The sequence below is a fragment of the Dyella sp. C11 genome (assembly GCF_003121485.1).
Classification (GTDB): domain Bacteria; phylum Pseudomonadota; class Gammaproteobacteria; order Xanthomonadales; family Rhodanobacteraceae; genus Dyella.
Map to the genome: position 1 here is coordinate 387,134 of NZ_QAVX01000002.1, position 47,013 is coordinate 434,146.

A 47,013-nucleotide genomic window follows, 5' to 3' on the forward strand; every position below is an offset into this window, starting at 1 on the left:
AGCATGTTCTGGGTCCGACTGGCGGCCCTGCGCCCCCTGCTCGATGCCCACATGGAACCCTGGGAATTCGAGCAGGAGTCCGGCCAGATCGATGGCACGACGGCCCACGCCCTGGAACGCATCGTCCGCGTGGCCATATCGGCGGCCGGTTTCGAGGCCGAGGATGCCGCCCGCCTCTGCGGCCAGTCCTCGCACACCTCGCAAACTCCCTATCCATACGCTCGCCGCACCAGCTAAGCCACTGAGCTGACAGAAGTTACGGCACGTATTCATACAAATGTTTGAAGCCGGGTAGAATGGTCTTTTCTGCCCGCGCAGCGGCTTATTGGTGAAGGACCCGCAGATGAAGATTCTTGTCGGCTACAAGCGTGTCGTGGACTACAACGTCCGCATCCAGGTGAAGCCCGATGGCACGGGCGTGGTGACGGACGGCGTGAAGCTTTCCGCCAACCCGTTCGATGACATCGCCCTCGAAGAAGCGCTGCGTCTGCGCGAGAAGGGCGTGGCGGAAGAAGTGGTGGTCGTGGGCATCGGCCCGGCCGACCTCACCGCTCACCTGCGCAACGGCCTGGCCATGGGCGCCAACCGCGCCATCCACGTGGTGACCACCGACGCCGTGCAGCCGCTGACCGCCGCCCGCGTGTTCCAGAAGCTGATCGAGAAGGAACAGCCGGGCCTGGTGATCCTGGGCAAGCAGGCCATCGACGACGACGCCAACCAGACCGGCCAGATGCTGGCCGCACTGTGGGACCGCCCGCAGGCCACCTTCGCCAGCAAGGTCGAGATTGCCGATGGCAAGGTCACCGTGACGCGCGAAGTGGACGCCGGCCTGGAAGTGATCGAGGCGGAACTGCCCGCCGTCATCACCACGGACCTGCGCCTCAACGAGCCGCGCTTCATCAAGCTGCCGGACATCATGAAGGCCAAGTCCAAGCCCATCGATTCGATCGAATTCGGCTCGCTGGGCGTGGAAGCCAACGACCATCTGAAGACCACGCACTACGCCGCGCCCGCCAAGCGCAGCAAGGGCGTGATGGTGAAGGATGCGGCCGAACTGGTCGCCGCGCTCAAGCAAAAAGGCCTGCTTTGAGCAGCCCTGGAGATAACGACATGTCCAAGATCCTCGTCATCGCCGAACATCTCAACGGCAAGCTCAATTCCTCCACGGCGCGCGCCGTAAGCGCCGCTGCAGCCATCAAGCCGGATGCGATCGACGTGCTGGTGCTGGCCGACAACGCCGACGCCATTGCCGCCGACGCCGCCAAGATCGACGGCGTGAGCCGCGTACTCACCATCGCCCGCGCCGAGAACGCGCACCCGCTCGCTGCCGTGCTGGCCCCGCAGATCGCCAAGGCCTCCGCCGGTTACAGCCACGTGTTCGCGCCCTCCACCACGTTCGGCAAGGACGTACTGCCGCGCGTGGCCGCCCTGCTGGGTGTCGCGCAGGTCAGTGACGTGATGAGCGTGGAAGGCAGCCACACCTTCAAGCGCCCGATCTACGCCGGCAACGCCATCATCACGGTGGAAGCCGACGCAGGCAGCACCGTCGTTGCCACCATCCGCACCGCCTCGTGGGCCGCAGCAGCTACCGGCGCCAACAACGCGCCGGTCGAAACGCTGAGCGTCGACGTCACCCTGCCGACGCACACGCGCTTCGTCGAACTGCAATCGGGCAAGAGCGACCGCCCGGACCTGCAGAGCGCCAGCAAGGTGGTCTCCGGCGGCCGTGGCGTGGGTTCGAAGGAAAACTTCGAGATCATCTACAAGTTCGCCGACAAGATCGGTGCCGCCGTGGGTGCCTCGCGCGCCGCCGTCGACGCCGGCTACGTGCCGAGCGACCTGCAGGTGGGCCAGACCGGCAAGATCATCGCGCCGGAGCTGTACATGGCTATCGGCATCTCCGGTGCCATCCAGCACCTCACCGGCATCAAGGACGCCGGCACCATCGTCGCCATCAACAAGGACGGCGAAGCGCCGATCTTCGAGATCGCTGATATCGGCCTGGTGGGCGATCTGTTCAAGATCCTCCCGGAGCTCGAGCAGGCGCTGGGCTGATATAGGAGCTGCGTGACGGCGGAAAGCCCCCGCCGTCACGTTTTTGAAGTCGCCATCGGGCGATTGTGAAAAAACGTCCGGCCACGGATGGGCCGCGTTAAGGTCAATCAGGCATGCTGTAAAGCTGTCGTAGTAACATGCCCGTGCGCATTTTTATGCGCCAGTGCCAAGCGATCAAGGTCGCTATTCAGGCATGGATTGAACCTAGGGGCGTCATGGAAAGTTTGTCTGCCAACGTGGGGGCCCACCGCCCCGTCTCCGAGTGCGTGCCGCTTTGCGTCGACCTGGACGGCACCCTGATCCATTCCGCCCTGCTGGTCGAGTCGGCGCTTGCGTTGCTTTCACGGAGCCCCTGGTCGATTTTTCCGATGCTGGGTTGGCTACTGCGTGGCAAGGCCCACCTCAAGCGAGAGATCGCCAGCCGGGTCACCCTTGATCCTGCCCTCCTGCCCTACAACGCCAACGTGCTTGAATGGGTCAGGGAACAACAGCCGTTACGCCCGGTTGTTCTTTGCACGGCATCCGACGCCGAGTTGGCTGAGGCCGTCGCGGCGCACGTGGGAGGGTTCGATGCCGTGCTGGCCAGCGATGGTCAGCGCAACCTCTCCGGCAGCAACAAAGCCCAGACGCTGGTCGAGCTCTATGGAGAGCGTGGCTTTGATTACATCGGCAACGCCAAAGTCGACCTCAAGGTGTGGAAGCACGCGCATGCAGCCATCACTGTGGAGTCCGGCAAGTCGCTGAGCGAAGCAGCAGCTCAAGTCACCACGGTGGAAAAGCGGTTCAAGTTGCCATCGCCAGGTATCAAGCACTGGCTGAAGGCACTGCGTGTCCATCAGTGGGTCAAGAACGCGCTGGTGTTCCTGCCGCTGCTGGCAGCGCATCGCCTGTTCGAGGTCGAAGCCGTTGTCTCCACGCTGCTGGCGTTCGTCTGCTTCAGCCTGTGCGCATCCAGCGTCTATATCACCAACGATCTGCTCGATCTCGCGTCTGATCGTCAACATCATCGCAAGAAGAATCGCCCCTTTGCGGCAGGCCATTTGCCACTCATCGCCGGCCCGATTGTTGCCGCGGGCCTTCTGCTGATCAGCTTTGCGCTTGCCACGATCCTCCGTGAAGTCTTCGTGGCGGTACTCGCTGGCTACTATGTGCTGACCAGTGCGTACTCGCTACGCTTCAAGCGCATCGTGATGCTCGACGTCGTCGTGCTAGCCACGCTGTACACCAGCCGCATCGTGGCTGGCACCGCCGCCATCCAGACGAAGCCTTCGTTCTGGCTGCTCGCCTTTTCGATGTTCATCTTCCTCAGCCTGGCAATGGTGAAACGCTATATCGAACTGTTGTCGGCACAGAAGGCGGGCAAGATCAATGCGAGTGGACGTGGTTACGATGTAGGCGACATTCCGCTCATCCAATCGCTGGGTGCCGCCAGCGGTTACTTGTCCGTCCTCGTGCTCGCGCTTTACATCGACAGCCCGGACAGTCGCGTGCTGTATCACCACCCCCATTACCTGTGGCTGCTTTGCCCGCTGCTCCTGTACTGGATCAGTCGCACCTGGGCCATCGCCCATCGCGGTGTCATGCATGATGATCCCGTGGTTTTCGCAGTCACCGACAGACTGAGTCGCGGGCTGCTGGTGATTGCCGCGCTCGTGATCCTCTTTGCCATCCAATGAGCAAGACCGGGCAATCCTGGGGTCGCTATCCTCAAGCGGACCAGACGATCATTTCCATCAGCGATCGGCATGCGGCTTTGCCTTCCGTAGCCGGAAGCGCGCTGCCGCACGGCAATGGGCGTAGCTACGGTGATAGCTGCCTCAATGATGGCGGCACGCTGCTGCATGCGCGTGCGCTGGATCGCTTCATCGCTTTCGATCCACAAACAGGCGTGCTCGAATGCGAAGCGGGCGTGCTGTTCTCCGAGATCCTGGATCTTGTCGTACCGCAGGGCTGGTTCCTGCCGGTCACACCCGGCACGAAGTTCGTCACCGTGGGTGGCGCCATTGCCAACGACGTGCACGGCAAGAATCACCACAAAGCCGGCACGTTCGGTCGCCACGTTCTGTCGCTGGAACTGCTCCGCTCTGATGGAAGCAGGCGCACCTGCAGCCCCGAGCACCATCCGGACTGGTTCGCCGCAACGGTTGGCGGTCTCGGTCTCACTGGGCTCATCACCAAAGCGACCATCCAGCTGCGACGCGTCGCCGGACCGTGGATGAGCGGCGAGGTACATCGTTTCAAGGATCTGGATGGTTTTTTCCGACTGTCCCAGGCATCTGATCGCGACTACGAATACACCGTCGCGTGGATCGACTGTGCGAGCGAAGGCAACGCGCTGGGGCGCGGCATCTTCACCCGCGCCAATCACGCACCGGCTCATCCAGATAGCCGTCCAACGGCACCATCGCGTCGTTTGCGCGTGCCGTTCACGCCGCCGATCTCGCTGATCAATCCGCTGAGCCTGCGTGCATTCAACACGCTCTATTACCACCGGCAACGCGAGAGCGTGGGTCATCTCACCATGCACTACGAGCCGCATTTCTATCCGCTCGATGGCATCGGCGACTGGAACCGCATCTATGGGCCGCGAGGCTTCATGCAATACCAGTGCGTGGTGCCGCCGACGAGATCGGCCGATTGCATGGAGACGCTGGTGAAGACCATCGCCGCTTCCGGCGAAGGCTCCTTCCTGGCCGTCCTGAAGCAATTCGGCGATGTTCCTTCACCCGGCCTGCTCTCGTTTCCGAGACCCGGTGCCACGCTGGCGCTGGACTTCCCCAATCGCGGACCCCGCACCCTTGCCTTGCTCGATCGCCTGGACGACATCGTGGCGAACGCAGGCGGCGCCGTGTATCCGGCCAAGGACGCGCGCATGCCGGGCAAGTACTTCAAACACTATTTCCCCGCGTGGGAATCCTTCAGCCCATACATCGACCCGAAGTTTTCTTCCAGCTTCTGGCGTCGGGTCACGGAGTAAGCATGCAAAAGGTCGTCATCATCGGCGCCACGTCCGCCATTGCCGAAGCCACGGCACGCCTTTACGCCGCGCGTGGGGCCCAATTGTTCCTGATTGCGCGAAACGCAACGCGGCTAACGGACATCGCCGCCGATCTGCGCGTGCGCGGTTCGCAGGAAGTGTTCCATGCCTCGCTCGACGTCAACGATCTGGATGCACATGCACATGTCATTGAACAGGCCTGGGCGGCGCTAGGCTCCGTGGACGTGGTCCTGGTGGCACACGGCACGCTTCCGGACCAGGCACAGTGCGAGTCTTCCGTGGAGGTGGCTCTGAAAGAGTTCTCCACCAACGCCACATCGACTATTGCGCTGCTGACTTCGATGGCACCGCGATTTGAAGCTCAGCGCAGTGGTGTAATGGCCGTGATCTCGTCTGTCGCCGGCGACCGTGGTCGCCAGAGCAACTACCTGTACGGCTCTGCCAAGGCAGCTGTCTCGGCTTTCGCAAGCGGTCTACGCCAACGCATGGCCAAGGTCGGCGTGAATGTGCTGACCATCAAGCCAGGCTTTGTCGATACGCCGATGACCCGCGAATTCAAGAAGGGCGCACTCTGGGCCAAGCCGGACGACATCGCGCGCGGCATCGTGCGCGGCGCCGATCGCGGCCGCAACGTGATGTACCTGCCCTTCTTCTGGCTGCCGATCATGCTGATCATCCGCCACATTCCCGAGTTCATCTTCAAGCGCATCAAGCTCTAACGCCCATGAACAATATCGACAAGCATTCCAAGCTCGTTCTCACCGGCGCGGCCGGGCTGGTAGGCCAGAACCTGATCGTGGAATTGAAGGCGCAGGGTTACACCAACCTCGTCGCCATCGACAAGCACGAATACAACCTCGGCATTCTTCGCCAGCTGCATCCGGATGTGCAGGCTATCCACGCCGACCTCGCCGAAGACGGCGACTGGAAGGACGCGTTCGCCGGCGCTGCCTGCGTCGTGCAGCTGCACGCGCAGATCACCGGCAAGTACACCGAGCTTTTCACCCGCAACAACATCGATGCAACCAAGCGCGTGCTGGACGCCACGCGCCAGCACAACGTGCCGTACATGGTGCACATCAGTTCGTCGGTGGTGATCTCCGTCGCGGATGACGATTACACCAACTCCAAGAAAGCACAGGAAAAGCTCGTTGTCGAAAGTGGCATCAAGCACTGCGTGCTGCGTCCGACGCTGATGTTCGGCTGGTTCGATCCCAAGCACCTGGGCTGGCTGTCGCGCTTCATGGCCAAGACGCCGGTATTCCCCATTCCGGGCGACGGCCGCTACATGCGCCAGCCACTTTATGAACGCGACTTCTGCCGCTGCATTGCACGCTGCATCGAAACGCAGCCCGATGGCGATGTCTACGATGTGGTGGGCGATACGCGTATCGACTACGTGGACATCATCAAGACGATCAAGCAGGCCAAGAATCTGCACACCATGATCGTGCACATCCCCTATGGCCTGTTCCACTTCCTGTTGCGGGTGTACGCAATCTTCAGTGGCAAGCCACCCTTCACGGCTGACCAGCTCAAGGCGCTGACAGCAGGAGATGAGTTCCACGGCATCGACACGCAGCAAGTCTTCGGCTTCCGGCAGACACCGTTTGCCGATGCCATCAAGGAGAGCTATTGCGACCCGCAATACTCTCGCATTGTCCTGAGGAGATAAGGCAGCGAATCCTGCACTGGCACGGAACGCGCCGAATCGGGGAGCAGCATTCTGCGGCACAACGAGAATTTTTTCGGCAAGTTTTTTTGGAAAGAGATGATGAATAGGACCTCTCAAGTGCAACATTCATCGACAGCCAGAGCGGCAACGCGACCCGGAATGCTCGTTGCGGTCCTCGCGATAGTTGTCCTAGTGGCGGCAGCCCGATCCGTTTGGGTGTCCTTATACGGTACGGACATTCCGTTCTGGGACCAGTGGTCCCAGATCATGACGCAGATTGCGCCACTCAAAGAGGGGACGTGGCGGGTCAGCGAATATTTTTCTCCCCACAACGAGCACCGCGTGCTCTTCACCCGCCTGATCAGCATGGCCTTGATGGAGCTGAACGGGGGCATCTGGAGCAACCTGGTCGAGGCTTACGCGAACACGGTCATCTATAGCGTCACCATGGCGCTGTTCTATGTCCTTGCATGTCGCGGGGCCACCCGCTCTTTTGCGTTGCTCATGCTGCTTGCAGTGGTGATTCTGGGCATCATGCCGTACGACTGGGAAAACACTCTTGTCGGGTTCCAGAACCAGTTCTACGTCATGATTGCTTTTGCCATAGCGCTGGTGGGTATCGCCAGCTATGGCCGCCCCAACCTGGCCACAGCCGGCCTGCTCGCAGTGGTCGCGTTTGTTGGTCTGTTTACGATGGCTTCGGGTCTTTTTGCAGCAGCTGCTGTCTGCGCCGTGGTTGTTCTTCGCACATGGCGGGCGCCTTTGCCCAAAATCTATGTTGCGTGCGTCGTCGCAGCGATGATTCTGGTCGTACTGTGCGGCTTTCTGCTACTTCCGGATACACCGGGGAATGGAGACTACAAAGCGCAAGGACTGATCGACCACATCCACGCTTTTGCCCTCGCACTCGTCTGGCCATTAGTCCCTGTGAGACCCAGGCATTTCCTGCTCGCGACCATGATCTGGGCACCAAGCCTCATCTGGCTGATCAAGTTTCTGATCACCAGAACCACAAGGGATCGCGACATTTTTCTCATGGGAATCATCGCGTGGGTGCTTCTCCAGGCCGTTGCCATTGCCCATGCCAGAGGCCACAACATCACTTCGATTCCGTCGCGTTATTCCAACATCTGTGCGCTCGGATTGCTGGCCAATCTCGGGCTCGCTTTAAGCTTGGTTTTCGACGAACAACTTGGCGCGCACAGGAGGACCCTTGGCCAGGTCGCCATTGCCTTAGGCGCTGGAGTTATCGCCTTCGTCTTTATAAAGCGTTTCCCTGATGACATGGATGTCGTGCATCAACGTTACGATTTCAGTCGAATGGAGACCTTTTATACGCGCTCCTACCTCCGTTCGAAGAACCCAGCATTCCTTCAACACCCTTCCCTGACTATCCCGTTTCCCAATGCAGAGCTGTTGAAAACCTTTCTAGATACGCCGGTCGTCCAAAGCCTGCTGCCGCCATCGCTGCAACCGGACCGTGCCTCTGTTCCCGACGTCTCGGCGAATCAGAAGTCTTTCGCCGATACCGCGCTTGATATACAGAAATCCGTCCAGCACTTCATGGCCGGGCTGGGTGTCTCTACTCCTTCCATTTTCTTCAAAGAAGAAGACGGCGACTTGAGCACTGGGGACTCGCCCATAGGCGCGTGCTCAAACACCGACGTCAATGAAACGGAGGTAAGCACCGCCCCCTTCGTTGCAAAAAGCAACGATCCTATGCGTTTTTACGGCTGGGTCATCAACCCACAAAGCCGCATCACGGGGCGCTTTTTCATCGTGCTTTCGGGCCCCAAGACCTACAGGCTGGAAGTGAATCCTTTCATGAAGCGCCCGGACGTGGTCAAGGTCATGCACTCGAAGCCTCGAGATACATTTGGGTATCGTGCTTATGGAATCCTTCTGGGGGTTCCTCCGGGAGATTATGCCGTCCAATTGACGACAGCAGCGAATCCGGCCCAGCTCATCTGCAAACTGCCGTTCCAGCTGGTTATCACTTCTTAAAACACATCATTCCCGCCACTGGGCGGTTGAAGCGAGCAGGGCCTACCCCCGCTCTCGTCATCACCCTGGCAGCAGACAACCTGGCCGCCTTACCGGCGCCTATGCACTAGAGAATGCCCTCATGACCAATCAACGAATTGTCGTCCTCGGCGCCGGCCCCATGGGCCTGATGGCAGCCATGGAGCTACTGAAGCAAGGCCACCAGGTCGATATCTATGAAAGAGACGATCGCATAGGCGGCATGTCGGCGACCTTCAATTTCGATGGGCTGGATATCGAGCGCTATTACCACTTCATCTGCAAAACCGACTTCCCGCTGTTCCAATTGCTCGATGAGCTCAAGCTGTCGGACAAGCTGCGCTGGACCGACACGAAAATGGGCTTTTTCTATAACGGGAAACTCTACAAGTGGGGAACGCCCACTGCGTTGCTGGCCTTTGACGGGCTAGGCTGGATCAGCAAGTTCCGCTATGGCCTCCACGCCATGTACACCAAGGGCATCAAGGACTGGCGCCCATATGACGGGATGAACGCCACAGCTTGGTTGCGCAAATGGATTGGCGAGCGCGCCTATAACGTCCTGTGGAAGAGCCTGTTTGAACTCAAGCTGTTCGAATACAGCGAAAACATCTCCGCTGCCTGGATCGGCACGCGCATCAAGCGCGTCGCACTGTCGCGCCGCAGCCTCATGCAGGAAACCATGGGCTACCTGGAAGGTGGCTCGGATGTGCTGCTGAAGAAGATGGAGCAATTCATCCTTGAACGCGGCGGGCGAATCCATCTCAAGTCGGGTATCGATCGCGTTGAAGTCAACGAGGGCAAGGTCGCGGGCATCGTCGTCAATGGCGAAACGATCGCTTGCGACAGTGTCATTTCCACGGCACCGATTCAGTACGTCCCACGGCTTGTGCCGGAGCTTCCGGCCGATTTCGTGAAGCGGATCGATGCCATCAAGAATATCCCTGTCGCTTGCGTCATCCTGAAGCTGAAGCAGCCGCTCAGTGAGAATTTCTGGATGAACATCAACGATCCGTCCATTCAGATTCCTGGCGTCATCGAATACTCCAACCTCAATCGCATGTCGCCGTCGATCGTGTATGCGCCCTTCTACATGCCCAAGACACACCCCAAGTGGGCTCAAAGCAACGATGCCCTCATAGAAGAGGTCATTGACTACCTGAAGAAGCTCAATCCGAACTTCGACCCAACCTGGGTACTGGCAAAGCACTGCCACCGCTACGAGTTCGCCCAAACGATTTGCCCGCCGGGCTTCTACGACATGCTTCCCAGCATGAGGACACCGGTGGACGGCTTTTTCATGGCGGACACGGGCTATTACTATCCCGAGGATCGGTCGATCAATGAGAGCATTGAGGTAGCCAAAACCCTAGTGAAAGCGGCGGTAGGCAACCAGGGCTCATGAGATGAACAAGCAGTTCATCTTGTTCGTCGTCGCAGGCGGTACTGCCGCCTGCGTAAACTTTTTTTCCCGCATGGTGCTCAGTCACTGGCTCGTCTTCAGCGCGGCCATCGTCGTTGCCTACGTACTGGGCATGATCACGGCGTTTGTGCTCAACCGCCTGCTGGTATTCAAACAGGTGAGCCATTCGATGCGCCACCAGGTGTTCTGGTTCACCGTCGTTAACCTGGCAGCCGTGTTGCAGACACTTGCCATCAGCCTGTTGCTTGTCGAGTGGCTGTTTCCCCGCACGGGGTTCGGCTGGCATCCTGAAACCGTAGCCCATGCCATTGGCGTTGCCGTACCCGTGGTGACCAGTTTCGTGGGGCATAAGTACCTGACCTTCAAAAGCGTCGCGGGCTGAAATCAGGCCGATAAGGTACTTATTTTTTAAACGTGATCAGATTTTTCACCCCGCCGTCACGGCTAACAGCCAAGTGCACGGGGGCTGAGCGTGCTCGGCACGACAATGCCTCCCCTGTGGGTTTTCAAACGCAAGCGCATTACAATCAATCACTTCCATGGGTGCCTCTGGGGATGCACTCACCTTTTTGCGGGACCGATGCAGGATGCGCACGGGTCTTCGCGTTTGCCGTATTTGAGGAATAGCTATGCCGGAAGACAAGGCGGAATCGTCGTCAACCATGCGCCGACTCTGCATTTTTTCGTTCTACGACGGCGATGGGATCGTTGACGACTACGTCTTTTATTTCCTCAAGGAAATGGGGCGTTACGTCGAGCGCATTCTCTTCTATTCCAATGGCCCGCTGTCGCGCGATTCGGAAATTGCGCTGCGGGATCTCGGTCATGAAGTAATCCAGCGATCGAATGCGGGCTTCGACGTGATGGCTTATAAAGAGGGTCTGCAGCATATTGAGTTCGACAAGGACAATCGCTATGACGAAGTCCTCATGGTCAACCATACGTGCTACGGGCCCATCTTTCCGTTCGATGAGTTGTTTTCGACCATGTCGGAACGGTCGTGCGATTTCTGGAGTGTCACGGCGAGCCTTGAGACTCTGGCTAAGCCATCTTCGGGTGTGAGCAAGCCGCCCTATTACCTCGACACCAATTTTATCGCGGTCCGAAAGGACATGTTGCAATCCCACGCGTTTCGCAACTACTGGAAAGCCATCGAGCCGAGTTTGACGGCCGATGCCGCCGCCAGAAGCCACGAGCGGGTTTTCACTGATTATTTTGCCAAACTTGGCTACTCGCATCAGTGCTACCTGGATTGCACCAAATACGGAACGCGGCTCCCGGCGCTTTACGACATCGACGAAACACTAATCGATCGCAATCCGCTCCTGCGCAGGGATGCATTCCTCAGCGATCCGCGGGTGATCGAGCACAACGCGGTGGATCTTCCGCGTGCATTGGGAGTCATCGCGGGAACTTCAACCTACGATCAAGCGCTGATCTGGAAGAACGCTGTCCGATCGGCCGAGTTGCGCATGCTCAATGCCAATGCTGCACTCACCAGCGTATTGCCCGATGTAAGGCTCAAGCAGGGTGAGTATCCGAAGGGACGAGAGCGCGTAGCGGTATGCGCGCATGTCTACTACACCGACATGCTCGATGAGATCCTGGCGCTTACGGACACTATTCCGGGCAACTATGACTTCATCGCCACCACGGAGACGGAAGAAAAGAAGCGCTCCATCGAGGACAAGGTTCGCGGTCGAAAAAATGTCGCCAATGTAATCGTGCGCGTCGTCGAGCAAAACCGCGGACGGGACATGTCTTCGCTGTTCATCACCTGTCGCGACCTGTTCCTGGAGGATCGCTATGACGTCGTCTGCCGCCTGCATACGAAGAAATCGCCACAGGTAGCGGCGGGCCAGGCCAACAACTTCAAGCGACACATGTTCGAGAATCTCTTGAACAGCCCCGGCTACACGGCGAATGTCCTGGACATGTTCCACGACAACCCGTGGATAGGTGTCGCCGTGCCGCCACTGGTGCACATTGGCTATCCCACCATGGGGCATGCCTGGTTCACGAACCGCGAGCGCGCCGAAGAGCTTTGCCAGATGCTGGGCCTCCGGGTAACCATGGACAGAGACACTCCCGTCGGGGCCTTCGGCACGATGTTCTGGTTCCGTCCAAAGGCGATCAAAGCGCTCTTCGCACACCCTTGGCAGTGGACCGATTTCAATGCCGAGCCCAGGCACGTGGATGGCGGCCTGGCTCACGTTCTTGAGCGATTGATTTGTTACGCCGCCCAGAACGAAGGATTCACCACCCAACAGATCATCAGCTCGCATCTCGCGTCCCGCAATTACGCAATGCTTGAATACAAGCTGCAGCGCCTGTCCGCATCGCTGCCCAACGGTGAATTCAATCAGCAGGTGGATATTCTCGACGCGTGGAAGCGCGCGGAGTATCGCGAGAACGTCCAGGCCACGCACAGCCCTGTCGCTCACCATGCGCCATGGCAGCCCACCGTCAGGCAGGCTTGGGGCGAGGTTGTGCTGGCCATGAAACGTTCGCTGGCGCACCGCTCGCCCGGCACCACAAAGCTTTTGCGCCCGGTCTACCGAGGTCTGGCCCGGAAGAGCTGACGCACTGATGACGCGCACAGCACTCCATCTGATCACCCTTTAGGTTTCTGATGTCCGCCAATCAAGAGAGACCGGTTCCGATGGAATCGATCATGCGCCGACTGTGTATTTTTTCCTTCTACGATGCCGACGGCATCGTAGATGACTATGTCATCTACTTTCTCCGGGAAATGGGGCGCCATGTCGAGCGCATCCTGTTCTACTCCAATGGCCCGCTGACCCGTGATGCAGAAGTGGCCTTGCAAGGGCTCGTGCACGAAGTAATCCTTCGTCCCAACGAGGGCTTTGACATCCTTCCGTACAAGGAAGGCCTGGAGCTCATCGACTTCGATCGGGACGGCCACTACGACGAAGTCATGATGGTCAACCATACCTGCTATGGCCCCATCTTCCCGTTCGACGAGCTGTTTTCGGTCATGTCACAGCGCAAGTGCGATTTCTGGGGCGTGACGGCTCACATGGAAATGACACCGAACCCGTTCACGGGTAAGGGCACACTGCCCTATCACTTGAACTCCAATTTCATCGTGGTCCGCAAGGACATGCTGCGGTCGAAGTCTTTCCGCGCGTACTGGGAAAAACTTGGTGGCAGCCTGACTTACGAAACCGCCGTACAAAGCCACGAAACGGTTTTTACGCAACACTTCACCAAACTGGGTTACGTGTGCGAGTGCTATCTGGACTGCACAAAGTACGGCTCACACTATCCCGCCTTCATCGATATCGATGAAACCATCGTTGACCGCAGTCCGCTGCTAAAGCGCCGCCCTTTTTTTCACGATCCCCGCTTCCTTGAGCACTACAGTGTGGATCTGCCGCGCGCCATTGACGTGGTCGAGCGCACTTCCGATTACGACCGCTCGATGATCTGGAAGAACATCACTCGTTCTTCCGAGTTGCGTACGCTCAACACGAATGCGGCGCTTACCAGCGTCCTTCCTGATGTGCGGATCAAGCAAGATGCGCCGCCCGCCGGGTTGCGCGTGGCATTGTGCGTACATCTTTTCTATACGGACATGCTGGACGAGATCCTGGCGTTGGGTGACACGATACCGGGCCAGTACGACTTCATCGCCACGACGGAGACCGAGGAAAAAAGGCAGGCTATCGAGTCGGCGGCGCGCCAGCACAACAATATCGCCCATATCATCGTGCGCGTGGTGGAACAAAATCGTGGCCGCGACATGTCTTCGCTGCTTATCACGTGTCGCGACCTGTTCCTCGAGGACCGCTACGATGTTGTCTGTCGCCTGCACACCAAGAAGACACCGCACCTTGCATCAAGCCGCGCTGGCGGATTCAAGCGGCACATGTTCGAAAACCTGCTCAACAGCCCTGGCTATACGGCAAACGTACTGGACATGTTCCAGGACAACCCGTGGATTGGCATGGCCGTCCCACCCATCATCCACATTTCCTACGGAACGCTTGGGCACGCATGGTATGACAACAAGGCACGCGCCCAGGACATTGCACAACAGCTGAAGCTCAACGTCCGCTTTGACCCTGACACCCCGGTGGGCGCGTTTGGTGGCATGTACTGGTTCCGACCCAAGGCGCTGACGAAGCTGTTCGAACATCGTTGGAAATGGACAGACTTCGAGCCGGAGCCCTATCCACTGGATGGCAGCCTGGGACACGCCCTGGAGCGCCTTCTTACCTATGTGGCGCAGGACGCGCAGTACACGACGCAGCAGATCATCAGCTCCCATCTCGCCGCCTCGAACTACGCCATGCTCGAATATAAGCTTCAGCGCCTCTCTGCGGCGCTGCCGAATGGCGACTTCAATTACCAGGTTCATATTCTCGACGAATGGAAGCGGGCCGGTTACAGAGCCGCAAACATGCCCGACTCCGCCAGGCAGCCGCTGTCGCTGTCGTTGGCGATCGGCGAGTTGACCATTGCCTTGAAGCGCTCGCTCGCTCATCGTGCTCCACGCCTTGCGCGGATGCTGCAATCGCTCAAGCGTTCGCTAACGGGCAACCCGAGCCGCACGCAATGATGAAATTTTTATGGAGTAACTCACGTGTCTAACATCTGTCTCGTTACCGGCGGCGCCGGTTTTATCGGGTGCGCGATCTCTCCGCTGCTTGCAAAGCATTTCGACCGCGTCATCGCGGTTGACAACATGCATCCGCAGATTCACGCGACGGCAAGCCGACCTGCAGCCCTGCATGAAAAAGTCGAACTGGTCATGGGTGACGTGTCCCAGCGTGAGACCTGGGACGCTTTGCTGCCAGGGCTCAAGCCCGACGTGGTTATTCATCTCGCCGCCGAGACAGGGACGGGCCAGTCGCTGACCGAGGGTTCGCGCCACGCCAATGTCAACGTGGTGGGTACGACGCAGATGTTAGATGCGTTCGTTCGCCATGACGCCATACCCAGGCGCGTCGTTCTCACTTCAAGCCGGGCAGTCTATGGCGAAGGCGCATGGCAGGATGCCCAAGGGCGTGTGTCGTACCCCGGCCAGCGTTCGCGTGCACAACTTGAAGCCAAGCAGTGGGACTTTCCGGGCCTCACCTGTCTTCCCTTCGAATCAACGCGTACCGAACCCCGCCCGACGAGCATTTACGGATCCACCAAATATGCGCAGGAACTTATCCTCAAGGCATGGGCCTTGTCGTTCGGCGTCGAAGTCGGGCTGCTGCGACTCCAGAACGTCTATGGGCCGGGCCAGTCACTGAGCAACCCGTACACCGGCATCGTTTCCTTGTTCGCTCAACTGGCAAGAACTGGCAAGGTCATCCCCCTCTACGAAGATGGGGAGATCGTCCGTGATTTCGTGTTCATTGATGACGTTGCCAGTGCCGTCTTCCGCGTCACCACGGGGAACATTCCTTCCGCGGATGCCTATGACGTAGGCTGCGGTAGCGGCACAACAATCCGCGAGCTGGCGGAGATCATCGCATCCATCTACGGAGCGCCCGCCCCGGTTGTAAACGGCGCTTATCGCAATGGTGACGTGCGCGCCGCATCGGCAGATATTTCCCGCACCCAGGCTGAGCTTGGCTGGCACCCGCAGTGGGACGTGCGCAAGGGCGTCACTGCATTGTGCGCATGGATTGACGGCCAGCTGTAATGGACTTGTCTACGTACGGCGTGCTGAAGCAGCACGCCGTACGTAGCCTGCCCGAAGGCTATTACGCAGTGGCATGCGCGATGGCATACCGGTTGTCCTTGCGTCCTTCATGAATAAGCCATTCACTCAAGACGGACAGGTAGTCAACCGAATGGCAGCTCTGGATATTCACTGCCCCTGCCGCCCGCTGGTTCTATCGAAGGGCACGTCGATCCGGTTGCTTATCTTGTGCGACCATGGGCGCGCAAGGTCGAACCCTTTATCGTCACGTCCCAGAATCGACGCAACAACCAGCGCCGATTTAGCGTCAGCTCAAACATTTGCGAAAGTTGCGCGCGATGCTCGCGCAAGTCCGCTAGTTCAACAGCAGATTCGACACCCTGTGCCTGTTCCTGACGCAAGGCACCGTCAAGTTCGATACAACGCTTCGACAACTGTTCGTTTTCCTCGATCTGTCGCCCATGCCTCACCGACAAGTCGGCCATCATGGTTTTCAGCGCCCGCAGTTCATCCGTAACAGCCTGCAAACGCGCCATGGTTTGGTGAAGCTCGTCTTGCTGCGATGCGCTCTTTGCAACGATGCCCTCAAGCTCATGGATGCGCGTCTCCCGTTCTGTCGCGACATCTATGATGTGCTGGTGCTGACTTGCCAGCAGTTGAATATGATTTGCACGCTCAGCGGCCAGGCCACTGAACTGCGCGACCTGCTTACCTACGGATTGAAGTTCGCCCTCGAGCAATCGAATGTGATTGATTCGCTCCAGTGCCACGCCGTCGAGCTTGTATTTCTGCTGCGTAACCCAGCGATACAGATTTGCCGCTTCCAAATAGCGTGTATCAAACTGCTCCAGTACGGACCACTCTGCCCGGCCTGCCGCCACGTCCGCGCATAACGAGTACAACTGCGCTACGACAGAGGACGAGCCCGCCGATGGCACGGGTTTCTCCATTTCGTCCGGGGAGCGATGGTGCCTATCATCCGGGCTGATAAAAGCATCGATTTGCTGGAATACCTCTTCATCCTGACAGGGCCACTCGATACCCAGGTCGCTACCGATACGACCCACTGCGTGCCGCCAGTCCGCCAGCAGATCGTCGTAACGAATCATCGATCGCGGCATGTCATTCGTATATCGAATGGCTTCCAGCGAGTGTTGCGTCCACATGAGATCCGAGTGGGCTTCGCTCCAACCTTCGCGTGCAAGCAACGAGCCGGCCACCTCATCTGGCTTGCGCACCACGACCAGGGCGGCAGCCCGCACCCCGACTCGCCTGAGTGCCTCTCGCCACAAGGGAACGAGCCGGCACATACGGGGATCCTTCACGGACCAAAGCGTTTTGCCCGCAAAGTCCCCACGGATGAGGTGCACGATTTTGTCGATCGCCGCGTAACTGGCCGGCTGCTCCAGCCAGCCGTCGGGCATTTCGCGCACATCGTGCCAAGTGCGGCCAAGCGCAGCCAGTAACTCCTCGTGGATCTCTACCGCTTCGGCGTGCTCCCAGAAACCCTTGGCATTGTCCGCCTGGGCTTCGAGCAGGTTGGAGCCCAGATCCGCCCCCAGAAGATTCAGCACACGCGTGGTTGCCGACGTGCCGCTGCGATGCATGCCCAATACCAAAATGGCCGTAGCCTGGGCCATAGGGAAGGTTTCATTTGAGCTCATGGCGCAACTCCGCTGGGTCGTTACTCACCTCAACGTCCGGGCGGACGTGAAAGTCGACAAAGCCGGTCGCAAGTCGGCCCGGATCCGGTGGCACGCGGAATAACGCGGCGTCGATCACCCGATCCAGAAACGTCTCTCCTTCTTCCACGCGCCCGCGCACGCCAGCGTTGAGAAAATAGGTGCCCGGTGCGAGAAGACAGCGAAACTTGAACCGGACTTTGACCAGAGCACCAGTTTCCACAACGTCAATAGCGTCTGCCTGCGTGGCGGACATGGCGCCACCCAACTCGACACCGGACACCGTCTTAATAAGCATGCCGAACGTGACCGATACGGCAGGCCGTTCAAATCGCACGAGATAGGTGTAGAAGAACTCGCCCCCTGGCCTAAGCACGTTTACGCGCTGGCCACTGGCCGTCTCGATATGCGGGTCTTCGATGGTTGCGCCATGCGTGGCGAATCGCACCGTGCTCTGAGGGACCAAGCCCGGATCCAGATAGGCATCATCCACTGAATCTTCCAACGAAAGCGCGGGACGAGATACATCTTCGTGCCTGGCGTCGCTTATGCCTGGCTTTTCCAGAGCCACATCATTTACGCCATGGCGACTGAGCGCCATTTCATGCTGCAACCTGGCACGCACGGAAGCCGCCATGCTCGCAGGAGCGTAGAGCAATTTCTGGTATCGCGAGATCACATGCTTGGGGGAGCCCATCGCCAGCAGTTCACCGCGATCGAGAAGGATCGCCCGATTGCACAATTCAAGCACCGTACTGGGAGCGTGCGACACGAAAAGTACCGTGGCGCCCGCATCGCGGATTTTCTCGATTCGCGCAAAGCACTTGCGTTGAAATGCCTCGTCTCCCACAGAGAGCGCTTCGTCGACGACCAGGATATCCGGCATGACATGGATTGCCACGGAAAATGCCAGGCGTACATACATGCCGCTCGAATAGCTCTTCACTGGCTGATCGATGAACTCACCGATGTCGGCGAAAGCGGCGATCTCATCGAAGCGATTGTCGATCTCGGCGCGCGTCAGGCCGAGTACGGTGCCATTGAGATAAACATTTTCCCGGCCCGTGAATTCAGGATTGAAACCCGCTCCGAGTTCCAGCAGCGCCGCAATGCGCCCATCCACGTCCACCGAACCTTCAGTAGGAGCAAGCGTGCCGCAGATAATCTGCAGCAAGGTTGATTTGCCCGAACCGTTGCGTCCAACAATCGCCACGGTTTCGCCGCGATGAATCTCGAAGTCCACTCCCGTCAAGGCGTGGAACTCACGGAACCACCGGTTCTTTGCCGATGTCGGCGAGAACATCTGAAGCAACCGGTGATGTGGTTTGGAGTAAACGGGAAAGCGTTTATGCAGTCCTCTTACCCTGATGGAAAACTCAGAGGACATCGGCAAATCCTCTTCGGGTGGCAGCAAACGCACTGAAGCCCATGTAAGCCACGATCACTGCGGCCATCGTGTACAACCCAAGACCACTCCAGTCAGGAAGCTGCCCCCACAGGGCCACCGCGCGGACCTGATCGATGATGAAGGTCAATGGATTGATTTCGAAGATCCACCGCACTTCTGGTCCCACGGCGGACACGGGCACGATGGCGGACGATGTGAACAACAACGCGGTAGTCAACACGCCAGTCACCTGACTGATGTCGCGAAAATACACGCCGAACGCGGCCAGGCCCCAAGCGACGCCCAACGCAAGAACGAACAGGGGCGCGACGACAAGCGGAAACAGCACGATCGTCCAGCTCAGCTGACCAGTCAGGACAAGCTGAAGAACAACAAATGCGACCAAATTGGTGAACAGGTGAAACAGTGCCGAAAGCGCCATCGGCCACGGCAGTATTTCAAGCGGGAAAATTACGCGCTTGACGTAATTCACATTGCCGACAACGAGCGATGGCGCGCGATTGATGCACTCGGCAAAGAACGCGTGAGTGATCAGGCCCAAGAACAGGATAAGTGCAAAACTTCCGTGCTCATTGTTGGCCTGTGGCCAGCGACTCTTGAGAATGCCACCGAACGCAAACGAGTACACGGCCAGCATCAGGAAGGGACTGATCAGCGACCACAGCAAGCCAAAACTTGCACCGCGATATCGTCCCAGGATTTCACGTTTGGTCAATTCCACGGTCAGTGAACCGTGCCGCGCAAGTGCGGAAAGCGGGCTGCCCACGAACGTCAACGAACGTGTTGGGACTGAATGCATAAATACTCCCGACTGGATTCGCGCCGTTGGCGCGAATCAGGATCAATCCAGGGCAGCGGCTAGTTCGGCCTTGAGATCGCCGACGTCTTCGACGCCAACGGAAAGTCGAACAAGTCCGTCACTGATTCCCAGGCGCTTGCGATTAGCCGGTGGAATGGAGGCGTGCGTCATGATGGCGGGATGTTCGATCAGGCTTTCCACGCCGCCCAGGGATTCGGCAAGCGCGAACAAGCGGCAGCGCTCGAGCATCCGGCGCGCCTTCTTGAGGCCACCCTTGACCTCCACGCTGATGATGCCGCCGAAACCATCCATCTGCTTTTTGGCAAGCGCATGTTGCGCGTGGCTTTTCAGACCGGGATAAATCACACGATCGATCGCGGGATGTTTCTCCAGCCACGTGGCCAGCTCTAGCGCGCTTTCGCAGTGTGCCCGCATGCGCAGGTGAAGCGTCTTCAGGCCACGCATGGCCAGAAATGCATCGAACGGACCCGCCACGGCGCCCACCGAGTTCTGCAGGAAGGCCATCTGCTCGGCCAGGCCCTTGTCGTTGCCCGCAACCACAATGCCACCCACCATGTCGGAGTGACCATTCAAGTATTTGGTTGCGGAATGAAGGACCAGGTGCGCACCGAATTCCAGCGGACGCTGCAGCATCGGCGAGCAGAACGTGTTGTCCACCACCAGGATCAGGCCATGCTTGTGCGCGAACTCTCCGAGCTTGGCGAGATCGACCAGCTTGAGCATGGGATTGGTCGGTGTTTCGGCCCAGATCATGCGCGTATTGGGCTTGATCGCGGCCTTGAGCGCCTTCGTGTCGTTGAGATCAATGAAGGTAAAGTCCAGGCCCGCCGAACGGCGACGCACCCGCTCGAACAAGCGATAGCTGCCACCGTACAGGTCATCCATGGCGATGACGTGGCTTCCACTGTCGAGCAAGTCGAGCACGGTGGCGGCAGCGGCCAGGCCGGACCCGAATGCGTAACCGGCGGTGCCGCCTTCCAGGTCGGCGACACATCGCTCGTAGGCCATGCGCGTGGGATTTTGCGTGCGGGAGTACTCGTAGCCCTTGTGAACACCTGGGCTGGTTTGCACGTAGGTGGACGTCGCATAGATGGGCGTCATGATGGCGCCCGTCGATGGGTCCGGATGCTGTCCGGCATGAATGGCTCGCGTACCGAGCCCGAGTATTGGATGCTTCTTTTTCGTCGCCATGGCCACCACGTCGGAAACCGGGCCATGGGCCCGGTCAATGATTCGTCAAGAATACCGGTTGATTCCCCTATCTTAACTGGGAAAACCACGGGCGCCCCGGCAGCCAGATGAACGGGCCTATAACTAACCCAGGTAAATCGGCTTTCCATAAGGCTTTCGGCGGACCCCGCGCAAGTTTGCGGGCTTTCCAAAGCATGACAGAATGGGCGAACGTATTTTGCCCAGTTCAGGACTTATGACGACACTGCTAGTTACCGGCGGAGCCGGCTTCATTGGTGCCAATTTTGTACTCCAGGCCGTTGCCCAGGGGCACAGGGTGGTGAACCTGGACAAGCTCACCTATGCGGGTAACCTGGATACGCTCTCATCCTTGGATGGCAATGAGCGCCATCTGTTTGTGCAAGGCGACATCGGCGACCGTGAACTCGTTTCCAGCCTTCTGAAATCGCACAACGTCACGGCTGTGGTCAATTTCGCCGCCGAATCGCACGTGGATCGTTCGATTGACGGCCCCGCGGAATTCGTTGAAACCAACGTCGTAGGCACGCTTGGCCTGCTCGAAAGCAGCCGCGATTACTGGCGTTCGCTTGATGAGGACGCGCAGCAAAAATTCCGCTTCCTGCACGTGTCCACGGACGAGGTCTACGGCTCGCTGGGCGCGGAAGGTCAGTTCAAGGAAACGACGCCTTACGCACCCAATTCCCCCTATTCGGCCTCGAAGGCCGCTTCGGATCATCTGGTTCGTGCATTCCATCACACTTACGGATTGCCGACGCTGACCACCAATTGTTCCAACAATTACGGTCCGTACCAATTCCCCGAAAAGCTGATTCCGCTGATTATCCAGAAAGCCCTGGCAGGCGAATCGCTGCCGATTTACGGCGACGGCCTGAATATCCGCGACTGGCTTTACGTGGGCGATCACTGCACGGCTATCCAGCGCGTGCTTGAAGCAGGCCGTATCGGTGAAACCTACAACGTCGGCGGCAATGCCGAGCGTGAGAACATTACGGTTGTGAAGGCCATTTGTGCCCTGTTGGACAAGCGCCAGCCGCTGGCCGACGGTCGCAAGCGCGAATCGCTGATTACCTATGTAAAAGATCGTCCCGGTCATGACCGCCGTTACGCCATCGATTCGTCGAAGCTGCAGAACGAACTGGGCTGGCGGCCGTCGCAGACGTTCGAAACGGGTATTGAACACACGGTCGACTGGTATCTGGGCAACACCCCGTGGGTGTCGCGCGTTCTCGATGGCAGCTACCGCATGGAGCGGCTCGGCGCATGAGCAAGCAGAAAGGCATCATCCTGGCGGGCGGCTCGGGCACGCGCCTGTATCCGATCACGCAGGCAGTCAGCAAGCAGCTGCTGCCGGTGTACGACAAGCCGATGATCTACTACCCGCTTGCCACGCTGATGCTGGCGGGTATCCGCGATGTGCTGATGATCAACACGCCGCACGAGCAGGCGCTGTTCCAGCGACTGCTCGGCGACGGCAGCCAGTGGGGCATCAACATCACCTACGCGGTGCAGCCCTCGCCAGATGGCCTGGCGCAGGCATTCATCATCGGCAAGGATTTCGTCGGCAACGACCGCAGCTGCCTGGTGCTGGGCGATAACATTTTCTACGGTGTCGGTCTCACTGAGCGGATGAAGCGCGCGGCAGCGCGCGAGCACGGCGCCACGGTGTTCGGCTACTGGGTGAAAGACCCGCAGCGCTACGGCGTGGCTGAGTTCGACAAGAGCGGCAAGGTCATTGGCCTGGAAGAAAAGCCGACCGCCCCCAAGTCGCATTACGCAGTCACGGGCCTGTATTTCTACGATAACCGCGCACCCGGCTTCGCTGCAGAACTCAAGCCTTCGCCGCGCGGTGAATTGGAAATCACCGATCTCAACCGCTGTTATCTCGAAGACGATTCATTGCATCTGGAGCAGCTCGGTCGCGGTTATGCGTGGCTCGATACCGGCACGCACGAATCGCTGATGGAAGCGGGCGACTACATCCAGACCATCGAGAACCGCCAAGGCCTGAAGGTCTGCTGCCCCGAAGAGATTGCTTACGTCAACCAGTGGATCGATGCCGAGCAACTGCTGCGCCTGGCCGCACCGCTGTCCAAGACTGGCTACGGCCAGTATCTGCAGAACCTGATTGAACAAGGCTACGTTGGATGAAGTTCATCGAAACCTCCCTGCCTGGCTGCGTTGTCATCGAACCGCAGGTGTTCGGTGACTCGCGTGGCTTCTTCTACGAGAGCTACAACGAAGCGAAGTACCGCGAAGCGGGCATCGACCGACGCTTCGTCCAGTCCAATGTGTCCCGCTCCGCACGTGGCGTGCTGCGCGGGCTGCATTACCAGTGGCCCCGTCCGCAGGGCAAGCTGGTCAGCGTGCTCGAGGGCGAGGTGTACGACGTCGCGGTCGACATTCGCCGTGGATCGCCCACGTTCGGCAAGTGGACGGGCGTGATGCTTACGGCGGAGAACCATCGCCATTTCTGGATACCGGAAGGCTTTGCGCACGGCTTCTGCGTGCTCTCCGAGTTCGCCACGTTTTCGTACCAGTGCACCGACCTGTACGACGCCAAGGCTGACGGCGGCGTCCGCTGGAACGATCCGGCCATCGGCGTCGACTGGCCGATCAGCGAGCCCCTGCTTTCGGACAAGGACGGCAAGGCGCCGCTGTTGGCCGAGGTGTCACCCGATCGCCTGCCGGAGTACCGCGCTTGAAGATCCTGCTGCTGGGCGCCAACGGCCAGCTGGGCCGGACATTCCTGAGCCATGGCGGCCTGGCGGCCCGGGGCGATGTGGCGGCAGCCACGCGCGACGGCAACCTCATGGAAGGCGGGCAAGGCGTGGTGGGCGACCTTTCGGCGGCCGGCACGCTGGTTGAGCTGCTCGACCGCGAGCAACCCGATGTCATCGTCAATGCGGCCGCCTATACGGCCGTGGACCGTGCCGAACAGGAAGAAGCGGCCGCGAAGCGGATCAATGGCGAGGCTGTGGGCGAGATCGCGCGCTGGGCACGGTCGCACGGCGCACTGCTTGTCCACTACTCCACCGACTATGTGTTCGCTGGCGATGCCGGGCAGCCCTACGTCGAGGACGCCCGCGTCGCGCCGGCGGGTGCCTATGGGCGTAGCAAGCTGGCGGGCGAGGAAGAGCTCGCCTCCAGTGGCGCATCGCATTTCAACTTCCGCACGGCCTGGGTTTACTCGCCTGTCGGACATAACTTCTTGCGTACCATGCTGCGCCTGGGCGCGGAGCGCGATGAGCTTCGCGTGGTATCCGATCAGGTCGGCAGTCCCACCGATACCGGACTGATCGTGGAAGGAACGCTTGCAGCCATCGACCGCTGGCTGGCTGCCGACGATGAGTCGCGCAAGTCGATGGAGGGCACTTACCACCTCACCGCCAGTGGGCAGACGAGCTGGCACGGGTTCGCCGCGGCCATCATGGATCGTGCCGCCCAACGCGGCCTGCTCGCAAAGGCACCGACGGTCCACGCCATCGCAAGCCATGAATTCCCCACGCCGGCCAAGCGCCCGGCGTACTCCGTACTCGACAACACCCGGTTTGTACGCACGTTCGGCTTCTCCTTGCCCGATTGGCAGGTGGGACTGGATCGAACACTGGATGAGCTGGCGCTCTCAAAGGACTGAAACGAGATGCTCATTCCCCTCATCCTCAGCGGCGGCAGCGGCACGCGCCTGTGGCCCATTTCCCGCAGGAATCTTCCCAAGCAGTTCCTTTCGCTTGCGGGCAAGGAAACGCTGTTCCAGCAGACGGTGCAGCGGGCGCTTCGCCTGCCGGTCGTCTCCTCACCGGTGGTCGTGGCAAGTGAGGACCATCGCTTTCTTGCCGCCGAACAATTGCAGGAACTGGCGATCCAGGACGCCAACATCCTGCTCGAACCCATCGCCCGCAACACGGCGCCAGCCATCGCCGTGGGCGCCCTGCAGGCGTTGGCCAGGAGTCCCGATGCCATCGTGCTCGTGCTGCCGGCGGATCACCTGATCGGCGACGATGCCTCGTTTGGCGACGCCGTTGCCAAGGCGCGCCCGCTGGCGGAGAAGGGCTGGCTGGTCACCTTTGGCATCCGTCCGGATCGTCCGGAAACGGGCTTCGGGTACATCCGCCGGGGCAAGCCGCTGGACGGCGAGACGTTCCAGGTCGAGCAGTTCGTCGAAAAGCCCAAGCTCGACGTGGCAGAGCGCTATGTCGCCAGTGGCGAATACGACTGGAACTCGGGTATGTTCATGTTCCGCGCCGCCCAGTACCTCGAAGAGCTCGGCCAGCACGCGCCGGCCATGCTTGCCGCTGCACGCGCCGCGTTCGACAAGGCCAACACCGACCTCGATTTCATTCGCCTGGATGCCGAGGCCTTCGCCGCCGCCCCGAGCGACTCGATCGACTACGCCGTGATGGAGAAGACGTCCCACGCCGCCGTGGTGCCGGTGGCCTGCCGCTGGTCCGACATCGGCTCCTGGGACGCGCTGTGGCTCGCCGCCGAAAAGGACGCCAACGGCAATCATTTCGAGGGCGACGTCATTGCGCTCGACACCAAGGGCAGCCTGGTGCGCTCGCACGATCGCCACCTCGTCGCCACGGTGGGACTGGAAGACGTTGTCGTCGTCACCACGCCGGATGCAACGCTTGTGGCACGTCGCGATGCGTCGCAGGACGTGAAGAAGATCGTCGACGAATTGAAGGCCGCTGGTCGCACGGAACACGATCTGCACCGCGTGGTGCGCCGCCCGTGGGGCATGTATGACTCGCTGGAAAGCGGCGATCGTTTCCAGGTCAAGCGCATTGTCGTAAAGCCTGGCGCTGCGCTCAGCCTGCAGATGCACCACCACCGTGCCGAGCACTGGATCGTGGTCAAGGGCGTGGCCGAAGTCACCTGTGACGACAAGGTCTTCCTGCTGGCGGAAAACCAGAGCACCTACCTGCCCCTGGGCAGCAAGCATCGTCTGCGCAACCCTGGCAAGGTACCCGTGGAGCTCATTGAGGTGCAGTCGGGCAGCTATCTTGGCGAAGACGACATCGTGCGCTACGACGACGTCTACGGGCGCGCATAAGCGACCGCCTTACGGCTGGCCCATCTGAGCCGACGCCATGAAAAAGGGCCCCTCGTGGGGCCCTTTTTTTCAAGCTTCGATCAGTGCCGACAACTCCCGCGTCCTGGCTTGCATAAGCGCCATGTCCCCGCGCGACTCTACGTTCAGGCGGAGCAACGGCTCGGTATTGGACGAGCGAAGATTGAAGCGCCAGTGTCCAAAATCGGCGCTGACGCCATCAATGTGCTCCAGCGTCGGGTGCTGCTCCGCGAAATGCGCGAGCACCTTGGCAACCACGGCTTTTGCGTCGTCAACGACGAAGTTGATCTCGCCGCTGCACGGGTAGGCCGCGACACGCTCCGCCAACATTTCGGACAGGCCGATGTTGGTCTTGGACATGCGCTCGGCGATCAACAGCCAGGGAATCATGCCCGAGTCGCAATACGCAAACTCGCGGAAGTAGTGATGGGCGCTCATTTCGCCGCCGTAGATGGCATCTTCCGCGCGCATGCGTTCCTTGATGAAAGCGTGACCCGTCTTGCTCTCAATGGCCTTGCCCCCGGCCTGCGCCACCATGTCGATGGTGTTCCACGTCAGCCGCGGATCGTGAATGACCTTTGCCCCTGCGTGCCTTTGCAGCAGCTGCGCGGCCAGCAAGCCGACAATGTAGTAGCCCTCGATGAATTCGCCCTGGGCGTCGAAAAAGAAACAACGGTCGAAATCGCCATCCCAGGCGATACCAAAGTCCGCCTGGTGCTGGCGGACCGCATCAGCGGTCGCCGCCCGATTCTCCGGCAGCAATGGAGTGGGAATGCCATGGGGAAAGCTGCCGTCCGGCTCGTGATGCATGCGGACGAACTCCAGCGGCAGGTGCGCGCTGAGCAGGTCCACTATCGCTCCCGCGCCGCCATTGCCCGCGTTCACCACCACCTTGAGCGGACGCATGGCCGAGGCATCGACGTATCCCAATAGGTGCTGGATATACGCCGACTTGTGGTGATCCCGCGTGACATGGCCACGCGTCGAAACAGCGTCACCGAAGTCGTTCGCCTCCACCATGCGCTCGATGTCGCGCAACCCGGTATCGCCACTGATCGGGCGCGCGCCTTCGCGAACCAGCTTCATGCCGTTGTAGTCGATGGGATTGTGACTCGCCGTCACCATGATCCCGCCAGCAACCTTGCGGTGGAAGGTCTGGAAATAGACCTCTTCGGTACCGCAGAGGCCGATGTCGATCGCATCGCGCCCTTCATCGTTCAGGCCCCGAACAATGGCCTCGGCGAACACGGGGCTGTCACGCCGGATATCAAAGCCGACGACCACCGCGCCATCTCCAACCGTACGCGCGAAGGCGCGTCCAAGCCGGTAGGCGATGTCTTCATTGAGCTCATCGGGCACGCGGCCCCGGATGTCATAGGCTTTGAAGCACTTCATGGATCGGCACCGGCGAGAAACAGCCCGTCATTCTACTGCTGGCTGCTCTCGCCGGCACTCAGCGGCGAGTGCCGGCGTCATATCAAGGCCGCCCGGGCATTCCTGCAGAGCGGCGCGCCAGACTCATTCCACGGTGACGGACTTCGCCAGATTGCGCGGCTGATCCACGTCCGTGCCGCGCAGCACGGCCACGTGATAGGCAAGCAGTTGCAGCGGCACGGTGAACACAGCCGGCGCAATGAAATCGCCGCCACCATTGATGCGCAAAGTGACGCCACGCGCATCATTGCCTTCCAGGCTCGCTTCGCCATCGGCGAACACCAGCAATTCGCCGCCGCGCGCGCGCACTTCCTGCAGGTTGGACTTGAGCTTGTCGAGCAGGGGACCGTTGGGAGCCACTGCGATGACGGGCATGTCTTCGTCCACGAGCGCCAGCGGACCATGCTTGAGCTCGCCGGCGGGGTACGCTTCGGCGTGGATGTATGAAATTTCCTTGAGCTTGAGCGAGCCTTCCAGGGCCACGGGATATTGCGCGCCGCGACCGAGGAACAGCGCGTGCTGGCGATGGATCAGGTGCCCCGCCAGCTCGACCACCTGGGGTTCGAGCTTGAGGGCATCCTCGATGGCGCGCGGCAAATGCTGCAGCTGGGCGCACAGGTCGGTATAGCGCGTGCCGTCCATGCCGCGATGCTGGGCGAGGTGCAGGGTGAGCAGTGCCAGCGCCGCCAGCTGCGTGGTGAATGCCTTGGTGGAGGCCACGCCGATTTCCGGACCCGCACGCGTCATCAGCTTGAGGTCGGCTTCGCGCACGACGGAGGATTCAGGCACGTTGCAGATGGCCAGCGTGCCGAGATAACCACGACGACGCGATTCACGCATGGCCGCCAGCGTGTCGGCGGTTTCGCCCGATTGCGAGATCGCCACGAACAGCGTGCCGTCTGGCACCACGGCCTCGCGATAACGATATTCGCTCGCCACTTCCACGCTCACTGGAAGGCGCGCGTATTCCTCGATCCAGTACTTGGCCACCATGCCGGCGTGATAGCTCGTACCGCAGGCGATGATGTGAAGGCCGCGAACTTTGGCCAGCAACTCGTCGCCATCCACGCCGAAGATATTCGGCAGCACACCATGCGGACCGATGCGCGCTTCCAGCGTCGCCGCCACGGCATGGGGCTGCTCGAAGATTTCCTTCTGCATGTAATGGCGGTATTCGCCACGTTCCACGGCGTCGGCAGAAAGCTCGCTCTCGTGCATGGAGCGCTCGACGCGCTGGCCATCGAGATTGAAGACGTCCACCTGGTCGCGCGTGATTTCCGCAACGTCGTCTTCGTCGAGATAGATGATCTTGTTGGTGACCTGGATCAACGCCTGCGCATCGGAACCCAGGAAATGCTCGCCAATGCCCACGCCAACCAGCAGCGGCGCACCATGACGCGCACCCACCACGCGGCCAGGCTCCTTGCTGCTGATCACGGCGATGGCGTAGGCGCCTTCGAGTTCACGCACGGTGGCGAGCACGGCTTCGCGCAGACTCATGCCGGATTCGACGTGCTCGTTGATGAGCGCAGCCATCACTTCGGTGTCGGTTTCCGACGTGAAGACATGGCCGCGCGCCTGCAGGTCGGCACGCAAGCTGGCGTAGTTCTCGATGATGCCGTTGTGCACCAGTGCCACGCTGCCCGCCATGTGCGGATGCGCGTTCGCTTCGTTGGGCACGCCATGCGTTGCCCAGCGCGTGTGTGCAATGCCGGTGCCGCCGGGGAACGGATCGGCCAGATACAACGACTCCATCTCGCGCACCTTGCCCTTGGCGCGCACGCGACGAATGTCACCGTCATGCAATACCGCCAGACCCGCCGAATCGTAACCGCGGTATTCCAGGGCTTTCAGGCCGGCGATGAGCAAGGGGGCCACATCGCGTTGGGCGGCGGCGGCAACGATTCCACACATGAGCTGTTACTCCTTCAAACGGCGCAGACACGAAGGCCGCGGAAAACCGCGACTTTGTCGGCAGCCGATTTCAACAAACTTTCATGGCGAAGGGCGGGCGGTCCGATGGTCTATGCTGGACGCCTCGCCACCCGCGCTTCAATGCACCTTGCGGCGTAGATAGTTCAGCAGATCGATGCGGGTGATCAGGCCCAGGAACTGCTCGCCGTCCACCACGATGGCCACATGCCCGCGATCGAACACGGGCAGCAGCGATTCGATGGGCGAGCGCACGTCCAGCATGTGCAGGCTGGTGATCATGGCGGTGGACACGGGGTCGCGGAACCGGCTTTCGTCCGAGTGCACGTGCATGAGCACGTCCGATTCGTCCAGGATGCCCACGAGGCGGGTGCCATCCATGACAGGCAACTGCGAGACGTCATACAGCTTCATGCGCGTGTAGGCCGTCATCAACAGCTCGTTGGGGCCAATGACAACGGTGTCGCGCTGGGCAAACGGGCGCAGCAGCAGATCACGCAGGTCACCGTGCTGCTCGCGTTCGATGAAGCCGTTGTCGAGCATCCAGTAGTCGTTGTACATCTTGGACAGGTACTTGTTGCCCGTGTCGCACACCAGCGTCACCACGCGCTTGGGCGTCGTCTGTTCGCGGCAATAGCGCAGAGCTGCCGCAAGCAGCGTACCGGTGGACGATCCACCGAGAATGCCTTCTTTCGCCAGCAATTCACGCGCGACCAGAAAGCTTTCCTTATCCGGAATCGCATAGGCCTTTTTCACGCGCGTGAAGTCGCTGATGCTGGGCAGGAAATCCTCGCCGATGCCTTCCACCATCCAGCTGCCCGACTTGGTGGAGAGCACGCCTTCGTTGATGTATTGCGCAAGAATCGAACCCACCGGGTCGGCCAGCACGAAGTCGGTATTCGGCGAATGTTCGGCGAAGAACTTGGACAGGCCGCTCAGCGTGCCCGACGAACCGCAACCGACCACGATGGCGTCGACCTTGCCGTCGAGCTGCTCGAGGATTTCCGGGCCCGTGGTCGCGATGTGCGCCGCCGGGTTGTCCGGGTTGCCGAACTGGTTGATGAAGTACGCGCCGGGCGTTTCGCGCGCAATGCGCTCGGCCATGTCCTGGTAGTACTCGGGGTGGCCCTTGGCCACATCCGAGCGCGTCAGCACCACCTCGGCGCCCATCGCCTTGAGATTGAAGATCTTCTCGCGGCTCATCTTGTCGGGAACGACAAGAATAAGGCGGTAGCCCTTCTGCTGTGCCACCAGCGCCAGGCCCAGGCCGGTGTTGCCGGCGGTGCCTTCCACCAGGGTGTCGCCGGGACGGATTTTGCCGGCCTTCTCGGCGCCTTCGATCATCGACAGGCCAATGCGATCCTTCACCGAACCGCCCGGGTTGGCGCTTTCCAGCTTGAGGAAGAGTTCACACGGTCCAACGTCCAGGCGCTGCGCGCGTACCATCGGGGTACGACCGATCAGTTCGAGGACACTCTGGTGGACCGACATGGGAACAACTCCTTGCTGTAGGCGACGGCCCCGCTTCGGCGGCCGCTTGGGACGCTGATCATAACCGAGCGACCCCAAGCCTCCTTGAAGCGCCCCTTTCCTACACAAGCTCCAGATACAACGCGGCCCCGGAAGCCGTAAGGCGCCGGGGCCGCGTTCATGCGAAAAAACCTCGCAGATCAGTTGATGCGGTGCGCTCGGGTGTCCCACATGCGCTGGAGTCGCTCCTTCGCGTAGAGCTTCTCCTTCTTCATGCCCGACAACGTCATGTCGTCGATGGGAAGCACGCCGATTTCGGCGTCGTGCACCTTGCTGTCGAGTTCCTGATGATGCTGGTAAAGCCGACGGAATTCAGCGTCGGCCTTCATCAAAGCTTCGACATCATCACGCTGCTGGTTTTCAAACATGATCGAACCTCCTCTGGAGAGAGCCACGGGCGTTCGAGAGGGACGCCCGCTGACCATGAATCAGGCGCACGCACCTCCGATCCATGCCGGGTTAGCGGGCCATGGAGAATGCTTGGAGGAGAAAAATGGGCGCATGATTCCGGTCGATGACCCAGGCGCTGAAGTGCCCCTGGGAACTCGACCCTACTCCCGGTTCCGGGGTCATGCAAGCGTCACATGGGCATGGCAAGCGAGCGGAACTTTCGGAAAAAAGACTGCCAAAACAGTCTTTTGCGCAACCTCAACACACTGCTCGCAGTTTTTGAACGAAAGACCGCCTGAAGGCGCCAAGTCTCAACCGTCCTTGGATAAACAAAAGGCCGGCGCTGTGAACGCCGGCCCTTGGGCTTTCGTGATCGCGGGGCTTACTTGCCCTGATCCTTCGAGGTCGAGCTGTCGCCCTGCATCTGCTGGCGCATGGCGCGGGCCGCCTGGGCAGCCAGGTCGGCCTGCTTCTTGGCGGCATTGGCCACCTTGGCCTGGGCAGCGGCCAGTTTCTTGGCCTGGTCGGCCTGGGCCTGCGCCTGGGCGGCGGCTTCCGCACCGGCCGCGACCTGGCGGGCAGACTCTTCCTGGGCCGCCTGGTACTGCAGGCGCTGGCGCTCCAGCTCCTTGCGGGCCATTTCCGTCTCGCGGCGACTGCCGTCGAGCTGGATCTGGTCGTGCTCGCGATCGAGCTTGCCGACCTGCAGCTGGGCGTCCTGCAGCTGCGCGGTGGCCTTGGCCAGATCCACGCGACGCTGGGCGATGTACAGCGCATGGGCGCGGTCACGCGAGCGTGCCTGCGACAGCTGGTTGATGGCGTCGCGGGCGCGTGCCTGTTCGGCCTGCGCGTACATGCCGATGGTGGGGTCGCTGGACAGCTGGTCGAGGCTGTTGGTCAGGCTCATCACGTCCATGTCCTGCTTGGCGGCATGGACGGTACCCGCGGCCATCGCGGCGACGAGCAGGGTCGAAAGACGGAAGGTCAGGGATTTCATGGATGACCTCCTTGGTCAGTGCTCGACGCAGGAGCCGGCTGGTCGGGATTCGGGTTCTGCGGGTACGTCTGGAAGCCCTGCCCCTGCGGGATGGGTTCGCCCAGCGCCGAGCTCGCCGGCGCCGGCATGTCCATGCTTTGCTGCTGTTGGGGCAGCCCGGAAGCCTGGGTCTGGTCCTGCTGTTGCTGGTCGGCCAGCGACTGGTCGATCTGCTCGCGCAGCTGCTGGTTGGCGGCCGTCTTGCTCTGGATCTGGGAGCGCGCTGCGGCCAGGCGGGCCTTGGCGCGGGCCAGTTCGGCGTCGGCGCGGGACTCGTCCGCCAGCTGGGCGGCCTCGTCGTAGTCGCGCTTGGCCATCGCATTCTGGGCTTGCTGGAACTTGTCCTGCGCGGCCCCGAAATCGATCGGGTCGTACGACGCGGCATCGGCATCGCGCGCAGCCTGAAGCTGGGACTGCGCCTGATTCATCATGCCGTTCGGCGGCGGCGCGGACGCGCAGCCGGCCAAGGTCAGCGTCATGGCCAACGTCAGGGTGGAAACCGCCAAGCGAGTCGTTTTCATTTGCCGTCTCGGCGGGGAAAAGATGTGCACCATCACTCAGTCCTCTCGGAGTGTCGCAGCGTATTGTGGGCGGGCATAATCCACTTTAGCAATGCGCACGGAACTAGGGGATTCGAGTGGACATTGGTTATTTCCTCAAGCTAATGGTTGACAAGGGCGCGTCGGATATGTTCCTGACGACCGGCGCCCCGGTGAACATTAAGGTCGAGGGCAAGCTTTACCCGCTGGGCAACACCGGCCTGCCCAGTGGCATGGTGAAGAAAATCGCCTACTCGTTGATGGACGAGGGCCAGGTGCCGCAGTTCGAACGCGACCTGGAACTGAACATGGCGCTGGCGGTGAAGGAAGCCGGCCGTTTCCGCATCAACGTGTTCAAGCAGCGCGGCGAAGTGGGCATGGTCATCCGTGCCATCAAGAGCGAAATCCCCAGCATCGACCAGCTGCAGCTGCCCAGCATCTTCCGCGAGCTGATCATGGAGCCGCGCGGCCTGATCCTGGTAGTGGGCGCGACGGGCTCGGGCAAGTCGACCACGCTGGCGGCGATGATCGACCACCGCAACCAGAATTCCTCGGGCCACATCCTCACCATCGAGGACCCGATCGAATACCTGCACCGCCACAAGAAGTCGATCGTGAACCAGCGCGAAGTCGGCCTGGACACGCACAGCTATCACGAGGCCCTGCGCAACGCGAGGCGTGAGGCGCCGGACGTGATCATGATCGGCGAAATCCGCGACACCGACACCATGGAAGCGGCCATTTCGTTCTCCGAAACCGGCCACCTCTGCCTTGCCACGCTGCACTCGAACAACGCCGACCAGACGTTGGAGCGCATCCTGAACTTCTTCCCGGAATCGGCGCACAAGAACGTGCTGATGAACCTCGCGCTCAACCTGCGCGCGGTGATCAGCCAGCGCCTGGTGATCGGCAAGGACGGCCGCCGCTTGCCGGCGACGGAAGTGCTGCTCAACACGCCGCTGATCCGCGACATGATCCGCCGCGGCCAGGTGCACGACGTGAAGGAAGCCATGGACCGCAGCCTGCAGGAAGGCATGCAGACCTTCGACCAGTCGCTGTACCGCCTGTACAAGGAAGGCCGCATCGAGCTGGACGAAGCGCTCAACAAGGCCGACTCGCGCGATGGCCTCGCGCTCAAGGTTCGCCTGTCCGACAGCGGCAACGCCGAAAACACGGAACTGGTCGGCAGCGACCCTTACGGGCTCGGCTTCTAAGCAAGCCGCGTGTCGTCCCAAATCGCTTACCGTGACTCCGGCGAAAGCCGGAATCACGGCCTTTGCGGCTCTGAGATATCACCCCATGAGTCACTGGATTCCGGCTTTTGCCGGAATGACGGTGAGGTGGGTGGTAACGGTGAGGGTTATCAGGCGGCCGCCGGTGCGTCCGGCTGAACCTCGGGCGCCGCACGCTGGAACGCTTCCAGCGACTGGCAGGCCTCGTGGATACGCTGGATGGTCGGGTAGTCGTCCAACGGAATTTTCCAGCGCACCGCGTTGTAGACCTGTGGCACCAGGCAGGCATCCGCCATCGTCGGCGCATCGCCGTGGCAGAACCGCCCCGTGGCCACGTTGCCGGCGAGCATGGCTTCCATGCCGTGCAGGCCCAGGCTGATCCAGTGGCGTGACCAGACGCCCTTGGCCGCATCGTCGGCACCGAACTGCGTCACCAGATGCTGGAGCACGCGCAGGTTGCCCAGCGGATGCAGATCGCAGGCGATGACCTGCGACAACGCGCGCACACGCGCCCGGCCCACGGGGTCGCCGGGCAGCAAGGGCTGCTGGGGCCGCGTTTCGTCCAGGTATTCCATGATGGCCATGGACTGGGTGAACACCCGGCCGTCGTCGACCAGCGCGGGCACCAGTTCCTGGGGGTTCAGCGCCTGGAAATCCGGCAGATGCTGCTCGCCGCCCTGGTTGACCAGGTGAACCGCCCTGGACTCATAGGCCAGCCCTTTAAGGTTCAGCGCAATGCGCACGCGGTAGGCGGCGCTGGAGCGCCAATAGCCGTACAACACCAGGTCTTGCCCCATACCGCTGTCCTCTTGGCGACACATCGGGCCCGTAGGATACCTGTCATGCGGTTTGCATCACCGCGACACGGGCAGGACAATAGGCGGTTCGCGCCTCCGGGCGTCCGTTATCCATGAATTCGACCAGGGAGTTGCGCCGTGTCCGTTACCCGCATGAGCGATCTTGATCTGCGCGGCAAGCGCGTGTTGATCCGCGAAGACCTGAACGTGCCGATCGAGAACGGTCACATCACGTCCACCCAGCGCCTCGACGCGTCCCTGCCGACCATCAAGGCCGCCCGCGACGCCGGCGCCAAGGTGATGGTGCTTTCGCACCTGGGTCGCCCGAAGGAAGGCCAGTTCGACGCCGAATCCTCGCTGGCGCCGGTCGCCAAGTGGCTGGGCGACAAGCTGGGCACGCCGGTGCGCCTGGTCGCCGACTATCTCGACGGTGTCGACGTGGCCGACGGCGAAGTGGTGGTGCTGGAAAACTGCCGCATGAACGTCGGCGAAGGCAAGGACGACGAAGCACTCTCGAAGAAGTATGCCGCCCTGTGCGACATCTTCGTCATGGACGCCTTCGGCACCGCGCACCGCGCGCAGGCCTCCACGCACGGCGTGATCAAGTTCGCCCCCGTTGCTGCCGCTGGCCCGCTGCTGTCGGCCGAGCTGGACGCGCTGGGCAAGGCGCTGGAGCACCCTGCCCGTCCGCTGCTGGCCATCGTCGCCGGCTCCAAGGTGTCGACCAAGCTCACCCTGCTGGAAAACCTGATCGGCAAGGTCGATCAGCTGATCGTCGGTGGCGGCATCGCCAACACCTTCATTGCCGCCATGGGTCACTCGGTCGGCAATTCGCTGTACGAACCCGATCTCATCCCGGCCGCCAAGAAGGTTATCGCCGACGCCAAGCGCCGCAATGCGGACGTGCCGGTGCCGGTGGACGTGGTGGTAGCGCCGGAGTTCTCCGCGCATGCGCCCGCCACGGCGAAGCCGGTGGACGAAGTGAAGGACGGCGAACTCATCCTGGATATCGGTCCCGAGACCGCCAAGCGCTACGCCGAGATGATCGCCAAGGCCGGTACCGTCGTATGGAACGGCCCGGTAGGCGTGTTCGAATTCGACGCCTTCGGCCATGGCACCGAGACGCTGGCCCGCGCCGTGGCTTCCTCGCCGGCGTTCTCCATCGCCGGCGGTGGCGACACCCTCGCAGCGGTCGAAAAGTACGGCATCGAGAAGGACGTCTCGTATATCTCCACGGGTGGCGGCGCGTTCCTTGAATTCCTGGAAGGCAAGGAACTGCCGGCCGTGGCTGCACTCAAGGCGCGCGCAGGTAAGTAATGCTCTGTCTGTTTGATCTTGATGGCACGCTGATCGATTCGGAGATCGGCATCCTGGGTTGCGTCCGCCATGCGCTGACGCAGCTGGGCGTGGAACACCCGGCCGAGATGCGTCACTGGATTGGTCCACCGCTGCGGCACAGTTTTGCGCCGCTGCTGGATCACGACCACGATCGCATCGAGCAGGCCGTGGAGTTCTACCACGAGCGTTTCCACGTCACGGGCTGGAAAGAACACACGGTCTATCCCGGCATTGAAGCAATGATCGAACGTCTGCAGGACGCCGGCCATACGCTTGCCGTGGTTACCAGCAAGCCGGAACGCCACGCGCGCCCCATCGTGGAGCACCTGCCCTTCGGCGCGGCGTTCAGCCGTCTATACGGTCCCGATCCGTCGAGCCCGCATAGCGAAAAGGCCACGATGATCGCTGCCGCATTGAGCGACTTCGGCGCCGATCCGGCACAGACGGTGATGATCGGCGATCGTCATTTCGATATCGATGGCGCCGTGGCCAACCACGTGCAGGGCATTGGCGTGCTGTGGGGTTTTGGTACACGCGCGGAGCTGGAGAAGGCCGGAGCGCATGTATTGGCGCGTGACCCCGAGCATTTGGCCGAACTGCTGACTGCCTGACACGAACGGCTTTTGTGGGAGCGCACCCTGTGCGCGACAGCAACCTGTCGATCCACTGCTCCGCCGGGCAGTCGCGCACAGGGTGCGCTCCCACAGTGAATGCTCTCTGGCGTCACACCTCGGCAATCAACGCCGAGAGATCCGTCACACCCACATCCACACCGGCCTGCGTCAGCAACGTGCTCGCCTGGCCGCGATGGTGTGTCTGGTGATTGAAGAAATGCATCACCAGGAAGAAGAACGGTTTGCGAAACGCCTGCCCGCGCGTGTTGGCATAAGCTAGCGCGTGATCCAGGTCGACCTCCGTCATCGCGGCAGCCCAGTCGACAATCATCGTGTCCAGAACGCGCCGATGCGAACTCAGCGAGGCAAGGTCGCCAAACGGCTGCGCCGTCAGGTCACGCTGGATGGGCATGCCACGCATGGGTTCCAGCGCGCTGTAGTTCGCCGGATGCGTGGCGAAGCGCTGCAGCCAGATGGTGTCCGCCACGGCAATATGCGTGAGCGTGGCATGGATGGAACCGAAGAAGGCACCGCGATCGGCCACGACAGCTTCCGCCGGCAAACTCGCCGCCGCGGCATAGACTTTCTCGTTCATCCAGGCGTTGTAGGCAGCCATCTGTCGAACATGGTCGGCACGAGTCGGGGCAAGTGTCATGGCAAGGTATCCGCGACTAGAGAAGCGTGAAGCATAACGCGAGGCAATCGGCGCGCTTGCAGGTTGCAGGTTGCAGGTTGCGGTTTGCGGTTTGCGGTTGCCGGTTGCCGGTTGCCGGTTGCCGGTTGCCGGTTGCCGGTTGCCGGTTGCCGGTCTAGGTTGCGACAAGCCAACCAGCATGTCCTCGACATCCCTGCCCCTCAACGTCATTCCCGCGAAGGCGGGAATCCAGCGACTTTGCCCTTGTTAGCACAGGGTTGAGAACCACTCGATGACCGACCCTTCAGCCGTTGAAGAGCGCCCTCCGCCTTCGCGGGAATGACGGTGAAGGCAGAGCCCCCGTTTGGCTGAAGCGCTAAGGCTCGGCATGACCCAAAGAAAAAGCCGCGGCACGCCGCGGCTTTTTCATGACAGCAAAACCGCGACGGTTTAGCCGATCACACGCTTCACCGTATCCACCACGTGGCTGACGGTGAAACCGAAGTACTCGAACAGCTTCGGTGCCGGCGCCGACGCACCGAAGGTCGTCATGCCGACCACGTCGCCATCAAGGCCGACGTACTTGCGCCAGAAGTCGCTCGTGGCCGCTTCCACCGCCACGCGCGCGCGACACCAGCCCGGCAGGATCGCTTCGCGGTATTCCAGCGGCTGGGCATCGAACACTTCCGTGCATGGCATGGACACCACGCGCACCGGCACATTCTGCTGTGCCAGCGTGCGAGCCGCTTCCATCGCCAGCTCCACTTCGGAACCGGTGGCGATCAGGATGGCCTTGAACTTGGTGTCCTGCGGATCGGACAGCACGTAGGCACCACGCGAGATGTCAGCCACCTGCTGCGGAGTACGCTGCTGGTGCTTGAGGTTCTGGCGCGAGAACACCAGGCACGATGGATTGCCCTTGCGCTCGATGGCGAACTTCCAGGACACCGCCGTTTCCACGGCATCGCACGGACGCCACAGCTGGTTGTTGGGGATGTAGCGCAGCGAAGCCATGTGCTCCACCGGCTGATGGGTCGGGCCATCTTCGCCCAGGCCGATCGAATCGTGGGTGTACACGTGGATGGCGTGCGCCGGAATCAGCGCGCTCATGCGCACCGCGTTGCGTGCGTAGTCGGAGAACACCAGGAACGTGGCGTCGTAGGGAATGAAGCCACCGTGCAGCGACAGGCCGTTGGCGATCGCGGTCATGCCGAACTCGCGCACGCCGTAATAGACGTAGTTGCCCTTCGGGTCGTTGCCGTTGCCGGCGTCGACGCTGCCCTTCCACTTGGTGAGGTTGGAGCCTGCAAGGTCAGCCGAGCCACCGATCAGTTCCGGCAACAGCGGACCGAAGGCATCCAGCGTCATCTGCGACGACTTGCGGGTAGCCACTTCCGGGCCTTCCTTCTGCATCTTGTCGACGTAGGCCTGCGACTTCTCGGCCCAGTCGGACGGCAGCTCGCCGGACACGCGACGATTGAATTCGGCCGCCAGTTCCGGGAACGCCGCAGTGTACTTGGCGACCGCGTCGTGCCACTTCTGTTCGCGCTCGGCGCCCGCCTTCTTGTGATCCCAGCCGGCGTAGATCTCGGCCGGGATCTCGAACGGGGCGTAGCGCCAATCGAGCTCGTCGCGAGCACCGGCTACTTCGTCCTTGCCCAGCGCAGCGCCGTGGCTTTCTTCCTTGCCCTGCTTGTGCGGCGCGCCGAAGCCGATGATGGTGCGCGCGCAAATCAGCGTGGGCTTCTCGGACTGGCTGACCGCTGCGGCGATGGCCTTCTTGATGGCCTCGGCGTCATGGCCGTCCACGCTGCGGATCACGTTCCAGCCGTAGGCCTCGAAACGCTCCGCCGTGTTGTCGGTGAACCAGCCGTGCACTTCGCCGTCGATGGAAATGCCGTTGTCGTCATAGATGGCGACCAGCTTGCCGAGCTTCCACGTGCCGGCCAGCGAAGCCACTTCGTGCGAGATGCCTTCCATCATGCAGCCATCACCCAGGAACACATAGGTGTGGTGATTGATGATGTCGTGACCCGGACGGTTGAAGTGCGCAGCAAGCACCTTCTCCGCCAGTGCGAAGCCCACGGCATTGGCCAAGCCCTGGCCCAGCGGGCCCGTGGTGGTTTCCACGCCTGGGGTTTCGCTGGCTTCCGGATGGCCGGCGGTCTTGGAGTGCAGCTGGCGGAACTGCTTGAGCTGCTCCATCGGCAGGTCGTAACCGGTCAGGTGCAGCAGCGCGTACTGCAGCATGGAACCGTGGCCGTTGGAGAGCACGAAACGGTCGCGGTTGAACCACTTCGGGTTGGTCGGGTTGTGCTGCAGGAAGTCGTTCCACAGCACTTCGGCGATATCCGCCATGCCCATGGGCATGCCCGGGTGGCCGGAATTGGCCTTTTCGACAGCGTCCATGGCAAGGGCGCGCACGGCGTTGGCGAGTTCGCGACGAGTGGTCATCTAGGGGTCTCCGGGGAAGGCGGCCATAAAGATGAATATTGTCGCCGATCCGGCTCCGCCCTGTCCCCTTTCACGGGACCCTTCCGAATTGTTAAGAAAATTAACTCAACCTTAATAATGAACTAACCGGTATTGAAACTCTTTGGCCCGACGCCCATCTAAGTAACAGCACCGTCGGCACGAGGTGCCCAGCCGTGCAACGACCGAACCCCCGGCGACGCGGACTGGCCAATAAGACCAATGAGGAGTACCCCATGAAGAACACCATTCTTGCTCTCGCCCTGGCTACTGCTGGCTTCGCGGCCGTTCCGGCGGCTTTCGCCCAGGATGCCGGTCAGAACGCCCAGCAGGGCTGGTACGTCGGCGCCAATGCCGGCTACGCCAACGTCCAGAAGGGTCCTTATGACGACGGCAATTTCGCCGGCGGCGTGAAGGGTGGTTACCGCTTCGCGATCAACCCTGAGACCTCCCTGGGTGCCGAAGTCGGTTATGTCTACCTGGGCCGTGCCGATGCGCGTGGCCAGTACACCCAGAATTACGCCAACTACAACGGCGACAACGGCAAGTCCAAGCTGCAGGGCGCAACCGCCGGCTTGAACCTGCGCTACAACTTCAGCCCCAGCTGGTACGGCGAAGTCCGCGGCGGTGCTTTCTTCGCCAAGGGCTCGGGCCTGACCAACGACAAGGTCAACCCGCAGAACGTCAACTTCAACAGCACCCGTTACTACGCCGGCCTCGGCGCGGGCTACAACATCAACAAGAACATCAGTGTTGGCCTGAACTGGGATTACTACGACGGCAGCCAGAGCGACAAGAACATCCACCTGCCGACTAACCTGTACTCGGTTAGCGCAGAGTATCGTTTCTGAGGCTGGTAAGTCGGCCGCTTCGCGGCCTGCCAGTCGCTCGCTGCGCTTCGCTGTAAAGCGTCAGTAGTAAAGAGCAGAAAGCAGAAAGGGCGCCTCACGGCGCCCTTTCTTTTTTACCCTTTACGCTTTGCAGCGAAGCGACTTGCAGGCTGCGCAAGCAGCCGACTCACCACTTACTTGGCATTCCACTGACCCAGCGCGGCAAGACCGTTGTCCTTCGCGCGAGCGTGGACGGTCTTCTGCGCGTCGGCGTAGTTGGCCTTCATGTCCTTCGCCCACAGCTTCAGCGCGGCCTGCTGCATGGCACGGCCATAAGAGAACGACAGCGGCCACGGGTGCGGACCCATGCGGTTCATGGCATTGAGGTGCGCGGTGGACTGTTCGTCGGTCTGGCCACCCGAGAGGAACACGATGCCCGGCAGCGTGGCCGGCACGGTGGTCTTGAGCACGCGCACCGTGGCGTCAGCCACTTCTTCCACTTCGGCCTGTTCATCCGAATCCTTGCCCGGAATGACCATGCTGACCTTCAGGATGGTGCCTTCCAGCATCACGTTCTGCTCGTAAAGCGCGTTGAACAGGCTGCGCAGCACGGCCTCGTGCACTTCGTAGCTCACTTCGATGCTGTGGTCGCCATCCATGATCACTTCCGGCTCGACCATCGGCACGATGCCCGCTTCCTGGCACAGCGCGGCGTAACGGGCCAGCGCGTGGCAGTTCGCTTCGATGGCGGTGGATGACGGGTTGTCTTCCGAAATATTGATCACCGCGCGCCACTTGGCGAACTGGGCGCCCAGCTTCACGTATTCCTGCAGGCGCTCGCGCAGGCCGTCGAGGCCTTCGGTGACCACGTCACCCGGGAAGCCGGCCAGCGGCACCGGGCCCTTGTCGACCTTGATGCCGGGGATGATGCCGTTCTTCTTCATGAGCGTGGTGAAAGGCACGCCGTCCTTGGTCGACTGACGGATGGTTTCGTCATAAAGAATCGCGCCGGAGATGTGCTCGCCGAGGCCCGGCGTGGTGAGCAGCAGTTCGCGGTAGGCGCGACGATTCTCTTCGGTGTTGTCGATGCCAACGGCCTCGAAACGCTTCTTGATGGTGTTGGTCGACTCGTCGATGGCGATGATGCCCTTGCCGGGCGCAACCATCGCGAGGGCAACGCTTTCGAGATCTTCGATGCTCATGACAACTCCGAATACTTAGGCGGTGTGGGCCGCACAAGGTGATGCCGCCCCGGTGAGGGCGGAGGATGAAAGGCCGCGATTATAGGCCAAGCCGCCGTCCAGGGTCCGGAGGGCCCCTGAACGGCGCTGGCGGGGGCCCTGGCAGGCTCAGGCCTGGTCGTAGCCCGGCAGCTTGCAGGCGCTGATGATGGACTGGCGCTGGGCCGCATCGGCCGGCAGGTTGAACGGCACGATGAAGTAGGTGTTCACCGGCTCGTGCGAGCTGTTCTTCAGGGAGGGGCCATAGCGGAAATTGCTTGCCACGCTCTTGGCCACGGCATCCAGGTCACTCTGCGGGACGACCTTGCGCACGGTGACGTTCTGCGGAACGCCATCGGAGCCGATCATGTAGCTCACGGCCACGCAGCCAGGCTTGTCCATGTTGCGGCCGGAGTTGGGAACATCGGCGTCGACCTTGGTGTTGAGCATGAGCCAGTACGACTGGATCTGCTCCGGGCTCACCATGCGCGCCTGCGATTGCGCCAGCAGTGGCGTTGCCCCTGCCATGGCCAATGCCAGCACCAGCGTCTGGTTCAGGCGACGTGACTTCGTGTTCATGGGAACCTCCTGCTCTCGGGTCGGGGACGGTGCGGCGATTCTAGCGATACCGCGCGACCGGCGACGACCGCGTGAAGCAGGAAAGCCGAGTGGCGATGCCCTGCAACGGAGCGCCATCGCCCGCCGATCCGGCCCACACCGGATCGACGGACGAGGCAACTCAACGCGACTTGCTCAGAGGTCCCGCAGGCACTCCACCACGCCCTCGGCGCCCACCGAGAGCAGCTTGAGGGTGTTGGTGCCGCCGCCCTGGCCGATGTGATCGCCGTGCGTCAGCACGACGCGATCGCCTTCGGCCAACTTGCCGGCGATGAAGAGCTGGCGCACGGCGTCGCGCGCGGAACCGGCGGTGGTCTGCGACATATGGGTGAACTTCACCGCGGTCACGTCGCGGAAGATCGACATGCGGCGGCGTGCGTCATCGAACGGCGACAGCGCGTAGATCGGCACCGCACTGCGGTAACGCGACAGCCACTGCGCGGTAGCACCCGATTCGGTCAAGGCCACGATGGCGCGCACGCCAAGCTGGCTGGCCAGCACCATGGCAGCGAGTGCAATGGCCTGGTCGGTGCGATCCAGCAGGTGACCCTGCGTGGCCGGATCTTCCTTGGGCTCGAACTGGCGTTCGGCGCCAAGGCAGATGCGACGCAGTGCGGCGACCGCCTTGTCCGGATGCGCGCCCGCGGCGGATTCTTCGGAAAGCATGACGGCATCGGTGCCGTCGATCACGGCGTTGGCCACGTCCATCACTTCCGCGCGGGTCGGGATGGGCGAGCGCACCATGGACTGCAGCATCTGCGTGGCGGTGATGACGGCGCGATTGCGCTGCACCGACTCGCGGATGATCTTCTTCTGCAGGCCCGGCAACTCGGCATCGCCGATTTCCACGCCCAGATCGCCGCGCGCCACCATCACCACGTCGGAGGCGTCGATGATTTCGCCCAGCACGGGAATGGCGTCGGCACGCTCGATCTTGGCGACCAGCGACGCCTTGCCGCCGGCCTCTTCGAGCAGGCGACGCGCTTCATGCATATCGGCGCCCGAGCGCACGAACGACACGGCGAGGAAGTCGCAGCCGATTTCCGCAGCAAGCTTGATGTCCGCCTTGTCCTTGTCCGACAGCGCCGACACGGAAAGACCACCGCCCTGGCGATTGAGGCCCTTGCGGTCGGAGAGCTTGCCGGCGATCAGCACGGTGCAGCGAATCTCCTGGCCGACGACGTCGTCTACCGTCAAGGCGACGAGGCCGTCGTCGAGCAACAGCACGTCGCCCGGCGACACGTCCTTGGGCAGGTCGTAATAGCTGACGCCCACGCGGGTGTTGTCGCCCAGCGGCGCGCCCGGCGTGCAATCGAGCACGAACTTGTCGCCCACCTTCAATTCGATGGGGCCATTGGCGAAGCGTTCGACGCGGATCTTCGGGCCTTGAAGGTCGGCGAGCACGCCGACTTCGCGACCGAGCTTGGCCGCGGCATCGCGCACGGCGACAGCGCGGGCACGATGGTCGTCCGGCTGACCGTGGGAGAGGTTCAGACGAACCACGTCCACGCCTTCGGCGATGATTTTTTCGAGCATGCCAGGCGCGTCGGTGGCGGGACCGAGGGTGGCAACGATTTTTGTGCGGCGCAGCGGATTTTCAGTAGTCATACATCGAGACTAGCAAAACCTGCGGCCGGGTCCAGAGGGTTTCCGCAGGCTTTTTCGGCTGCCCTTTCCGCCCCAAAGTGGACTGCATGTGGCATGCGGACTAGAGGCATGCACTGGTATTACGAGTTGACAGTGAATATGGGGTCAACGCAAAACACTGGTCTGCTCTTCGGACGTGCGGACGTCCAAACACTGGTGTCATGAGAAGCCATCTTCCAATCCACTCGATGGACTTGCTCCGCGAACGGACACAGCTCACGAATCGACCGGCACCAGCCACGAAGCGAGCGTCGCCAACCAATTTTGCATTGCAGCAATCATGCGCAATAAGTCATCAAAATTCGCTCGATTGGCCCCTATGTTTTCCAACGGCAGGCTTGCGCTAGGATCTTGCGACGGATCGGGGGATCCGTCTTCAGGGGAATCAGGGGACATCGCCACGTCACGCCCAACCCGCTCGACCTTGAGGTCGCGCTCGTTGCTGCGTGTGTGCCTGGCGCATGACGACTTGGACGAACACCAATGAAAGCGGATTCGACGAATCCGCGACCACGGAACGGGGAGAAATATTGATGTTTCATCGTGTATGCGCGGCCGCCTTCACTGCGCTCGCCAGTGCTTGCCTGCTGCCCCAGCTTCATGCGGCGCCAGCCGAACCGGGCACTGCCGTCACGCAGGCGGCCCTGCCTCCGATCAGCGACTTTGTTCGGCCCACGGACTTCTCGGACGTCACGCTGTCGCCCGACGGCAAATATCTCGCGGCACTGGTGCCCAAGATCGGCAACCCGCACGAAAACATCCTGGCCGTGCTGGATGGCAAGACGGGCAAGATCCTGCACGCCATTCCGTCCGGGCAGGACGCACTCGTCGCCTACTATTTCTGGGGCGATGACGATCGACTGATCGCCGCACTCGCCATCCGCCAAACGGGCCTGGACACGCCCATGCTCACTGGCGAGTTGTTCGCCATTGATCCCGATGGCTCACGCCAGACGCAGCTGTTCGGCTATCGCGCACGAAAAGGCAGCGCGTCGCTCATTGCCGGCAGCCAGCAACGTTACGCGGTTGCGTGGCCCATCCAGCAGCAATACGTCTCCGACAACCAGATCCTCGTGGCCACGCGTGAATTCTCCAATTTCAGCGGCGGCACCGTGCTGGATATCGAGCGGCTCAACGTCAACAACGGCAAGACGCTGAAGATTGGCCAGGGCCCGGAGCGCAACGCGTGGATGGTGGCCGACCACGCCGGCCAGGTACGGGCTGCCTATGCCGACAACGACTACACCGGTTCACGACTGTGGCTGCGCAAGGACAACGACGCGCCATGGGAGCTGGTCAACGAGCCGCAGAATTCACACGTCGAGCTGACGCCCCTCGGCTTCAACCGTGACAACAGCAAGCTGTACGTGCGCAGCGCCCCCGGCGACGGCCCGAGTGCCATCGAGTTGCTGGACATGCAGACGCACCAGCGCACCGTGCTCTATCGCGGCACGTTTGCCAGCCCGGGTGAGCTGCTGCCAACCGCCGACCGGAAGGATTACTACGCCGTCACCACCGGGGACGGACGCACGGGCCTGCACTACTTCGACGAAGAAAGTAACGAAGCACGCATCAACCGCGCACTGGTCGACAGCTTCCCCGGCCAGTCAGTCTCGATATCGAGCTTCACGCGTGACGGCAAGCTCGCCGTCATCCATGTGCAGAGCGACCTCAACCCGGGCGATTTCTATCTGTTCGATCTCGCCACGCGCAACGCGCAACTTATTGCGCATGCGCGCCCGTGGATCGATCCGCGCCGCATGCGCCCCATGGAGCCGATCAAGGTGACCGCGCGCGATGGCGTGGTGATGCATGGCTTCCTCACCACGCCTGCCGGTGCAAAACCTTATCCGCTGGTGGTACTGCCCCATGGCGGTCCGCATGGCGTCCACGATGAATGGGGATACGACCCCGAAGTGCAGTTGCTGGCCAGTCGCGGTTACGCGGTGCTGCAGATCAACTATCGCGGTTCCGGCGGATACGGCGAGAACTTCCAGCGCATGGGCTACCGCCAGTGGGGCCTGAGCATGCAGGACGATGTGACCGACGCCACACGTTGGGCCATCGACCAGGGCTATGCCGATGCCCATCGCGTTTGTATCTACGGCGCCAGTTACGGTGGCTATGCCGCCCTGGAGGGCGCCGTGCGCGAGCCTGATCTGTATCGCTGCGCCGCGGGCTATGCAGGCGTGTACGACCTGCGCGTGCAAATGGACAAGAGCGATACGCAGGAAAGCGATATGGGCATGGCCTATCTGCACCTGGTGCTGGGCACGGATCGCGATGACCTGCTGCGACGCTCACCGCTCGGAGGCGTCGCGAAGATCAAGGCCGACGTGTTGCTGATCCACGGTGAATCGGACCAGCGCGTGCCCTTCAAGAACTTCCAGGAATTCACGCGGGCACTGGATCAGAACGGCAAGCACTACGAGACCGTCGTGGAAGCCGGCGAGGGCCACGGGTTCTTCGTGCCGGAGCATCGCGAGGAGGCTTATCGCAAGCTGCTGGACTTCCTTGCGCGCAATACGACGCCCGAAAGCCAGGCATCGGCGGACAGTGCCGCGCCGGCAACCACCAAGGCCGCTACGCTGCCCTGACAACCCTTGAAGCGTGGGGGGGGGGGGGGCGGCGCGGCCCCCCCCCCCCACGACCAGTTCGGGTACAAAACATTCGCTGTGCGGCAACTCGACGTTGGCGCCGGCCTTGCGCTGCAGCTCGGCCA

39 protein-coding genes (1 of these 39 running past the window's edge) are annotated in these 47,013 nt (G+C 61.3%); 23 read left to right on the forward strand and 16 right to left on the reverse strand.

From position 1 onward, the window contains the following. The 13 genes from DK366_RS04035 to DK366_RS04095 form a co-directional block, all read left to right on the forward strand. On the forward strand, positions 1 to 237 hold the end of the coding sequence (locus DK366_RS04035) for a glycoside hydrolase family 99-like domain-containing protein (protein WP_109124216.1). The gene continues 1,821 nt to the left of window position 1, outside the view; the window shows 237 of its 2,058 coding nt (coding positions 1,822-2,058); the start codon falls outside the window, past its left edge; it ends in the stop codon at positions 235 to 237. A 106-nt stretch (positions 238 to 343) separates the two neighbouring features. Next, complete coding sequence (locus tag DK366_RS04040; protein ID WP_109124217.1) at positions 344 to 1,090, forward strand: electron transfer flavoprotein subunit beta/FixA family protein; 747 nt, start codon at positions 344 to 346, stop codon at positions 1,088 to 1,090. Positions 1,091 to 1,110: 20 nt separating this feature from the next. After that, complete coding sequence (locus tag DK366_RS04045; protein WP_109124218.1) at positions 1,111 to 2,055, forward strand: FAD-binding protein; 945 nt, start codon at positions 1,111 to 1,113, stop codon at positions 2,053 to 2,055. 215 nt (positions 2,056 to 2,270) lie between these two features. Next, complete coding sequence (locus tag DK366_RS04050) at positions 2,271 to 3,731, forward strand: UbiA family prenyltransferase (protein ID WP_109124219.1); 1,461 nt, start codon at positions 2,271 to 2,273, stop codon at positions 3,729 to 3,731. Next, positions 3,728 to 5,032 carry an FAD-binding oxidoreductase gene (locus tag DK366_RS04055; RefSeq protein ID WP_109124220.1) on the forward strand — a complete coding sequence of 435 codons (1,305 nt, stop codon included), beginning with the start codon at positions 3,728 to 3,730 and terminating at the stop codon, positions 5,030 to 5,032. The genes DK366_RS04050 and DK366_RS04055 overlap by 4 nt, the downstream gene beginning before the upstream one ends. Positions 5,033 to 5,034: 2 nt before the next feature. Beyond that, the gene (locus tag DK366_RS04060) at positions 5,035 to 5,772 is read left to right on the forward strand and encodes an SDR family oxidoreductase (RefSeq protein WP_109124221.1); all 738 of its coding nucleotides are present in this window, start codon (positions 5,035 to 5,037) and stop codon (positions 5,770 to 5,772) included. A gap of 5 nt (positions 5,773 to 5,777) precedes the next feature. Further along, positions 5,778 to 6,728 carry an NAD-dependent epimerase/dehydratase family protein gene (locus DK366_RS04065; RefSeq protein WP_109124222.1) on the forward strand — a complete coding sequence of 317 codons (951 nt, stop codon included), beginning with the start codon at positions 5,778 to 5,780 and terminating at the stop codon, positions 6,726 to 6,728. A gap of 267 nt (positions 6,729 to 6,995) precedes the next feature. Then, positions 6,996 to 8,732: a hypothetical protein gene (locus DK366_RS04070; RefSeq protein WP_157956439.1), complete on the forward strand. Its 1,737-nt coding sequence runs from the start codon at positions 6,996 to 6,998 to the stop codon at positions 8,730 to 8,732. A 121-nt stretch (positions 8,733 to 8,853) separates the two neighbouring features. After that, a complete protein-coding gene (locus DK366_RS04075; protein ID WP_109124224.1) occupies positions 8,854 to 10,155 on the forward strand; it encodes an NAD(P)/FAD-dependent oxidoreductase in 1,302 nt (433 codons plus the stop codon). A 1-nt stretch (position 10,156) separates the two neighbouring features. Then, positions 10,157 to 10,555: a GtrA family protein gene (locus tag DK366_RS04080; RefSeq protein WP_109124225.1), complete on the forward strand. Its 399-nt coding sequence runs from the start codon at positions 10,157 to 10,159 to the stop codon at positions 10,553 to 10,555. Positions 10,556 to 10,802: 247 nt separating this feature from the next. Further along, positions 10,803 to 12,755, forward strand: a complete 1,953-nt coding sequence (locus DK366_RS04085) for a rhamnan synthesis F family protein (protein ID WP_232820892.1) — start codon at positions 10,803 to 10,805, stop codon at positions 12,753 to 12,755. Between the two features lie 80 nt (positions 12,756 to 12,835). Beyond that, entirely contained in the window at positions 12,836 to 14,758 is a 1,923-nt protein-coding gene (locus tag DK366_RS04090; protein ID WP_232820893.1) for a rhamnan synthesis F family protein, read from the forward strand. Between the two features lie 24 nt (positions 14,759 to 14,782). After that, on the forward strand, positions 14,783 to 15,835 hold the full coding sequence (locus DK366_RS04095) for an SDR family NAD(P)-dependent oxidoreductase (RefSeq protein ID WP_109124226.1): 1,053 nt from the start codon (positions 14,783 to 14,785) through the stop codon (positions 15,833 to 15,835). Positions 15,836 to 16,056: 221 nt separating this feature from the next. Here DK366_RS04095 and DK366_RS04100 read toward each other — a convergent pair whose 3' ends face one another. The 4 genes from DK366_RS04100 to DK366_RS04115 form a co-directional block, all read right to left on the reverse strand. After that, entirely contained in the window at positions 16,057 to 17,499 is a 1,443-nt protein-coding gene (locus DK366_RS04100; protein ID WP_157956440.1) for a hypothetical protein, read from the reverse strand. After that, positions 17,486 to 18,904, reverse strand: a complete 1,419-nt coding sequence (locus DK366_RS04105; protein ID WP_109124228.1) for an ABC transporter ATP-binding protein — start codon at positions 18,902 to 18,904, stop codon at positions 17,486 to 17,488. The genes DK366_RS04100 and DK366_RS04105 overlap by 14 nt, the downstream gene beginning before the upstream one ends. Beyond that, positions 18,894 to 19,646 (reverse strand): ABC transporter permease, encoded by a 753-nt coding sequence (locus DK366_RS04110; protein ID WP_343125612.1) that lies wholly within the window; start codon positions 19,644 to 19,646, stop codon positions 18,894 to 18,896. The genes DK366_RS04105 and DK366_RS04110 overlap by 11 nt, the downstream gene beginning before the upstream one ends. Positions 19,647 to 19,766: 120 nt before the next feature. Next, positions 19,767 to 20,936 (reverse strand): PLP-dependent aspartate aminotransferase family protein, encoded by a 1,170-nt coding sequence (locus tag DK366_RS04115; protein WP_109124293.1) that lies wholly within the window; start codon positions 20,934 to 20,936, stop codon positions 19,767 to 19,769. Positions 20,937 to 21,171: 235 nt separating this feature from the next. On the opposite strand from DK366_RS04115, the gene rfbB reads away from it, so the two are divergent. From rfbB to DK366_RS04140, 5 genes are read left to right on the forward strand one after another with little or no spacing between them, the layout of a single operon-like run. Next, positions 21,172 to 22,221, forward strand: a complete 1,050-nt coding sequence (rfbB, locus tag DK366_RS04120) for a dTDP-glucose 4,6-dehydratase (protein ID WP_109124230.1) — start codon at positions 21,172 to 21,174, stop codon at positions 22,219 to 22,221. Next, positions 22,218 to 23,105, forward strand: coding sequence for a glucose-1-phosphate thymidylyltransferase RfbA (gene rfbA, locus DK366_RS04125; RefSeq protein ID WP_109124231.1), 888 nt, complete (start codon positions 22,218 to 22,220; stop codon positions 23,103 to 23,105). The genes rfbB and rfbA overlap by 4 nt, the downstream gene beginning before the upstream one ends. Next, positions 23,102 to 23,659, forward strand: coding sequence for a dTDP-4-dehydrorhamnose 3,5-epimerase (rfbC, locus tag DK366_RS04130; protein WP_109124232.1), 558 nt, complete (start codon positions 23,102 to 23,104; stop codon positions 23,657 to 23,659). Before rfbA ends, rfbC begins: the two co-directional genes overlap by 4 nt. Beyond that, entirely contained in the window at positions 23,656 to 24,591 is a 936-nt protein-coding gene (gene rfbD, locus DK366_RS04135) for a dTDP-4-dehydrorhamnose reductase (protein WP_109124233.1), read from the forward strand. The genes rfbC and rfbD overlap by 4 nt, the downstream gene beginning before the upstream one ends. Positions 24,592 to 24,597: 6 nt before the next feature. Continuing rightward, complete coding sequence (locus DK366_RS04140) at positions 24,598 to 26,010, forward strand: mannose-1-phosphate guanylyltransferase/mannose-6-phosphate isomerase (RefSeq protein WP_109124234.1); 1,413 nt, start codon at positions 24,598 to 24,600, stop codon at positions 26,008 to 26,010. Between the two features lie 69 nt (positions 26,011 to 26,079). Here the strand turns inward: DK366_RS04140 and DK366_RS04145 are convergent, their stop codons facing one another. The 6 genes from DK366_RS04145 to DK366_RS04170 all read right to left on the reverse strand — a co-directional run bounded on the left by DK366_RS04145 (position 26,080) and on the right by DK366_RS04170 (position 32,871). Further along, the gene (locus DK366_RS04145; RefSeq protein WP_109124235.1) at positions 26,080 to 27,423 is read right to left on the reverse strand and encodes a phosphomannomutase; all 1,344 of its coding nucleotides are present in this window, start codon (positions 27,421 to 27,423) and stop codon (positions 26,080 to 26,082) included. Positions 27,424 to 27,546: 123 nt separating this feature from the next. Beyond that, complete coding sequence (glmS, locus tag DK366_RS04150; protein ID WP_109124236.1) at positions 27,547 to 29,376, reverse strand: glutamine--fructose-6-phosphate transaminase (isomerizing); 1,830 nt, start codon at positions 29,374 to 29,376, stop codon at positions 27,547 to 27,549. Positions 29,377 to 29,514: 138 nt separating this feature from the next. Then, positions 29,515 to 30,885, reverse strand: coding sequence for a pyridoxal-phosphate dependent enzyme (locus DK366_RS04155; RefSeq protein WP_109124237.1), 1,371 nt, complete (start codon positions 30,883 to 30,885; stop codon positions 29,515 to 29,517). A 179-nt stretch (positions 30,886 to 31,064) separates the two neighbouring features. Continuing rightward, complete coding sequence (locus DK366_RS04160) at positions 31,065 to 31,292, reverse strand: YdcH family protein (protein WP_109124238.1); 228 nt, start codon at positions 31,290 to 31,292, stop codon at positions 31,065 to 31,067. A gap of 404 nt (positions 31,293 to 31,696) precedes the next feature. Next, the gene (locus DK366_RS04165) at positions 31,697 to 32,311 is read right to left on the reverse strand and encodes a DUF4398 domain-containing protein (protein ID WP_109124239.1); all 615 of its coding nucleotides are present in this window, start codon (positions 32,309 to 32,311) and stop codon (positions 31,697 to 31,699) included. Then, positions 32,308 to 32,871, reverse strand: coding sequence for a DUF4398 domain-containing protein (locus DK366_RS04170; RefSeq protein ID WP_232820894.1), 564 nt, complete (start codon positions 32,869 to 32,871; stop codon positions 32,308 to 32,310). The genes DK366_RS04165 and DK366_RS04170 overlap by 4 nt, the downstream gene beginning before the upstream one ends. 116 nt (positions 32,872 to 32,987) lie before the next feature. Between DK366_RS04170 and DK366_RS04175 the strand changes: the two genes are divergently transcribed. Then, on the forward strand, positions 32,988 to 34,103 hold the full coding sequence (locus DK366_RS04175) for a PilT/PilU family type 4a pilus ATPase (protein WP_198651408.1): 1,116 nt from the start codon (positions 32,988 to 32,990) through the stop codon (positions 34,101 to 34,103). Between the two features lie 149 nt (positions 34,104 to 34,252). Here DK366_RS04175 and maiA read toward each other — a convergent pair whose 3' ends face one another. Then, positions 34,253 to 34,918, reverse strand: coding sequence for a maleylacetoacetate isomerase (gene maiA, locus DK366_RS04180; RefSeq protein WP_109124242.1), 666 nt, complete (start codon positions 34,916 to 34,918; stop codon positions 34,253 to 34,255). Between the two features lie 138 nt (positions 34,919 to 35,056). On the opposite strand from maiA, the gene DK366_RS04185 reads away from it, so the two are divergent. Together DK366_RS04185 and DK366_RS04190 are read left to right on the forward strand one after the other, a co-directional pair. After that, entirely contained in the window at positions 35,057 to 36,235 is a 1,179-nt protein-coding gene (locus DK366_RS04185) for a phosphoglycerate kinase (protein ID WP_109124243.1), read from the forward strand. Next, complete coding sequence (locus DK366_RS04190; protein WP_109124244.1) at positions 36,235 to 36,867, forward strand: HAD hydrolase-like protein; 633 nt, start codon at positions 36,235 to 36,237, stop codon at positions 36,865 to 36,867. The genes DK366_RS04185 and DK366_RS04190 overlap by 1 nt, the downstream gene beginning before the upstream one ends. A gap of 112 nt (positions 36,868 to 36,979) precedes the next feature. On the opposite strand, the gene DK366_RS04195 is transcribed toward DK366_RS04190, so the two are convergent. After that, entirely contained in the window at positions 36,980 to 37,525 is a 546-nt protein-coding gene (locus tag DK366_RS04195) for a DinB family protein (RefSeq protein ID WP_198651409.1), read from the reverse strand. Between the two features lie 429 nt (positions 37,526 to 37,954). Next, on the reverse strand, positions 37,955 to 39,958 hold the full coding sequence (gene tkt, locus DK366_RS04205) for a transketolase (RefSeq protein ID WP_109124246.1): 2,004 nt from the start codon (positions 39,956 to 39,958) through the stop codon (positions 37,955 to 37,957). Between the two features lie 254 nt (positions 39,959 to 40,212). Between tkt and DK366_RS04210 the strand changes: the two genes are divergently transcribed. Further along, positions 40,213 to 40,827: an outer membrane beta-barrel protein gene (locus DK366_RS04210; protein ID WP_109124247.1), complete on the forward strand. Its 615-nt coding sequence runs from the start codon at positions 40,213 to 40,215 to the stop codon at positions 40,825 to 40,827. A 173-nt stretch (positions 40,828 to 41,000) separates the two neighbouring features. Here DK366_RS04210 and DK366_RS04215 read toward each other — a convergent pair whose 3' ends face one another. The 3 genes from DK366_RS04215 to pyk all read right to left on the reverse strand — a co-directional run bounded on the left by DK366_RS04215 (position 41,001) and on the right by pyk (position 44,252). Beyond that, positions 41,001 to 42,008, reverse strand: a complete 1,008-nt coding sequence (locus DK366_RS04215) for a class I fructose-bisphosphate aldolase (protein ID WP_109124248.1) — start codon at positions 42,006 to 42,008, stop codon at positions 41,001 to 41,003. Positions 42,009 to 42,155: 147 nt separating this feature from the next. Next, positions 42,156 to 42,605, reverse strand: coding sequence for an energy transducer TonB (locus DK366_RS04220; RefSeq protein ID WP_109124249.1), 450 nt, complete (start codon positions 42,603 to 42,605; stop codon positions 42,156 to 42,158). A 174-nt stretch (positions 42,606 to 42,779) separates the two neighbouring features. Further along, positions 42,780 to 44,252, reverse strand: a complete 1,473-nt coding sequence (gene pyk, locus DK366_RS04225) for a pyruvate kinase (protein ID WP_109124250.1) — start codon at positions 44,250 to 44,252, stop codon at positions 42,780 to 42,782. A gap of 572 nt (positions 44,253 to 44,824) precedes the next feature. On the opposite strand from pyk, the gene DK366_RS04230 reads away from it, so the two are divergent. Next, positions 44,825 to 46,888 carry a S9 family peptidase gene (locus DK366_RS04230; protein ID WP_157956441.1) on the forward strand — a complete coding sequence of 688 codons (2,064 nt, stop codon included), beginning with the start codon at positions 44,825 to 44,827 and terminating at the stop codon, positions 46,886 to 46,888. Positions 46,889 to 47,013 lie beyond the last annotated feature (125 nt).

What these genes read in the sequence shown, in the direction of transcription:
- DK366_RS04040 (WP_109124217.1), top strand. Translation starts at nt 344, where the DNA reads ATGAAGATTCTTGTCGGCTACAAGCGTGTCGTGGACTACAACGTCCGC.
- DK366_RS04045 (WP_109124218.1), top strand. Translation starts at nt 1,111, where the DNA reads ATGTCCAAGATCCTCGTCATCGCCGAACATCTCAACGGCAAGCTCAAT.
- DK366_RS04050 (WP_109124219.1), top strand. Translation starts at nt 2,271, where the DNA reads ATGGAAAGTTTGTCTGCCAACGTGGGGGCCCACCGCCCCGTCTCCGAG.
- DK366_RS04055 (WP_109124220.1), top strand. Translation starts at nt 3,728, where the DNA reads ATGAGCAAGACCGGGCAATCCTGGGGTCGCTATCCTCAAGCGGACCAG.
- DK366_RS04060 (WP_109124221.1), top strand. Translation starts at nt 5,035, where the DNA reads ATGCAAAAGGTCGTCATCATCGGCGCCACGTCCGCCATTGCCGAAGCC.
- DK366_RS04065 (WP_109124222.1), top strand. Translation starts at nt 5,778, where the DNA reads ATGAACAATATCGACAAGCATTCCAAGCTCGTTCTCACCGGCGCGGCC.
- DK366_RS04070 (WP_157956439.1), top strand. Translation starts at nt 6,996, where the DNA reads ATGACGCAGATTGCGCCACTCAAAGAGGGGACGTGGCGGGTCAGCGAA.
- DK366_RS04075 (WP_109124224.1), top strand. Translation starts at nt 8,854, where the DNA reads ATGACCAATCAACGAATTGTCGTCCTCGGCGCCGGCCCCATGGGCCTG.
- DK366_RS04080 (WP_109124225.1), top strand. Translation starts at nt 10,157, where the DNA reads ATGAACAAGCAGTTCATCTTGTTCGTCGTCGCAGGCGGTACTGCCGCC.
- DK366_RS04085 (WP_232820892.1), top strand. Translation starts at nt 10,803, where the DNA reads ATGCCGGAAGACAAGGCGGAATCGTCGTCAACCATGCGCCGACTCTGC.
- DK366_RS04090 (WP_232820893.1), top strand. Translation starts at nt 12,836, where the DNA reads ATGGAATCGATCATGCGCCGACTGTGTATTTTTTCCTTCTACGATGCC.
- DK366_RS04100 (WP_157956440.1), bottom strand. Translation starts at nt 17,499, where the DNA reads ATGAGCTCAAATGAAACCTTCCCTATGGCCCAGGCTACGGCCATTTTG.
- DK366_RS04105 (WP_109124228.1), bottom strand. Translation starts at nt 18,904, where the DNA reads ATGTCCTCTGAGTTTTCCATCAGGGTAAGAGGACTGCATAAACGCTTT.
- DK366_RS04115 (WP_109124293.1), bottom strand. Translation starts at nt 20,936, where the DNA reads ATGGCGACGAAAAAGAAGCATCCAATACTCGGGCTCGGTACGCGAGCC.
- rfbB (WP_109124230.1), top strand. Translation starts at nt 21,172, where the DNA reads ATGACGACACTGCTAGTTACCGGCGGAGCCGGCTTCATTGGTGCCAAT.
- rfbA (WP_109124231.1), top strand. Translation starts at nt 22,218, where the DNA reads ATGAGCAAGCAGAAAGGCATCATCCTGGCGGGCGGCTCGGGCACGCGC.
- rfbC (WP_109124232.1), top strand. Translation starts at nt 23,102, where the DNA reads ATGAAGTTCATCGAAACCTCCCTGCCTGGCTGCGTTGTCATCGAACCG.
- DK366_RS04140 (WP_109124234.1), top strand. Translation starts at nt 24,598, where the DNA reads ATGCTCATTCCCCTCATCCTCAGCGGCGGCAGCGGCACGCGCCTGTGG.
- DK366_RS04145 (WP_109124235.1), bottom strand. Translation starts at nt 27,423, where the DNA reads ATGAAGTGCTTCAAAGCCTATGACATCCGGGGCCGCGTGCCCGATGAG.
- glmS (WP_109124236.1), bottom strand. Translation starts at nt 29,376, where the DNA reads ATGTGTGGAATCGTTGCCGCCGCCGCCCAACGCGATGTGGCCCCCTTG.
- DK366_RS04155 (WP_109124237.1), bottom strand. Translation starts at nt 30,885, where the DNA reads ATGTCGGTCCACCAGAGTGTCCTCGAACTGATCGGTCGTACCCCGATG.
- DK366_RS04160 (WP_109124238.1), bottom strand. Translation starts at nt 31,292, where the DNA reads ATGTTTGAAAACCAGCAGCGTGATGATGTCGAAGCTTTGATGAAGGCC.
- DK366_RS04165 (WP_109124239.1), bottom strand. Translation starts at nt 32,311, where the DNA reads ATGAAATCCCTGACCTTCCGTCTTTCGACCCTGCTCGTCGCCGCGATG.
- DK366_RS04170 (WP_232820894.1), bottom strand. Translation starts at nt 32,871, where the DNA reads ATGAAAACGACTCGCTTGGCGGTTTCCACCCTGACGTTGGCCATGACG.
- maiA (WP_109124242.1), bottom strand. Translation starts at nt 34,918, where the DNA reads ATGGGGCAAGACCTGGTGTTGTACGGCTATTGGCGCTCCAGCGCCGCC.
- DK366_RS04190 (WP_109124244.1), top strand. Translation starts at nt 36,235, where the DNA reads ATGCTCTGTCTGTTTGATCTTGATGGCACGCTGATCGATTCGGAGATC.
- DK366_RS04195 (WP_198651409.1), bottom strand. Translation starts at nt 37,525, where the DNA reads ATGACACTTGCCCCGACTCGTGCCGACCATGTTCGACAGATGGCTGCC.
- tkt (WP_109124246.1), bottom strand. Translation starts at nt 39,958, where the DNA reads ATGACCACTCGTCGCGAACTCGCCAACGCCGTGCGCGCCCTTGCCATG.
- DK366_RS04210 (WP_109124247.1), top strand. Translation starts at nt 40,213, where the DNA reads ATGAAGAACACCATTCTTGCTCTCGCCCTGGCTACTGCTGGCTTCGCG.
- DK366_RS04215 (WP_109124248.1), bottom strand. Translation starts at nt 42,008, where the DNA reads ATGAGCATCGAAGATCTCGAAAGCGTTGCCCTCGCGATGGTTGCGCCC.
- DK366_RS04220 (WP_109124249.1), bottom strand. Translation starts at nt 42,605, where the DNA reads ATGAACACGAAGTCACGTCGCCTGAACCAGACGCTGGTGCTGGCATTG.
- pyk (WP_109124250.1), bottom strand. Translation starts at nt 44,252, where the DNA reads ATGACTACTGAAAATCCGCTGCGCCGCACAAAAATCGTTGCCACCCTC.
- DK366_RS04230 (WP_157956441.1), top strand. Translation starts at nt 44,825, where the DNA reads ATGTTTCATCGTGTATGCGCGGCCGCCTTCACTGCGCTCGCCAGTGCT.